General features: G+C 68.5%; 60 protein-coding genes and 1 tRNA gene (2 of these 61 only partly in view). 27 read left to right on the forward strand and 34 right to left on the reverse strand.

What is annotated here, in order from left to right; translation table 11 throughout:
- A protein-coding gene (locus JK358_RS08410) for an OsmC family protein (RefSeq protein WP_201945301.1) crosses the window boundary here: on the forward strand, positions 1–279 show its 3' portion. It extends 162 nt beyond the left edge of the window; the window shows 279 of its 441 coding nt (coding positions 163–441); its start codon lies off the left edge, out of view; its stop codon occupies positions 277–279.
- Between the two features lie 253 nt (positions 280–532).
- On the opposite strand, the gene JK358_RS08415 is transcribed toward JK358_RS08410, so the two are convergent.
- Positions 533–1,663: a Nif3-like dinuclear metal center hexameric protein gene (locus JK358_RS08415; protein WP_201946208.1), complete on the reverse strand. Its 1,131-nt coding sequence runs from the start codon at positions 1,661–1,663 to the stop codon at positions 533–535.
- Positions 1,664–1,697: 34 nt separating this feature from the next.
- The gene (gene cobC / locus JK358_RS08420) at positions 1,698–2,774 is read right to left on the reverse strand and encodes an Rv2231c family histidinol phosphate aminotransferase CobC (protein ID WP_504739705.1); all 1,077 of its coding nucleotides are present in this window, start codon (positions 2,772–2,774) and stop codon (positions 1,698–1,700) included.
- A gap of 473 nt (positions 2,775–3,247) precedes the next feature.
- Here cobC and JK358_RS08425 point away from each other — a divergent pair, with 473 nt between their 5' ends.
- From JK358_RS08425 to sigJ, 5 genes are all read left to right on the forward strand, one after another.
- Positions 3,248–3,439 carry a hypothetical protein gene (locus JK358_RS08425; protein WP_201945303.1) on the forward strand — a complete coding sequence of 64 codons (192 nt, stop codon included), beginning with the start codon at positions 3,248–3,250 and terminating at the stop codon, positions 3,437–3,439.
- Between the two features lie 83 nt (positions 3,440–3,522).
- Positions 3,523–4,020, forward strand: a complete 498-nt coding sequence (locus tag JK358_RS08430) for a low molecular weight protein-tyrosine-phosphatase (protein WP_201945304.1) — start codon at positions 3,523–3,525, stop codon at positions 4,018–4,020.
- Between the two features lie 35 nt (positions 4,021–4,055).
- Entirely contained in the window at positions 4,056–5,006 is a 951-nt protein-coding gene (locus JK358_RS08435; protein ID WP_201946210.1) for an SURF1 family cytochrome oxidase biogenesis protein, read from the forward strand.
- 35 nt (positions 5,007–5,041) lie between these two features.
- A complete protein-coding gene (locus JK358_RS08440) occupies positions 5,042–6,067 on the forward strand; it encodes a cobalamin biosynthesis protein (RefSeq protein ID WP_201945305.1) in 1,026 nt (341 codons plus the stop codon).
- A gap of 196 nt (positions 6,068–6,263) precedes the next feature.
- Positions 6,264–7,238: an RNA polymerase sigma factor SigJ gene (gene sigJ / locus JK358_RS08445; protein WP_201945306.1), complete on the forward strand. Its 975-nt coding sequence runs from the start codon at positions 6,264–6,266 to the stop codon at positions 7,236–7,238.
- Between the two features lie 32 nt (positions 7,239–7,270).
- On the opposite strand, the gene ald is transcribed toward sigJ, so the two are convergent.
- Positions 7,271–8,386, reverse strand: coding sequence for an alanine dehydrogenase (gene ald / locus JK358_RS08450; protein ID WP_201945307.1), 1,116 nt, complete (start codon positions 8,384–8,386; stop codon positions 7,271–7,273).
- Between the two features lie 56 nt (positions 8,387–8,442).
- Positions 8,443–9,225, reverse strand: a complete 783-nt coding sequence (locus tag JK358_RS08455; protein ID WP_201945308.1) for an MBL fold metallo-hydrolase — start codon at positions 9,223–9,225, stop codon at positions 8,443–8,445.
- Between the two features lie 71 nt (positions 9,226–9,296).
- Here JK358_RS08455 and JK358_RS08460 point away from each other — a divergent pair, with 71 nt between their 5' ends.
- The 5 genes from JK358_RS08460 (at position 9,297) to JK358_RS08480 (ending at position 12,695) form a co-directional block, all read left to right on the forward strand.
- The gene (locus tag JK358_RS08460; protein WP_201945309.1) at positions 9,297–10,256 is read left to right on the forward strand and encodes a GlxA family transcriptional regulator; all 960 of its coding nucleotides are present in this window, start codon (positions 9,297–9,299) and stop codon (positions 10,254–10,256) included.
- A 56-nt stretch (positions 10,257–10,312) separates the two neighbouring features.
- Positions 10,313–10,828, forward strand: a complete 516-nt coding sequence (locus JK358_RS08465) for a gamma carbonic anhydrase family protein (RefSeq protein ID WP_201945310.1) — start codon at positions 10,313–10,315, stop codon at positions 10,826–10,828.
- Positions 10,829–10,969: 141 nt separating this feature from the next.
- Entirely contained in the window at positions 10,970–11,143 is a 174-nt protein-coding gene (locus tag JK358_RS08470) for a hypothetical protein (protein WP_201945311.1), read from the forward strand.
- Positions 11,144–11,261: 118 nt separating this feature from the next.
- Positions 11,262–11,897 carry a TetR/AcrR family transcriptional regulator gene (locus JK358_RS08475; RefSeq protein WP_201945312.1) on the forward strand — a complete coding sequence of 212 codons (636 nt, stop codon included), beginning with the start codon at positions 11,262–11,264 and terminating at the stop codon, positions 11,895–11,897.
- Positions 11,898–11,972: 75 nt separating this feature from the next.
- Entirely contained in the window at positions 11,973–12,695 is a 723-nt protein-coding gene (locus tag JK358_RS08480; protein ID WP_201945313.1) for a SanA/YdcF family protein, read from the forward strand.
- 13 nt (positions 12,696–12,708) lie between these two features.
- On the opposite strand, the gene JK358_RS08485 is transcribed toward JK358_RS08480, so the two are convergent.
- The 4 genes from JK358_RS08485 to JK358_RS08500 form a co-directional block, all read right to left on the reverse strand.
- Positions 12,709–12,852, reverse strand: a complete 144-nt coding sequence (locus tag JK358_RS08485; protein WP_201945314.1) for a DUF8730 family Cys-rich protein — start codon at positions 12,850–12,852, stop codon at positions 12,709–12,711.
- A gap of 72 nt (positions 12,853–12,924) precedes the next feature.
- On the reverse strand, positions 12,925–13,797 hold the full coding sequence (locus tag JK358_RS08490) for a metal ABC transporter permease (RefSeq protein ID WP_201945315.1): 873 nt from the start codon (positions 13,795–13,797) through the stop codon (positions 12,925–12,927).
- Positions 13,798–13,799: 2 nt separating this feature from the next.
- Positions 13,800–14,552, reverse strand: coding sequence for a metal ABC transporter ATP-binding protein (locus tag JK358_RS08495; protein WP_201945316.1), 753 nt, complete (start codon positions 14,550–14,552; stop codon positions 13,800–13,802).
- Complete coding sequence (locus JK358_RS08500; RefSeq protein ID WP_269811770.1) at positions 14,549–15,436, reverse strand: metal ABC transporter substrate-binding protein; 888 nt, start codon at positions 15,434–15,436, stop codon at positions 14,549–14,551. The genes JK358_RS08495 and JK358_RS08500 overlap by 4 nt, the downstream gene beginning before the upstream one ends.
- A gap of 198 nt (positions 15,437–15,634) precedes the next feature.
- Between JK358_RS08500 and JK358_RS08505 the strand changes: the two genes are divergently transcribed.
- From JK358_RS08505 to JK358_RS08515, 3 genes are read left to right on the forward strand one after another with little or no spacing between them, the layout of a single operon-like run.
- Positions 15,635–16,921 carry a TetR/AcrR family transcriptional regulator gene (locus JK358_RS08505; protein ID WP_201945318.1) on the forward strand — a complete coding sequence of 429 codons (1,287 nt, stop codon included), beginning with the start codon at positions 15,635–15,637 and terminating at the stop codon, positions 16,919–16,921.
- A 3-nt stretch (positions 16,922–16,924) separates the two neighbouring features.
- Positions 16,925–17,866: an SDR family NAD(P)-dependent oxidoreductase gene (locus JK358_RS08510; RefSeq protein WP_201945319.1), complete on the forward strand. Its 942-nt coding sequence runs from the start codon at positions 16,925–16,927 to the stop codon at positions 17,864–17,866.
- Positions 17,856–19,721 (forward strand): AMP-binding protein, encoded by a 1,866-nt coding sequence (locus JK358_RS08515; RefSeq protein WP_201945320.1) that lies wholly within the window; start codon positions 17,856–17,858, stop codon positions 19,719–19,721. Before JK358_RS08510 ends, JK358_RS08515 begins: the two co-directional genes overlap by 11 nt.
- A gap of 116 nt (positions 19,722–19,837) precedes the next feature.
- Here the strand turns inward: JK358_RS08515 and JK358_RS08520 are convergent, their stop codons facing one another.
- From JK358_RS08520 to JK358_RS08530, 3 genes are read right to left on the reverse strand one after another with little or no spacing between them, the layout of a single operon-like run.
- Positions 19,838–21,475 carry a long-chain fatty acid--CoA ligase gene (locus JK358_RS08520; RefSeq protein WP_201945321.1) on the reverse strand — a complete coding sequence of 546 codons (1,638 nt, stop codon included), beginning with the start codon at positions 21,473–21,475 and terminating at the stop codon, positions 19,838–19,840.
- Positions 21,476–21,510: 35 nt separating this feature from the next.
- Positions 21,511–23,055, reverse strand: a complete 1,545-nt coding sequence (locus JK358_RS08525; RefSeq protein ID WP_201945322.1) for an aldehyde dehydrogenase family protein — start codon at positions 23,053–23,055, stop codon at positions 21,511–21,513.
- Positions 23,055–24,644, reverse strand: a complete 1,590-nt coding sequence (locus JK358_RS08530) for a GMC family oxidoreductase (RefSeq protein ID WP_201945323.1) — start codon at positions 24,642–24,644, stop codon at positions 23,055–23,057. Before JK358_RS08530 ends, JK358_RS08525 begins: the two co-directional genes overlap by 1 nt.
- Positions 24,645–24,795: 151 nt before the next feature.
- Between JK358_RS08530 and JK358_RS08535 the strand changes: the two genes are divergently transcribed.
- Positions 24,796–25,824: an AraC family transcriptional regulator gene (locus JK358_RS08535; protein ID WP_201945324.1), complete on the forward strand. Its 1,029-nt coding sequence runs from the start codon at positions 24,796–24,798 to the stop codon at positions 25,822–25,824.
- A gap of 24 nt (positions 25,825–25,848) precedes the next feature.
- Here JK358_RS08535 and gnd read toward each other — a convergent pair whose 3' ends face one another.
- The gene (gene gnd, locus JK358_RS08540) at positions 25,849–27,291 is read right to left on the reverse strand and encodes an NADP-dependent phosphogluconate dehydrogenase (RefSeq protein ID WP_201945325.1); all 1,443 of its coding nucleotides are present in this window, start codon (positions 27,289–27,291) and stop codon (positions 25,849–25,851) included.
- A gap of 352 nt (positions 27,292–27,643) precedes the next feature.
- Between gnd and JK358_RS08545 the strand changes: the two genes are divergently transcribed.
- Entirely contained in the window at positions 27,644–28,552 is a 909-nt protein-coding gene (locus JK358_RS08545) for an NAD-dependent epimerase/dehydratase family protein (RefSeq protein WP_201945326.1), read from the forward strand.
- 176 nt (positions 28,553–28,728) lie between these two features.
- The gene (locus tag JK358_RS08550; RefSeq protein WP_201945327.1) at positions 28,729–29,631 is read left to right on the forward strand and encodes a LysR family transcriptional regulator; all 903 of its coding nucleotides are present in this window, start codon (positions 28,729–28,731) and stop codon (positions 29,629–29,631) included.
- A gap of 4 nt (positions 29,632–29,635) precedes the next feature.
- Here JK358_RS08550 and JK358_RS08555 read toward each other — a convergent pair whose 3' ends face one another.
- Both JK358_RS08555 and JK358_RS08560 read right to left on the reverse strand, forming a co-directional pair.
- Entirely contained in the window at positions 29,636–30,265 is a 630-nt protein-coding gene (locus JK358_RS08555) for a dihydrofolate reductase family protein (RefSeq protein ID WP_201945328.1), read from the reverse strand.
- 109 nt (positions 30,266–30,374) lie between these two features.
- Positions 30,375–30,776 (reverse strand): nuclear transport factor 2 family protein, encoded by a 402-nt coding sequence (locus tag JK358_RS08560; RefSeq protein ID WP_201945329.1) that lies wholly within the window; start codon positions 30,774–30,776, stop codon positions 30,375–30,377.
- Between the two features lie 36 nt (positions 30,777–30,812).
- Between JK358_RS08560 and JK358_RS08565 the strand changes: the two genes are divergently transcribed.
- The 3 genes from JK358_RS08565 to JK358_RS08575 all read left to right on the forward strand — a co-directional run bounded on the left by JK358_RS08565 (position 30,813) and on the right by JK358_RS08575 (position 32,913).
- On the forward strand, positions 30,813–31,301 hold the full coding sequence (locus tag JK358_RS08565) for a MarR family winged helix-turn-helix transcriptional regulator (RefSeq protein WP_201945330.1): 489 nt from the start codon (positions 30,813–30,815) through the stop codon (positions 31,299–31,301).
- Between the two features lie 20 nt (positions 31,302–31,321).
- Positions 31,322–31,837, forward strand: a complete 516-nt coding sequence (locus JK358_RS08570) for a hypothetical protein (protein WP_201945331.1) — start codon at positions 31,322–31,324, stop codon at positions 31,835–31,837.
- Positions 31,838–32,007: 170 nt separating this feature from the next.
- On the forward strand, positions 32,008–32,913 hold the full coding sequence (locus JK358_RS08575) for a cutinase family protein (RefSeq protein ID WP_372440653.1): 906 nt from the start codon (positions 32,008–32,010) through the stop codon (positions 32,911–32,913).
- Between the two features lies 1 nt (position 32,914).
- Here the strand turns inward: JK358_RS08575 and JK358_RS08580 are convergent, their stop codons facing one another.
- The 7 genes from JK358_RS08580 to JK358_RS08610 form a co-directional block, all read right to left on the reverse strand.
- Positions 32,915–33,571: a lysophospholipid acyltransferase family protein gene (locus JK358_RS08580; protein ID WP_201945333.1), complete on the reverse strand. Its 657-nt coding sequence runs from the start codon at positions 33,569–33,571 to the stop codon at positions 32,915–32,917.
- A complete protein-coding gene (locus JK358_RS08585) occupies positions 33,568–35,745 on the reverse strand; it encodes a protein kinase domain-containing protein (protein WP_201945334.1) in 2,178 nt (725 codons plus the stop codon). Before JK358_RS08585 ends, JK358_RS08580 begins: the two co-directional genes overlap by 4 nt.
- Before the next feature lie 128 nt (positions 35,746–35,873).
- Positions 35,874–36,326, reverse strand: coding sequence for a flavodoxin domain-containing protein (locus tag JK358_RS08590; RefSeq protein ID WP_201945335.1), 453 nt, complete (start codon positions 36,324–36,326; stop codon positions 35,874–35,876).
- Between the two features lie 65 nt (positions 36,327–36,391).
- Positions 36,392–37,255, reverse strand: a complete 864-nt coding sequence (locus JK358_RS08595; protein WP_201945336.1) for an SDR family oxidoreductase — start codon at positions 37,253–37,255, stop codon at positions 36,392–36,394.
- The gene (locus JK358_RS08600; protein ID WP_201945337.1) at positions 37,255–38,748 is read right to left on the reverse strand and encodes a flavin-containing monooxygenase; all 1,494 of its coding nucleotides are present in this window, start codon (positions 38,746–38,748) and stop codon (positions 37,255–37,257) included. Before JK358_RS08600 ends, JK358_RS08595 begins: the two co-directional genes overlap by 1 nt.
- Positions 38,749–38,769: 21 nt before the next feature.
- Entirely contained in the window at positions 38,770–39,801 is a 1,032-nt protein-coding gene (locus tag JK358_RS08605; protein ID WP_201945338.1) for a PDR/VanB family oxidoreductase, read from the reverse strand.
- Entirely contained in the window at positions 39,798–40,679 is an 882-nt protein-coding gene (locus tag JK358_RS08610) for a metal-dependent hydrolase (protein WP_201945339.1), read from the reverse strand. Before JK358_RS08610 ends, JK358_RS08605 begins: the two co-directional genes overlap by 4 nt.
- Before the next feature lie 98 nt (positions 40,680–40,777).
- Between JK358_RS08610 and JK358_RS08615 the strand changes: the two genes are divergently transcribed.
- Both JK358_RS08615 and JK358_RS08620 read left to right on the forward strand, forming a co-directional pair.
- Entirely contained in the window at positions 40,778–41,386 is a 609-nt protein-coding gene (locus JK358_RS08615; protein WP_201945340.1) for a TetR/AcrR family transcriptional regulator, read from the forward strand.
- 104 nt (positions 41,387–41,490) lie between these two features.
- Positions 41,491–42,540: an alpha/beta fold hydrolase gene (locus JK358_RS08620; RefSeq protein WP_201945341.1), complete on the forward strand. Its 1,050-nt coding sequence runs from the start codon at positions 41,491–41,493 to the stop codon at positions 42,538–42,540.
- A 4-nt stretch (positions 42,541–42,544) separates the two neighbouring features.
- Here the strand turns inward: JK358_RS08620 and JK358_RS08625 are convergent, their stop codons facing one another.
- The 5 genes from JK358_RS08625 to JK358_RS08645 all read right to left on the reverse strand — a co-directional run bounded on the left by JK358_RS08625 (position 42,545) and on the right by JK358_RS08645 (position 47,607).
- Positions 42,545–43,885: a lipase family protein gene (locus tag JK358_RS08625; protein ID WP_201946212.1), complete on the reverse strand. Its 1,341-nt coding sequence runs from the start codon at positions 43,883–43,885 to the stop codon at positions 42,545–42,547.
- A gap of 260 nt (positions 43,886–44,145) precedes the next feature.
- Complete coding sequence (locus tag JK358_RS08630) at positions 44,146–44,787, reverse strand: TetR/AcrR family transcriptional regulator (protein WP_201945342.1); 642 nt, start codon at positions 44,785–44,787, stop codon at positions 44,146–44,148.
- Between the two features lie 97 nt (positions 44,788–44,884).
- Complete coding sequence (locus tag JK358_RS08635; RefSeq protein ID WP_201945343.1) at positions 44,885–45,892, reverse strand: YncE family protein; 1,008 nt, start codon at positions 45,890–45,892, stop codon at positions 44,885–44,887.
- A 76-nt stretch (positions 45,893–45,968) separates the two neighbouring features.
- Entirely contained in the window at positions 45,969–47,168 is a 1,200-nt protein-coding gene (locus tag JK358_RS08640) for a lipid-transfer protein (RefSeq protein WP_201945344.1), read from the reverse strand.
- Positions 47,161–47,607 (reverse strand): Zn-ribbon domain-containing OB-fold protein, encoded by a 447-nt coding sequence (locus JK358_RS08645; protein ID WP_443677901.1) that lies wholly within the window; start codon positions 47,605–47,607, stop codon positions 47,161–47,163. The genes JK358_RS08640 and JK358_RS08645 overlap by 8 nt, the downstream gene beginning before the upstream one ends.
- 133 nt (positions 47,608–47,740) lie before the next feature.
- On the opposite strand from JK358_RS08645, the gene JK358_RS08650 reads away from it, so the two are divergent.
- Positions 47,741–48,511 carry a GTP-binding protein gene (locus JK358_RS08650; protein WP_201945345.1) on the forward strand — a complete coding sequence of 257 codons (771 nt, stop codon included), beginning with the start codon at positions 47,741–47,743 and terminating at the stop codon, positions 48,509–48,511.
- Positions 48,512–48,580: 69 nt separating this feature from the next.
- Here the strand turns inward: JK358_RS08650 and JK358_RS08655 are convergent, their stop codons facing one another.
- Positions 48,581–49,324 (reverse strand): MerR family transcriptional regulator, encoded by a 744-nt coding sequence (locus tag JK358_RS08655; RefSeq protein ID WP_201945346.1) that lies wholly within the window; start codon positions 49,322–49,324, stop codon positions 48,581–48,583.
- Positions 49,325–49,512: 188 nt separating this feature from the next.
- Between JK358_RS08655 and JK358_RS40600 the strand changes: the two genes are divergently transcribed.
- From JK358_RS40600 to JK358_RS08670, 3 genes are all read left to right on the forward strand, one after another.
- Positions 49,513–49,785: a hypothetical protein gene (locus JK358_RS40600; RefSeq protein ID WP_372440654.1), complete on the forward strand. Its 273-nt coding sequence runs from the start codon at positions 49,513–49,515 to the stop codon at positions 49,783–49,785.
- On the forward strand, positions 49,782–49,949 hold the full coding sequence (locus JK358_RS08665) for a hypothetical protein (RefSeq protein ID WP_201945347.1): 168 nt from the start codon (positions 49,782–49,784) through the stop codon (positions 49,947–49,949). The genes JK358_RS40600 and JK358_RS08665 overlap by 4 nt, the downstream gene beginning before the upstream one ends.
- A 366-nt stretch (positions 49,950–50,315) precedes the next feature.
- The gene (locus JK358_RS08670) at positions 50,316–51,026 is read left to right on the forward strand and encodes a DUF2637 domain-containing protein (RefSeq protein WP_201945348.1); all 711 of its coding nucleotides are present in this window, start codon (positions 50,316–50,318) and stop codon (positions 51,024–51,026) included.
- Positions 51,027–51,101: 75 nt separating this feature from the next.
- Here JK358_RS08670 and JK358_RS08675 read toward each other — a convergent pair whose 3' ends face one another.
- Positions 51,102–52,262, reverse strand: a complete 1,161-nt coding sequence (locus JK358_RS08675; protein ID WP_201945349.1) for a hypothetical protein — start codon at positions 52,260–52,262, stop codon at positions 51,102–51,104.
- A gap of 807 nt (positions 52,263–53,069) precedes the next feature.
- On the opposite strand from JK358_RS08675, the gene JK358_RS08680 reads away from it, so the two are divergent.
- Complete coding sequence (locus JK358_RS08680) at positions 53,070–53,522, forward strand: hypothetical protein (protein WP_201945350.1); 453 nt, start codon at positions 53,070–53,072, stop codon at positions 53,520–53,522.
- 426 nt (positions 53,523–53,948) lie between these two features.
- Here JK358_RS08680 and JK358_RS08685 read toward each other — a convergent pair whose 3' ends face one another.
- From JK358_RS08685 to JK358_RS08710, 6 genes are all read right to left on the reverse strand, one after another.
- Entirely contained in the window at positions 53,949–54,203 is a 255-nt protein-coding gene (locus JK358_RS08685; protein WP_201945351.1) for a hypothetical protein, read from the reverse strand.
- Between the two features lie 11 nt (positions 54,204–54,214).
- A complete protein-coding gene (locus JK358_RS08690; RefSeq protein ID WP_307817397.1) occupies positions 54,215–54,547 on the reverse strand; it encodes a DUF6247 family protein in 333 nt (110 codons plus the stop codon).
- Positions 54,548–54,732: 185 nt separating this feature from the next.
- Positions 54,733–54,804 (reverse strand) — tRNA-Val (locus JK358_RS08695).
- Between the two features lie 39 nt (positions 54,805–54,843).
- Positions 54,844–55,308, reverse strand: a complete 465-nt coding sequence (locus JK358_RS08700) for a peroxiredoxin (RefSeq protein ID WP_201945353.1) — start codon at positions 55,306–55,308, stop codon at positions 54,844–54,846.
- A 101-nt stretch (positions 55,309–55,409) separates the two neighbouring features.
- Entirely contained in the window at positions 55,410–55,832 is a 423-nt protein-coding gene (locus JK358_RS08705) for a DUF3052 domain-containing protein (RefSeq protein ID WP_201946218.1), read from the reverse strand.
- Between the two features lie 115 nt (positions 55,833–55,947).
- Positions 55,948–56,209: the 3' end of an Rv2240c family protein gene (locus JK358_RS08710; protein WP_201945354.1), read on the reverse strand. 296 nt of this gene lie beyond the right edge of the window; only the last 262 of its 558 coding nucleotides appear in the window; its start codon lies beyond the right edge, outside the window; its stop codon occupies positions 55,948–55,950.

Raw genomic sequence — 56,209 nt, forward strand, 5'->3', positions numbered from 1 at the left:
CAACTCCTCGTCGGCTCCCTCTCCGACTGCCACATGCTCTGGTACCTGCACCTGTGCGCCGAGGCGGGCGTCGTCGTCACCGCCTACCACGACACCGCCCTCGGCGTCATGGACGACGAACGCTTCCAACTCGTCACCCTCCGCCCCCGCGTCACCATCACCGACCTGGCCATGATCGACACCGCCGAACGGCTGCACCACGACGCCCACAAGAAGTGCTTCATCGCCAACTCGGTGAACTTCCCCGTCGCCCACGAACCGACGATCGTCGTGGAGTAGACAACTCTCGTAGCTCTCAGGGGCTCCGCCCCCGAACCCCCAGAAGCGTGCGCTCGGAGGCTCCGCCCCCGGGCCCCAGGGCCGCGCGCTCGGCGGCTCCGCCCCCGAACCCCAGGGCCTCGCGCTCGGCGGCTCCGCCCCCGAACCCCAGGGCCGCGCGCTCGGCGGCTCCAACTCCAATCTTCAGGAGCGAGCGCTCGGCGGTTTCCAGCCCGAACCCTCTGGGGGGGGTGTGGGCTCGGCGTCCGCGCGGTCAGCAGTCGGCTGCGCCGAGGGTCCAGGGGTCGGTGCGGAGGGTGGAGACGCGGGTTTCGACGGCGGGCAGGGCTGCTTTGACCACGGCTTCCGCCTGTGCGCACCAGGGGAATTCGGTGGCCCAGTGGGCGGCGTCGATGAGGGCGGGGCCGCCGGTGCGGAGGTGTTCGTCGGCGGGGTGGTGGCGCAGGTCCGAGGTGACGTAGGCGTCGACGCCGAGGCGGGAGACCTTGGCCAGGAAGGAATCTCCCGCGCCGCCGCAGACGGCGACGGTGCGGATGACGCGGTCGGGGTCGCCCGCGGCGCGGACGCCCCAGGTGGTTTCCGGGAGGGCCTTGCGGACGCGGGCGGTGAAGTCGCGCAGGGATTCCGGGGTGGGGAGTTCGCCGACGCGGCCGATGCCGAGCGGGGACGGGAGGCTCGCGCGTTCGGTGACGTGGTAGGCCGGTTCCTCGTAGGGGTGGGCGGTGCGCAGGGCGGCGAACACGGCGGCGCGGCGGGAGGGGGGTGCGACGACCTCGAGGCGGGCTTCCTCGGCGGTGTGGAGTTCGCCGATCGTGCCGAGGGCGGGGTTCGCGCCGTCCAGGGGACGGTATTGCGCGGTGCCCGTGGCCTGCCAGGCGGCATCGCTGTAGTCGGCGCTCGCGCCCGCTCCCGCGGCGAACAGGGCGGTCAGCACGGTCTCGGCGTGGGCGCGCGGGACGGTGATCTCCCATTTATCCAGTGCGGCAACGGGTTTCGCATCGAGCGGACCGGTGACGGTCAGCCCGATCGCTTCCGCCAGCGCATCCGAGACGCCCGGATCCGCCGAGTCGGCATTGGTGTGCGCGGTGAACAGCGCGCACCCGGAGCGGATGAGCCGGTGCAGCAGTGCGCCTTTCGGCGTATCGGCGGCCACGGTGTCCACTCCGCGCAGCAGCAGGGGGTGATGCACGACCAGCGCCTGCGCATCCCAGGCGATCGCCTCGTCGACCACGGCGGCGGTGGCGTCCACGGCGAACAGCACCCGCGCCACCTCATCGCCCGGATCCCCGGCCACCAGCCCCACCGAATCCCAGGATTCGGCCAGTCGCGGCGGATAGGCCGCATCCAGCGCCGCAATGACATCCGCCAGCCGCACCGCCGTCACCACAACCGAACCTCCTCCGAGACAGTACTTTTCGTCACAACCCGACCTCGCGGACGGCCGCGATCAGCCGATCCACCTCGCCCGCCGACCGCACCGCCAACCGCAGAAACCCGTGCTCCAGCCCGGGGAACGTATCACCCCGCCGCACCGCGATCCCCTTGTCCGCGAGCTTCTTTCGCAACAACTCCGCTTCCGGCACCCGAATCAGCACGAACGGCCCGTGCGCGGGCTCGTGCACCTCGATCCCCAGTTCCCGCAGGCGCGGAATCATCGCCTCCCGATCGGCGGCGATGCGCTCGGCCTTGCGCTGCGACTCGGTCACCGCGTCCGGCGCGGCCGTCGCCACGATCGCCTCCAGTTGCAGCGTCCCCAACGGCCAGTGCGGCCGCCCGTGATTCAACCGTGCGAGCACGTCCGGATCACCGAGAAAGTACCCGCACCGCAATCCCGCCAGCGCCCACGTCTTGGTGAGACTCCGCAACACCAGCACATCCGGATAACTCTGCCCCGCAAGCGATTCCGGCTCCCCCACCACCGCATCCGCGAAAGCCTCGTCCACGACGACGATCCGCCCCGCCCGCCGCAACGCGAGAATGCTCTCCCGCGGATGCAACACCGACGTCGGATTGGTGGGATTCCCCACCACCACCAAGTCCGCCGCCTCCGGCACCCCACCGTCGCCGACTCCCGCCCCCACAGCATCCGCAGCGGTCGCGGCGACCCCGTCGAGGGTGTACGGCGGATTCAGGGTCACCCGCGCCACCGGCACCCCGGCCTCGCGCAGGGCGAGTTCGGGTTCGGTGAAGGACGGGTGGATCACGGCCGCCAGCGTGGGCGCGAGCCGGGGCAGCATGGCGAAACCCTCAGCCGCCCCGGCCAGCAGCAGCACTTCCTCCGGTCGCCGCCCGTGCCGCGCCGCGACCGCAGCCCGCGCGGCCCGCTCCTCGCGAGCATCGGGATACCGGCCCAGTTCCCCGAGCCGCCCCGCGAGCCGCTCCCGCAGCCACTCCGGCGGCCCACTCCCCTGCACATTCACCGCGAAGTCGACCATCCCCGGCCGCGCCTCCACATCCCCGTGATGCCGCAGCTTCTCATGATCGACGCCCGCCACGTAACCGGCCGCGTGCGCGGCGACGTGGTTCTCCGCCCCGTGAGTGTGGGCCGTGCGCCGGCCAGGGCTGAACGTGGCGGCTCGGGTCGGGTCGCCACCTCCGGGTTCGTCGGTGCCGCGTGTTCGCGGCGTGTCCTGGGGCACAGCGGACACCCTACGTGGCCGGATTCGGGGCTTGTCCGAGGCCGGAACGGCCGGGCGTCCGGCTCCTACGGCGAGCGCGTTCCCGGTCATCGCGCGCCCGTGGCCGAACCCGCGGCGAGTGACCCCTGGACTCGCTCATCGCCGGGCTGGACGGGGTCGGCCGGGTATCGGAAAGGATCCGGCGGGCCGGATGGTCATGCCCTCCGGGTTACCCGCGCCGCTGGGACAGCGACGGCACCCGGCGTCGGCCCGGTTCCGAAGTCGCCCACACCGGAAACGGTCCGTCGTGCGGTCCCCGGAAGTCGGGGTGCGCTCGGTATTCTCGCCCTGTGACCGAACCCGATCCGCAGTTGGCCGAACTCGCCGAGCAGACCGCCATCATTCGGGCGGCCTTCGGAGATCTGGACTTCGTGGATGAGTTCGCGGGCGTGAACGACCATCTGGATCAGCTCATCGCCGGACTGGACGAGATCGGCCGCGAGCTGGACGCGGCGCTGGATCGGATCGAGCAGGCCGAATAGGCGCGCCCTCCGGATCACCGCGCCGCGTGTTCTGGGGCACAGGCGAGACCCGACGTGGCCGGGGGCGGGGGGCACCGGACAGAATGGCTGTCGTGGGCGAGCTGCATGTGACATTCGTGTGCACGGGAAACATCTGTCGTTCCCCGATGGCGGAGAAGATTTTCGCGGCGCATCTGGAGCGGGCCGGGTTGGCTGATCGGGTGCGGGTGAGCAGTGCCGGGACCGGTAGCTGGCATGTGGGGGACGAGGCCGATTCGCGCACGACGGAGACGTTGCTGCGGCACGGGTATCCGGTGGGGCATGTGGCCGCGGTGGTCGGGGACGATCATCTGGACGCGGATCTGGTGGTCGCGCTGGACACCGGGCACGAGCGGGATCTGGCGCGGCTGGGGGTGCCCAGCGATCGGCGGCGGCTGCTGCGCAGTTTCGACCCGTACGCCGACGGACGGAATGTGCCGGATCCGTACTACGGCGGCATATCGGATTTCGAGCTGGTGCGGGCGCAGATCGAGGCGGCCGTGCCGGGACTGCTGGAGTGGGTGCGCGAGCAGCTCGGTGAGCCGGGAGGCGAGCGGGCATGAGCGGCGCGAATTCCGGCGGCTCCAAGGTTTCGGGGCTGCGGCGGCTCACCTTCCTGCTGCGGCCGAGCTGGGTGATTCTGGCGATCGTGGTCGCCGGGTTCGCGTACATGTGCTTCACGGTGCTGGCGCCGTGGCAGCTGGGGAAGAACGAGTCGACGTCGGAACGCAATCAGCGGATCGCGGATTCGGTGGACGCCGCGCCCGTGGATGTGAGCGGCATGCTCGGCGGCACCGGTGCGGACACCGAGTGGCGGCGGGTCACCGCGAACGGCAGCTACGTCCCGGATTCGACGGTGCTGGTGCGGCTGCGGCACCTCGACGGCGCGCCCGGGTACGCGGTGCTGGCCGCCTTCCGGCTCGACGACGGCACTACCGTGCTCGTGGACCGGGGCCTGGTCGCGGCCGTGAACGGCACGCGCCCACCGCAACTCGCCGATCCCCCGGCGGGCCCCCAGCATCTCGAGGCCCGCATCCGCGCCTCCGAGGGCGTCATCGACTCCAAGCCGCCCACCACCGAGGACGGCTACCGGCAGGTGTACTCGATCGACACCGCCCAGGAGGCAACGGTGCTCGGCCTCCCCATCACGCCCGTGCCCACCGACGGTCGCGGCGGCTACCTCCAGCTGGCGGAGAACCAGCCCGGCGCATTCACTCCCGTGGCCCTCCCCCAGCTCGACGCCGGCCCCTACCTGTCCTACGGCCTGCAGTGGCTGGCCTTCGGCATCATGGCCCCGCTCGGCCTCGGCTATTTCGTCTACGCCGAACTCCGTGCCCGCCGACGCGAACGCGCGGAAGCGACAACCGAATCCGCGGGCTCGACCGGAACGGAACCGGTAACCAGCACGCCCACCGATTCCCCCGCAGCCGCGGACACACCGGCCACGGCCGAGACAACGGCTGCGGTCCACGCCGACCGAAAAGCCGAATCCGCCAAGCGCAGCAATGAAGCCCGCCTCGCGGACCGCTACGGCGGCACCCGCCGCTGATCGGCGGCCGCACGGGCAACGGCTAACCTCGACCGGTGCGTACGAGGACTGCAACCGCGGCCGGGCTCCTACTCGGCTTCGCCCTGGATCGCGTGCTCGGTGATCCCCGGCGCGGTCACCCGGTCGCCGGATTCGGTTCGGCGGCAATGGCGCTGGAGAAGGTCACCTACCGGGACAGCCGTGCCGCCGGCGTGGCGCACGAGGTAATCCTCGTGGGCGGTGTCACCGGTCTGGGAATCGCGGCGCAGCGTCTCGTGGCACCGCAACGACCGCTGACCGCGCGCCAGGCACGCCGCCTACAGGCCGCCGAAGCGCGGTCGGCCGGTGTGCGGAATCGATCGACCCCCGGACGCACAGTCGGTGCGGTGGCATTGACCGCGCTCGCCACCTGGACCGTGCTCGGCGGCCACACCTTGGCGCGCACCGGCCGGGAGATGGCCGATCATCTGGAATCCGGCGACCTCGACAGTGCCCGCGCGCTGCTGCCGTCACTGTGTGGCCGTGATCCGGAGGTGCTCGACGCCGACGGATTGGCCCGCGCCGCATTGGAATCCATCGCCGAGAACACCTCGGATGCCACGGTGGCCCCGCTGTTCTGGGGCGCGGTGGCGGGCGTGCCCGGCCTGCTCGCCTACCGCGCGATCAACACCCTCGACGCGATGGTCGGCTACCGCAACGACCGCTACCACAACTTCGGCTGGGCCGCGGCCCGCACCGATGATGTCGCCAACCTCGGACCGGCGCGCGTTGCCGGGGTGCTCACCACCGTTCTCGCCCCCGTCGTCGGCGGCCGCCCACGCGATGCCTGGCGCGCCTGGCGTCGCGATGCCGCCCAGCACCCCAGTCCGAATGCCGGTGTGGCGGAGTCCTCCATGGCCGGCGCACTCGGAATCCGCCTCGGCGGCAAGACCGAATACCGCCACGGCATCGAGATGCGCCCGACGCTGGGTGACGGCCCCGCACCCCGGGTCCCGGATCTGCGCCGGGCCGTGCATCTGTCGGAGGCGGTCCAAGCCGCCACCGCGCTGCTGGCCGTGGCTGCCGTCCTCGCCCGCCGCTGACAGCGGCGCACAGCGGATCTGGCCGCGGACTTTCGCCCGACGTCGCGGGGTTGCTGTTGCGTGCGTGCCTACAGGGGACGCCGCGCGGCGGCCGCGGGCCGGGGAATGTCACAGTGGTCGGGGCTGTTTCGTCGGTTCTGTGACAGGGCTTGTCCGGCGGCGGCGGGCAGGTGGAATCGAACTCGGTGAGGTGGCTATGAGTGACGAGCGGGACGTTCCCGATCAGGCGGAGTTGGCGCGGCGGTTCGAGGAACATCGGGGGTACCTGCGGCGGGTCGCCTACAGCACGCTCGGGAGCCTCAGCGATGCCGATGATGTGGTGCAGGATGCGTGGTTGCGGTTGCAGCGGTACTACGAGACCGCGCCCGCGGGGACCGAGATCGAGAATTTGCGGGCGTGGCTGACGACTGTCACCGGGCGGCTGGCGCTGGATCATCTGGGGTCGGCGCGGTCGCGGCGCGAGGAGTACGTCGGGGAGTGGCTGCCGGAGCCCGAGGTGACGCGGTGGGATGACCCGGCGGATCGGGTGTCGCAGGACGAGCGGGTCACCACCGCGCTGCTGGTGGTGCTGGAGTCGCTGTCGCCCGCCGAGCGGACGGCGTTCGTGCTCCAGGATGTGTTCGGGATGAGCGGACCCGAGGTGGCCGAGGTGGTGGGCCGGACACCGGCGGCGGTGCGGCAGTTGGCTTCCCGGGCGCGCAAGCATGTGGAGAGCGGGACGCCCCGGTTTCCGGCCAGCAAGGATGAGCACGAGAAGGTGGTGTCGGCCTTCGCGGTGGCGTGGCGCTCCGGGGATCTGAGTGCGCTGCTGGGCGTGCTGGATTCCGAGGTGACCTTCACCGCGGACGGCGGCGGGAAGGTCAACGCGTTCCGGCATCCGCTGCACGGCGCGGATCGGGTGGCGACCACACTGCTCGGGTTCCTGGGCTTCGCGACCAAGGTCGGTGGGGCGTGGGGTCGTTCGGTGCTGGTCAACGGGGCGCCGGGGCTGGTGGTGTTCGACGGGAAGAGCATCGGCGTGTTCTCGTTCACCATCGACGACGGCCGGATCACGAATATCGATGTGGTCCGCAATCCGGACAAGCTGCGTGACCTGCCGCTGGACGGGGATCCGGACTGGGCGCTGCGCGCCCCGGAAGGCTTTGTGGCACCGGAGGATTCGGCCGGATAGTCCGGAGCGGAACGCGGACCGGCGGGCGGCGGTCAGTTGGGCGAAGCGGCCGCCGCCACCAGCCGCATACCGTGTGCCGCGGCGACCTCGGGCGAGTACAGCCGTCCCGCGTCGGCTGTCAGCCCCTGGGCCAGACCGGGATCCGCCGCACAGGCCGAGCGCCAGCCGAGGTCGGCGATGGACCGCGCATAGGGCAGGGTGGCGTTGGTGAGCGCGACGGTGGCGGTGTGCGGTACCGCGCCGGGCATGTTGGCCACGCAGTAGAACAGTGAATCCGCTACGGGGAAGGTGGGATTCGCGTGCGTGGTCGGGTGCGAGCTCTCGAAGCAGCCGCCCTGGTCGATGGCGATGTCCACCAGCACGGAGCCCGGCCGCATTCCCGCGACCAGGTTGTCGGTCACCAGTTTGGGTGCGCGAGCGCCCGGCACGAGGACCGATCCGATCACCAGATCCGCTGCCAGCACCGCCTTTTCGACCTCGGACGCATTGGATCCGATGGTGGTGACGCGGCCGGAGTACAGCGCGTCCAGCTCCCGCAGCCGAGTGAGGTTGGTGTCGAGCACGGTGACCAGCGCGCCCATGCCCAGGGCGACGGTCGCCGCATTGGTTCCCGCGACGCCGCCACCCAGCACCACCACGTCCGCGTGGCGTACGCCCGGCACCCCGCCGAGCAGTACGCCCGCACCGCCCTGCGGCGACATGAGGTGGTACGCCCCGACCTGTGTCCCGAGTTTCCCGGCCACTTCGCTCATGGGCGCGAGCAGGGGCAGTGAGCCGTTGGCGCCGCGTACGGTCTCGTAGGCAATGGCGGTGGTGCCGGACGCGAGAATGGCCTCGGTGCATTCCCGGGAGGCGGCCAGGTGCAGGTAGGTGAAGAGCACCTGCCCGGCCCGCAGCCGCGGGTATTCCACGGCGATGGGCTCTTTCACCTTCATGATCATATCGGCGAGGCTCCACACCTCCTCCGCGCCGAACACCACGCGGGCTCCGACGCCGGTGTATTCGGCGTCGGTGAAGCCGGAGCCGCTGCCCGCTCCGGCTTCGATCAGCACCTCGTGGCCGTGTCGCACCAGTTCACCGGCACCGGCCGGTGTGAGTGCGACCCGATACTCCTGTTCCTTGACCTCCCGTGGCACCCCGATCCGCATACCTGCATCGTGGCCCAACGAAGTGCCCGCCGCCACGACCGCCACGATCCGATTTGCTAACGGGCGGACAGGATCAGCGGCTCGCCCGGGGTGGGGATGACGAGTTGGTCGGCGCGTCCGGCATAGCCGAAGTTGCGGGCGAGGTAGTCGAGGGTTTCGGAGAAGTGCGCCCAGCCTTCCGCGTGCACGGGGACGATCACAGTGTCGCCCAGCACTTTCGCGACCTCGACGGCGCTGCGGCCGTTGAGCGTCACGTCGATGTCGCCGTAGCGTCCCGGATTGGCCGCGCCCACATTGAGGATCGCGATGTCGATGCGCCCGATGCGCTCCACGATCCGCTCCACCCGGTCGACGGAGGCGTTGTCGCCGGAGACGTACACGGTGGGCAGCCCGGCGGCCTGGAGTACGAACCCGGTGACGACCCCCGACAGGGGTTCGCAGCCTTCGGGCCCGTGCAGGGCGGGCACGCCGGTGACGGTCACGTCGCCGATCACCACGGATTCCCAGTTCTCCAGGCCCGCAACGCCTTCCATGCGCGCGGCGGCGTCGGGCGTGGACAGCACCCGCTCGACCCCGGCGAGGAACGCCCGCCCGGAGTTGTCGAGATTGTCGGGATGCTGGTCGTGCGACAGCAGGACGGCGTCCACGTGACCGACCTTGGCGGCGGTGACGGCGGGCCCGGTGAGCTTGTGCAGCGTGAGCGGTCCGGTGGTGTAGTCGCCGGGCTCGTCGAACGTGGGATCGGTGAGCCAGGTCAGGTTGCCGTAGCGGAACCGGACGGTGGGGCCGCCGATGTGCAGGATCTCGATGGTGGCGGTGGTCTCGATCGTATTCGTCATGGCTGCAAGCCTGCTCGCATCGAACATGATCGGACAGTGGCCCGGAGGCCGGGTATCGATAAAATCGGGCCATGCATCAGATCGCCGTGCTCGCCTTCGAACGCATCAGCCCGTTTCACCTGTCGGTGCCGAGTCTGGTGTTCGGACGGGCCGGGCTGGGCGCGGCCGCGGAATCACCGTACGAGGTGCGGGTGTGCGCGGAGCAGCCCGGAATCCTGTCCACCCCGGCCGGATTCGACATCATGGTGCAGCACGGGCTGGAGGCGGTGCGGGCGGCCGACACGGTGGTGGTCCCGAGTTGGCGCAAGCAGCTGGAGCTCTCGGACGCCACCCGCGAGGCGCTGCACCGCGCGCACGATCGGGGTGCGCGGATCGTCGGATTGTGCCTGGGCTCCTGGGCGATCGCGGCCAGCGGTCTCGCCGACGGGCGCGAGATCACCACGCACTGGTCGGCCGCGTCGGAGCTGGCCCGCGCCTACCCGAAGGTCCGGGTGCGCGCCGATACGCTGTGGTCGGATCACGGCGATCTGATCACCTCCGCGGGTGTGGCGGCGGCGCTGGACTGCTGCCTGCACCTGGTGCGCAGCGATTTCGGCAGCCGCAATGCCACCGAGCTGGCGCGGGCGCTGGTGCTGGCCCCGCATCGCAGTGGCTCGCAGGCGCAGTACATTCCGGTGGCCGTGCCCGAGCCGATCGACGACGATCCCTTGGAGCACGCGATGGTCTGGGCGCGAACCAATCTCAGCGAGCCCATCGACCTCGACACCTGGGCGCGCACGGCCCTCATGTCCCGCCGCACCTTCACCCGGCATTTCCGGGAGCGCACCGCGTCGAGCCCGCAGCAGTGGCTGCTGCAGCAGCGTGTGGACCGCGCCCGCCTGCTGCTGGAGTCCACCGACGAGACCATGGACCGCATCGCCTCCGACGCGGGTTTGGGCACAGCGGTGAATCTGCGCCACCACTTCCACCGCGCGCTGGGCGTCTCCCCGGCCGCGCACCGCGCCGCCTTCCGTTCCACCGCGATGGTCTAGGCGCACCGCCCACCGTGCCGCCGTCGGTTCCGCGCCGGTGCTCTAGGTTCACGTCTATGAGGATTCAACTGGGTGAGCATGCTCCGCAGATCGACGAGGCCGCGTGGATCGCGCCCAATGCCACGGTGATCGGGCGCGTGAAGATCGCGGCCGAGGTGAGCGTCTGGTACTCGGCGGTCGTGCGCGGCGATCTGGAGGACATCACCATCGGGGATCGCACCAATATCCAGGACGGCTGCGTGCTGCATGCCGACCCGGGGTTCCCGCTGACCATCGGCGCGGGAGTATCGGTGGGGCACAACGCGATTCTGCACGGCTGCACGATCGGTGACGATGTGCTCGTGGGCATGGGGGCGACGGTGCTCAACGGCGCGGTGATCGGCGCGGGAAGTTTGATCGCCGCGAATGCGCTGATTCCGGAGGGCGCGCAGATTCCGCCGGGCTCGCTGGTGGCGGGTGTGCCGGGCAAGGTACGCCGTGAGCTGGGCGAAGCCGAGCTGGATCGGATTCGGCTGAATGCCGCTGTGTACCTGCACAACACGAACCTGCACCGCGAGGGTCAAGTTCTTTGACTCAACGGGGTGTGTGAGATCACCCACACTGAACAAGTGACCATATAACCGGCTGCTAGCATCGCCCACAGCGTTCCCGGCGGCCCGGGCTGTGCCGCCGCTTGCCGGGTGCGCGCTCGGGGCTAGCAGGAGGTTAGAACGGTGTCGTACGAGCACGACGGTATGCACCGACGCCGGATCAGCGTGGCCGATATCGCGGCCCAGCCGGGGGGTGTCGAGGCGCTGCAGCGCCGGGTCCACGAATTGCGTTCCAATGGCATCGATTTCGCGGCGAACGCGATAGAACGCGAGATGGCGGCGTTGAACGTCCGGTGACCGCGCGGCGGCGTCCGGCCGATGGACGCCACCGCGCATCGCGCTCCGGGCACCAGTGAGATAATGGCGCGGCATTCGCCGCAACGTCGCGGTTTTCGACCGATCGACTGGAGACTCGATGCCCTCGGTGCCCACCATCCTGCAACGCATTCTGGAGAAGCCGCGGGCGGAAGGCGAACAGCTCCTGGAGAGCGCCCTGTCGGCGTTCCTGGACTTCGGCATCAAGCGAACCAGCATGGGAGAGATAGCACGTCGCGCCGGCATCAGCCCGGCCACGCTGTATCGCCGCTTCGAATCGAAGAACGATCTGGTGGAGGCGGTGGGCGTGCGCGAGGCCCAGCTCTTCGTCGCCCAGATCGAGGAGCGGGTGCAGACCGTGTCGCGCGACGGCCGGGCGGTGGACGAGCAGATGGTGGAGATCTTCGTCGCCTTCATCACCAATCTCGCCAATAATCAACTGCTGCAACGACTACTGCGCACCGAGCCGGAGATCATCCTGCCCCGCCTCACCACCCAGGCGGGACCCGTTCTGGCCGTGGGCCGTTCATACCTGGCCGACAAACTGCGGGTGCTGCAGCAGGCCGGCGCCGCACCAGACTTCGACGCCGAGCTGGTGGCCGAGATCTTCGCCCGCCTCGGACATTCGCTGGTGCTCACCCCCGACGGCCTCATCCCGCTCACCGATGAACAGGCGGCCCGTGAATTCGCCCGGCGCACAATGCTTCCCATGGTCGGCGTCCAGCAGCAGGTGTGAGCCGCCCGATCGGCACGCCAAGATCGACAAGGGCTCGATAAGCATCTGTTGAGGCGGGCGCGACACACTGCCGCCATGAAGTTCCGTGCCCGCCTCGAGCTCCACACCCGGCCCGCCCGCACCCTGCTGCTCCGCTGGTTCCCACCGCGCCGCGTGGGAAAACTGTTGGTGGCGAGCGTGATCGGCGCAATCCTGCTGACGCTGAGCTCGATCCTGTGGGTCCGCTACACCACCGACGACTTCCAGTACAGCGCCGAATCCGCGCCGAACAAGGATGTCGCCATCGTCTTCGGCGCGGAGATCTACGCCGACGGGCAGCCGTCCCCGTTCCTGGCCGCACGCCTGGACCTCGGTCGCGCACTGCTCGAGGCGGGCAAGGTGAAGGCCATTCTGGTGACCGGCGACAACGGCCGCAGCAGCTACGACGAGCCGACGGTCATGCGCAACTACCTGGTCGCCAAGGGCGTTCCCGCGAGCAAGATCGCCCTCGACTACGCGGGTTTCAGCACCTACGAATCCTGCGCCCGCGCCCACGAGGTCTTCGGCGTCGACTCCGCCATCGCGGTGACCCAGGACTTCTCACTGCCGCGCACCATCGCCCTGTGCCGGTCGGTGGGCATCGACGCGGTGGCCGTGGGCGATGACGGCCAGGACCACAACGGCGTCTACTGGAAGTGCTGGTTCCGCGATCAGCTGGCCACCACCAAGGCCATGTACTCGATCATCGTGCAGCCCGAGCCGACCTTCCTGGGAAATCAGGAAACCACGGTCCGCGACGCCATGGCCGCGAACCCGTAGCCGACAGCGCCGGTCAGCGCGCCTCGGTGGCGGTGGCCTCCGCGGCGTGGCCCTGGCACCAGTCGGCCTCGGGCACCATGGCGCGGACCTCGTCGACGTGGGCGCCGCAGCCGTCCCAGGTCGTCTTTCCACAGGTGCAGGCAACGGGGTAGCACATGGGTCGTTCTCCTCAGGTCGTCGGGATCCCCCCGAAATGGTACTGACCTGGGAGAAGCGGCTGTTCAGGGCATCAGGCAGCGGCGGCCGCCGACCTGCGGCGGGCCGCGCCGATACGCTTGCCGATCACGCCCTGACGTGGGGCGAAGAGGTAGACGAGGGTGAAGACGACACCCTGCGCGACCACCACCATGGCGCCCGGAGCGGTGTCGACGTGGTAGCTCAGATACAGTCCGGCCACCGAGCAGACCGCCGAGATGACCGGTGCGATGAGCAGCATGCGGCCGAATCGATCGGTGAGCAGATACGCCGTCGAGCCCGGGATGATCAGCATGGCCACCACCAGGATCACGCCGACGGCCTGCAGGGAGAGGACCGCGGTCAAGGCCAGCAGTGCCAGCAGCCCGGCCCCCAGCAGGCGCGGTCGCAGTCCCAGGGCGTGCGCGTGGGTGGGGTCGAACGCGTACAGGGTGAAGTCGCGGCGCTTGAGTACGAGCGCGGCCAGCACGATGGCGGCCAGGATGGCGACCTGGATCAGTTCGGCGCGGCTCACACCCAGCAGATTGCCGAAAATGATGTGGTTCAGGTCGGTTTGGCTCGGCGTCACCGAGACCAGCACCAGGCCGAAGGCGAACAGCGTGGTGAAGACGATGCCGATGGCCGCATCCTCCTTGACCCGGCTGGTGCTGCGGACCACGCCGATGAGGGCGACCGCGAGGAAACCGAAGATCACCGCGCCGACCGCGAAGGGCGCGCCGACGATATAGGCGAGGACCACGCCCGGCAGCACCGCGTGCGAGACCGCGTCACCCATGAGCGACCAGCCGATGAGCACCAGCCAGCAGGACAGCACCGCGCACACCACGGCCGTGATCAGGCAGGTGATCAGCGCCCGGGTCATGAAGTCGTAGCTGAGCGGTTCGATGAGGAATTCGTTGAGGCTCATGGTCATCCGGCCTTACGCAGGTCGTCGCGGGCGCTCTCGAGCACATCCATGCCGAAGGCGCGGGCGAGGTTTTCCGGCCGCAGCACCTCGTCCGGCGCACCGTGGGCGAGGACGTGGCGCATGAGCAGGATCGCCTCGTCGGCCAGGCCGGGCAGGGCGTGCAGGTCGTGCGTCGAAATCAGCACGGCGGCACCGGAATCGGCCAGTTCGCGCAGGACCGCGGTGATGGTGGCCTCCGAGCGTTTGTCGACGCCCGCGAACGGTTCGTCGAGCAGCAGGACCGTCGCGCCCTGCGCGAGTCCGCGGGCCACGAAGGCGCGCTTGCGCTGCCCGCCCGAGAGCTGCCCTATCTGCCGGTCCGCCAGATCCGTCAATTCGACGCGAGCCAGCGCCTCGGCGACGGCTTCCCGATCGGCGCGGCGCGGGCGGCGGGTGAATCCCATCTTCCCGTAGCGGCCGGTCATGACGATGTCGTGGACCGAGAGCGGGAAACTCCAGTCCACGTCCTCGCTCTGCGGAACATAGCCGAGCACACCGGATCTGCGGGCCGCGGCCGACGTGCCGCCGTCGATGCGCACGGTGCCGTGATCGGGCGCGACCAGGCCCATGATGGTCTTGAACAGCGTGGATTTGCCTGAGCCGTTCATGCCGACCAGCCCGCAGATCCGGCCGTGGCCGAGGGTGAGCGAGACGCCCTCCAGGGCGGACACCTCACCGTAATGAACTGTGACGCTGTCGATTTCGATCGCGTTCATGACGTCCGTCCCGTCAGACCCGCGCTGATGGTCGCGGCATCGTGCTTGATGAGATCCAGATACGTAGGGACAGGGCCGTTTTCATCGGACAGCGAGTCCACGTACAGGGTGCCGCCGAACTTGGCCCCGGTGGCTTCGACCACCCGTTGCATGGGCGCGTCCGACACCGTCGACTCACAGAACACAGCGGGAACCTTGTTGGTGCGCACGAATTCGATGGCGGAGGTGATCTGCTGCGGGGTCGCCTGCTGCTCCGCGTTCACGGCCCAGATGTACTTCTCGGTGAGCCCGGCATCGCGCGCCAGGTACGAGAACGCGCCCTCGCAGGTGACCAGCGCCCGCTCATTGCTCGGCAGCGCCGACAGCGTCGTGGTCAGCTCGCTGTGCACCTGCTGCAGTTTGCCCTTGTAGGCGTCGCCGTTGGCGCGAAAGTCGCCGGCGTGCGCGGGATCCAGTTCGCCGAAGGCCCGCACCATATTGTCCACGTAGATCTGCACGTTGAGCGGTGACATCCACGCGTGCGGGTTCGGCTTGCCCTGGTAGGCGTCCTCGCCGATGGCGATCGGGGTGACGCCGTCGGTGACGACCACGTGCTTCACATCCAGATCGGCGACGAATTGTGCGAACCAGGCTTCCAGGTTGAGTCCGTTGTCGATGATCAGATCCACCTTGGACGCGGTCCGGATGTCGCCGGGGGTCGGCTCGTAGCCGTGGATCTCGGCCCCGGGCTTGGTGATCGACTCGACGGTGAGATGCTCCCCCGCCACATTGCGCGCGATATCGGCGAGCACGGTGAAGGTGGTCAGCACCACCGGTTTGTCATCGCCGGAGTCGCTACTCCCGCAGCCGGTGAGCGCGATTGCCGTCGCGGAGACGGCGAGCATCGCGATGAGCGCACGCCGAGGAGCACTCCGAAATCGGTGGGGCCAAACCTTCATCACCTGAATGTAAAGTTCGGCGACCCTAACTTTCAACCCCCGGGTGCGCGAAAACACCCCTTGACGGGCGGGCACATGAGGCGTAAAGCCGGTCGCGGAAATCCGAGTCTGGCGGAATTCAAATACCGCTAGTATTTTGATCGCATGGCACGCATGTCACGACCGGAGAGCCAGGCGCGCACCCGGACCGATCTGGTGCGCACCGCCCGTGACCTGTTCATCGCGGACGGGATGGCGAACACCTCCCTGGCCAGGCTCGCGGAGGCGGCCGGGTACTCCAAAGGCGCGGTGTACTCGAATTTCCGCAGTAAGAACGAGCTCTGCCTGGAAGTCGTGGAACTGATCCACGTCGAGGCCGTGGCCTCGATCAAGGCCATGCGCGGCCCGGCCCGGACCACCGCGGAGCGGCTCGCCGCATTCGGCGCATGGGCCCGCGCGGGTATCGCCGACCACGGCCGCAACCGGCTCGAATTCGAGTTGACGCTCGCCGCGCGGAACGACCCGCGGCTGCGCGACCAGCTCGCCGCCAATCTGGCCGCCGTTCAGGACGCCCTGGCCGGGCTGTTCGCCGACCTCGGCGGATCCCGGGACGCCGAACCGTACCGGGACGCCGCGCGAACCGTCTTCGGCCTGGGTGTCGGTTTGGCGGTGGAACGCCTGGTCGACGAGACGGTCACGGCCGATCGGATCATGGCGCTGCTGCCCGCGCTGCTCAACGGCGGCGACCCAGAGTTGAAAGACGTTCAAACCGGTCCGTCCGGCAGTATTGAAAAGCATTCAAACCCGCGTACCGCCTCCAGCCGCAGTGCGGAGACCCGGGCCGCGCTGCTCGACGCGGCCGTCACGGTCTTCCGCACCAAACGCTTCGACGAGGTGTCCACCACCGAGATCGCGCAGCGCGCCGGGGTGGCCATCGGGTTGATCACCTATCACTTCGGCGGCAAGCGCGGTCTCTATCTGGCCGCGGCCGAGGCCGTCCACAGTGATTTCTGGAATCGCCTGCAGGCGCTGCGCGGGCCCGCGGTGTCCAGGCTCATTCGAGGTCTCGATATGTATCTCGATACCGCGGAGGAATTCGAGGGCTCTCCCCTGGCGCTGTCGACCCGCACGCCGGACGCCGAACTGCGGGCCATCCAGCAGCGGCAGACCGACCGGCTGATCGACGGCCTGCTGATCGAGATGAGCGGCGGCCCCGGAACTCCCCTGGCGCGCACCGCCATCGCGGGCTGGATCGGCTTCGTCGAAGGCACGGTCGCCGAATGGTTGCGCACCCGTGCACTCAGCCGGGTACAGATCCGGGAACTGCTGGTGGCCGGCCTGTTCGCCAACGGCCAGGCGGTGCTGACGCTGGCCCCCGACACCCCCCTGTCCTCGCGCGCCATCAGCGCGCTCCTGGACCGTTCCCAATTACCCACCGAGACAACGGAGTAACGCGTGAGTACATCCCTCGATACCGGACCCAGCAACCGGCTCGCGGCCGGGCCGATCGGCCGCGGCGTCATCTGGCTGGTCGGGCCGCGGCCGTACAGGAATCGAGCCCGGCTGCGCCGTGAGGTCGACGGCAAGATCGCCGTGGTGACCGGCGCCAGCTTCGGCGTCGGCGAGGCCACCGCCCGCATCCTCGCCGACGCCGGGGCCACGGTGGTGCTGGGTGCGCGGTCGACGGACCACCTGGAGCGCATCGTCGCCGAGATCAAGGAGGCGGGCGGCAGCGCGGTCGCGATTCCCCTGGACCTCGCCTCCGAGGATTCGGTGCAAGCCTTTGCCGACCAGATACTCACGCAATTCGGCCAGGTCGACTACCTGGTGCACAATGCGGGCAAGTCGCTGCGCCGCTCGATCCACCTGTCCTACGACCGGCCCAAGGATCTGAACGCGACCACCGCGGCCAACTACCTCGGCCCCATGCGACTGACCCTGGCGCTGCTGCCGAGTATGCGGGACCGCGGATCCGGGCACATCGTGAACGTCGCCACCGCCGGGCTCATGTTCCCGGTCGCGCCCAAGTGGGGTTTCTATCTGTCGTCCAAGGCCGCGTTCGACATCTGGATCCGCTCGGTCGCCATGGAGGCCCGGCCGGATGGCATCACTCTGACCAGCTTCTACGCCGGAGCCATGTTCACCCGGATGAGCGCACCCAGCGGCTGGGTTTCGGCCATGCCGGGCCACTCCGCGCGCGACGCCGGATACATCGTCGCTCGGGCCATCGTGCACAAGCCGCGCACCCTGGCCCCGGTCGTCGTGTGGCCGCTGTCGGTGCTGGTGCCACTGCTGCGGACACCGCTCGAGATCGGCGCCACCTTCCTCTACCGCTTCCTCGGCGACACCAAGGCATCGCTGGCTGGTGCGGCGAAGGAGGCGGGCCATGTCGCCTAGCACCGGTGGATTCCTGTTCGCTCCCACACCGCTGCCGCTCGATGCCGACGGAGTTCCGGGCGATGCGCACGGTACTGCGCTCGGCTCCAACGGATTCCGATGGCGCGACGCGGCGCTCCCGCTGGTCGGCTCGGGCGCGCTGCATCCGGTCGGACCCACCGCCGCATGGCGAATAGTGCGCTCGCTGACCAGATTCGGCCCCTCGATCGCCTCCGTCGTGGCATTGTCGGCGGCCCGCTATCCGCATCGCGCCGCCATGATCGACGACCGCGGCACAATCACCTACGGTGAGCTGCAGCGCCGCAGCGAGACCATTGCCGCCGCCCTGCACGCCGCCGCCCCGGCGGCCGCGACCCTGGCGGTGCTGTGCCGCAATCATCGCGGGTTCCTGGAAGCAGCCGTCGTCGGCGCACAGCTCGGATGCGAACTGGTATTCCTGAACACCGATCTGCCCGCGGCACAACTGGCGCAGATTCTGGAGCGGCACCAGCCCGAGATCCTGGTGCACGACGAGGAATACGACGAAACGATCGCTGCCGCAGGCTATGCCGGCCTCCGTGTCCGGGCCTGGCAGGACCCGGCAGCCCGACTGCCGGACATAAGGGCACGGACCGTTCCGGAGACCGCGGCCGGCGACTCGGGCGCGCGGAGGGATGGCACGCCCGATTCGGAGCCCGCGGTCGGCGACACGGGAACGCGGGAGGTTGGCACGCCGGATCCGAGCACACTCGCGTCGCTCGATTCCCTTGCGCGCCAGTGGCATCCAGCACCTCCACCAGTACGGAAGGCGGTGCGGATCACGCTCCTGACCTCCGGGACCAGCGGCCTCGCGAAAGGGGTGTCACGGCCGATTCCGGCGCGTGCCGTGGTGGAGATGGCCGCGACCGCCATGACCGCGACGCGCTTCACGAGCCGCGATGTCATGGTGTTGTCGCCGCCGTTCTTCCACGGCTTCGGCCTGGCCACGCTGATCGGCGCGGTGGCGCTGGGCGCGACCGTCGTCACCCGGCGGCGGTTCGACCCGGAGACCGCGCTCGCCGACATCGCACGCCATCGGGCGACGGTCTTCATCGGAGTTCCCGTGATGATCCAGCGGCTGGTGGCGGTGCCCGCGCACCGGATGCGTGAATTCCGCACCAGCTCACTGCGATTGGCGGTCACCGGGGCCGCACCGATCGCACCGGCCACGATCAGCCGGTTCATCGACGTGTTCGGCCCCATCCTGGTGAACGGGTACGGCTCGACCGAGGCTGGCATCGTATCCCTGGCCACCGCTTCGGATCTGGCGCAGGCTCCGAAGACCGCCGGGCGACCCGCCCTCGGTGTCTCGGTGCGCGTGCTGCGGGCCGACCGGACTCCTGCCGCCGTGGGCGAAACCGGAACCATCTTCGTGCGCGGTGGGATCGGCTACCACGGCTATGTGGCGGACCGGAATTCACCGGCCCACACCAAAGAGGTGGTCGACGGTCATGTGAACACCGGGGACATGGGTTACCTCGACGCCGTGGGCAGGCTGTACATCGACGGCCGCGATGACGACATGATCGTCTCGGGTGGCGAGAACATCTACCCCAAGGAGGTGGAGGATGTGCTCGCCGACCATCCCGCGGTCGCGGATGTGGTCGTCATCGGAGTCCCGGACGAGGAATACGGTCAGGTGCTGCGGGCGTACCTGGTGCCCGCACCCGGTACGCCCATCCCCGCCGCGGCCGACCTCGTGGAGCACATCCGGCAGCGACTCGAGCGCTACAAGGTGCCCAAGGAATTCGTTGTGCTGGATCAGATTCCGCGCAATCCCAGCGGCAAGATCCTGCGCCGTGAGCTGGAGTCCCGGACCCGCCACGTCGCGGGCTAGGGCCGCTGCCGGAAACGTTGCGGCGGAACCCGCTCGTCCGGAACCGGCCGCGCGGGAGCGGAAAGGCACCCCCGGTCCGAATGTTCCACGGCCCGGGGGTGTTTCGCTGTCCGGCGTCAGTCGAGTTTGGTGACGGTCAGCGCGCCCTCGGCGTGCTGACCGCGCAGGCGCTTCTTGTCGTACTTGCCGACCGAGGTCTTGGGCACCTCGTCGATGAAGGTCCAGTACTCCGGGAGCTGCCATTTGGCGAACTTGCCCGCCAGGAACTCGCGCAGCTCTTCGGGTTTCGCTTCCGCGCCGTCGGCGAGGACCACGGCGACCAGCGGGCGCTCGTCCCACTTCTCGTCCGGGATACCGATGACGGCGGCCTCGGCGACGGCCGGGTGGCCGACGACGGCGTTCTCGAGATCCACCGAGGAGATCCATTCGCCGCCGGACTTGATGACGTCCTTGGAGCGGTCCACCAGGGTCAGGTAGCCGTTGGCGCTGATCTTGCCGACGTCACCGGTGCGCAGCCAGCCGTCGTGGAACTTGTCGGGGTCGATCACGCCGCCTTCGGGCGAGTAGTAGGACGCGGTGATCCACGGGCCCTTCACCTCGACTTCGCCCAGTGCCACACCGTCATTGGGGAGGACGCTGCCGTCGTCGCCGACCAGGCGGGCCTGCACGCCGGCGGGGAAGCGGCCCTGGGTGTAGCGGTAGGCCCAGCGCTCCTCGCCCTCGGAACCCTTGGGCGGGTGCGAGACCGAGCCCAGCGGGGAGGTCTCGGTCATGCCCCAGGCGTGCAGGAGGCGGACGCCGTACTTCTCCTCGAAGGCGTGCATCATCGACGGCGGCAGGGCGGCACCGCCGACCACGACGGAACGCAGGTGCGAGATGTCCTGCGGCACAGCCTGCAAACCGGCCAGCACGCCACCCCAGATGGTGGGCACGGCGGCGGCGAAGGTGGGCTGCACGGCGGCCATCATCTCCAGCAGCGGCTGCGGCTGGAGGAAACGGTCGGGCATGAGGATGTTCGCGCCGGACATCATGGCGGCGTACGGCAGGCCCCACGCATTGGCGTGGAACAGCGGCACGATGGCCAGCACGATGTCGTCGGAGCTGAAACCCATGCCGTTGGGGGCGCAGACCTGGGCGGCGTGCAGCCAGTTGGAGCGGTGCGAGTAGACGACGCCCTTGGGGTGGCCGGTGGTGCCGGAGGTGTAGCACATACCCGCCGCGGACCGCTCGTCGATCACCGGGAAGTCGAAGGTATCGGGCTGCGCGGCAAGCAGTTCGGTGTAGGAGTGCACGGTGACGCCCTCGGGCGCGGACAGGGCGGAAGCATCCCCGTTCGCCACGATCACATGGCGCACCGTCTTCAGATTCGGCAGGTACTGCGCGAACATGGGCAGCAGCGTGCCGTCCACGATCACGACCTGGTCCTCGGCGTGGTTGGCCACGTATACCAGCTGCTCGGGGAACAGGCGAATGTTCAACGCGTGCAGCACAGCGCCCATGGCGGGCACCGCCACATACGCCACCATGTGCTCGTTGTTGTTCCACATGAAGGTGCCCACACGATCGCCTTCGCCGATGCCGAAGCCGCGCAGCGCATTCGCCAGGTGTGCCGCGTCCGCGCCGATCTCCCGGTAGGTCTGGGTGCGCAGCCCCTCCCCGGTCCAGGTGGATACGGTGCTCTCGCCCTGGACGGTGGACGCGTAGCGCAGCAGCGTCGCCAGCGACAGCTGCTCGTCCTGCATGGTGCTCAACATCGGAATGCCTTTCCTCTCAACATATTCCGGAAGTTTCAGCCGTGCCGGAGCACGGTCAGCGTGGCCATCAGCTTGTCGATCTTGGCCGTGCGGGCGAAGGTGGTGAGCGCCAGCAGGGGCGGAAGCCGCCGGTGTGCGATGGATTTCGCGTAGGTGAACTCCTTGAGCCCGTCCGGGCCGTGGATGCGGCCGAATCCGGAGTCGCCGACACCGCCGAACGGCAGGTCGGGCAGGGCGGCGAACAGGTACACCAGGTTGACGCCGGTCATGCCGGAGCGGATGCGCCGCGCCAGTTCCTGACCGCGCTGCTTGGCGAATACGGCCGCGCCGAGACCGTAGCGGGAGTTGTTGGCCAGCGTGACGGCCTCGTCCATATCGCGAACCTTGTTGACCGCCAGGGTCGGTCCGAAGGTCTCCTCGGTCATGGCGATCGAATCCTCGGGCACGTCGACCAGTACCGTGGGCTGCACCAGGCGCTCACCCACCGCGCCGAGACCGCCGACGAGCGCACGCGCGCCCCGGCTCAGCGCGTCGGTGATGTGATCGGCCACCACGCGCGGCTGCGACGGCATGGTCATGGGGCCGATCTGGGCCTCCGGGTCGTCGCCCGCGCGCAGGTTCTTCGCCAGATCGGTGAGCTTGGCGACGAATTCGTCGTAGACATGCTCGTGGACGTACACCCGCTCGGTGCCGATGCAGGCCTGCCCGGCGTTCGAAAGCCCGCCCCACACAGCGGCTTCGGCGGCGGCGTCCAGGTCGGCGTCGGCGTCCACCAGCAGGACGTCCTTGCCGCCCGCCTCGATCAGCACCGGGGTGAGGGTTTCCGCGCAGGCGGCCATGACCTTCTTGCCGGTGTTCGTGGATCCGGTGAAGGCGATCTTGTCGACGCCCGAACGGCACAGTGCCGCACCGGTTTCGCCGAGCCCGGTCACCAGCTGCAGCACCGGATGCTCGGGCACCACCTGCGCGAAGGCGTCCACCAGCCACTTGCCGACGCCCGGGGTGAACTCACTGGGCTTGAACACCACCGCGTTCCCGGCGGCCAGCGCGTACGCGATCGACCCCATGGGCGTGAACACCGGGAAGTTCCACGGCCCGATCACGCCGATCACGCCCAGCGGCAGGTACTCCACCGAGGCGCCCAGATCAGCGGCCATGACCCCGGTGCGAACCTTCTTGCGGCCCAGCACCTTCCGCGCATTCCCCGCCGCCCACGCCAGATGGTCGAGCATCATCACGATCTCGAGCTGCGCGTCGGAGGTGGGCTTACCGGTCTCCAGATGCGAGATATCGGCGAGCTGCGCCATCCGGCGGGCGATGACGCCACGCCACTGCTTCAACCGCTCCCCGCGCTCCTCGAAGCTCAGCGCACCCCACCACTGCGCGGCTGCCCTTGCGCGAGCCACGGTTTCGTCCACCTGTGCGGCGCTGAACACCGGATGGGTGCCGACCACGTCACCGGAGGCGGGGTCGAGCGAATCGAAGGTCGGGGTAACGGCGCCGGCCTGCGCGGCGGTGGTCTGTTCGGCGGTGCTCACGGCTGCTCCCAGGTTTTCGGTACGACTGTCGGCGGCGGACATCAGGCGTTCCCGCCGCGAATGAGGTCGGCGGCCTTCTCGCCCACCATGATCGTGGCGGCGTTGGTGTTGCCGCGCGGGACGACCGGCATGATCGAGGCGTCGGCCACGCGCAGGTTGTCGATGCCGCGGACGCGCAGTCGCGGGTCCACGACGGCGTTCTCGCCCGCACCCATGGAGCAGGTGGCGACCGGATGGTAGAGGGTCTGGGTCCAGGCGCGGATGTGGTCGGCCAGGTCGTCGTCGCTGACGCCGTCGACGCGACCGGGCAGGTAGGGCTGATCCAGGTAGCGGCCGAAGGAGCTGTCCCGGGCGATCTCGAGGACGCGGCGGCTGCCCGCGATCACGGCGGCCATATCGATCGGATTCTCGAAGTAGGCGGGGTCCATCGACGGCTTCCACGCCGGGTCGGCCGAGCGCAGCCGCAGGCTGCCGCGACTGGCCACGTTCACCAGGGTCACTCCGGCGGTGAACATCTGGCCGACGGGCTCGCGGAATCCGTTGTCGTAGAAGCCGGTCGGGGCCACGTGGATCTGGATGTCGGGTGCGGCCAGGCCGTCGCGGGAGGCGAAGAACGCGCCGCCCTCACCGACATTCGAGGAGAGCGGACCGCGGCCGGTCAGCTTCCACTGCATGAGGCGGGCGGGATTGGAGTAATCGGTCAGGTCCGAGGTACCCCTGGTGCGCCACAGGAACGGTGTCACCGGGTGGTCGTGCAGATTCTCGCCGACGGGCAGGTCCACCACCGGGTCGATACCGTGCTCGCGCAGGTGCGCGGCCGGGCCGATACCCGAAAGCATCAGCAGCTGCGGCGAATTGATCGCGCCGCCGGACAGGATGACCTCGGAGTCGGCGTACGCGACCAGCTCCTGACCGCGCTGCCGGTACGAGACACCCACGGCGCGAGTGCCTTCCAGCACCACGCCGGTGGCGAGGGCGAAGGTGCGCACGGTCAGGTTGGACCGGTCGAGCGCGGGTCGCAGATACGCGTCGGCCGTGGACCAGCGCCGGCCGTTCTTGCAGGTCACCTGGTAGCGCCCCGCGCCCTCCTGCTCCGCGCCGTTGAAGTCGTCATTGCGCTTGAGCCCGTGCGCGACGGCCGCGTCGATCCAGCCCTCGGTGAGTTCGTGGGTGTAGCTGCGATCCTCCACGTGCAGGGGGCCGTCCCCGCCGTGGAAGCGGTCGCGCAGGCGCGTATTCGATTCGGCGCGAACGAAATACGGGAGCACATCGTCGTAGCCCCAGCCTTCGGCCCCGAAATCGTCACGCCAGGAGTCGAAGTCGGCGCGATTGCCGCGAATGTAGATCATGGCGTTCATGGACGAGCAGCCGCCGAGCGCCTTCATGCGCGGCCAGAAGGCTTTCCGGCCCGCCATATGCTTCTGTTCGACGGTCTCGTAGTTCCAGTCCCACTTGGTCTTGAACAGCTGCGGGAAGGCGGCGGGGATGCTGATCTCGTCGGCGTCGTCGGCGCCGCCGGCCTCGAGCAACAGCACCGAAACCGCGGGATCCTCCGACAGCCGTGCGGCCAGCACCGCACCGGCGCTCCCCGCTCCGACGATCACGTAGTCGAAGCGTGTCTGCTCGCTCAAGGTTCTCCTCACATCCTCCCCCCGACACCGTGACGGCGGTCACGGTGGGTTGGGACCGAGGGTAAAGCGGGCAAACGGGAGATCCCACGTCCGGGAGGGCCGCATTTTTGATATTTTTGGCCAGAGGGAATATCGACGCGACGAGGTGATCATGAGCGTCCTCACGGCGCTGCGCGCGCCGACCAGCGCCCTGCTGGTCACCCGGCTCGCCGCCGAACACGGCATGACCGAAGCGGAATGCCTGCGCCACACCGGCTTACGCGGCGAAGACCTGCGCAAGCCGGGCACACTGGTGACCGGATCGCAGGAGATCGCGCTCATCACCAACGTCCTGCGCTCGGTACCCGGCACCATCGGGCTCGGCCTGGCCGCGGGCGTGCGGTATCACGCCACCGCGCACGGTATCTGGGGATACGCGCTCATCGCCAGCCAGTCCATCCGCGATGCCGTCGACGTCGGACTGCGATTCCTGGACCTGTCGTACTCGTTCTGCCGCATCACCGCGGAGATATCGGGCAGCGAACTGTCCCTGGTGATCGAACCCGCGGTGACCGATCCGCTGGTCGCGCGGTTCGTGGCCGAACGCGATATCGGCGTCATCACCACCCTGCACCGCGATATCTCCGGCCCCGACGCCCGCCTGCACGCGGTCCGGCTGGCCTACCCCGAACCGGATCCGGACACCGCCCACACCATCGCCGAAACCCTCTCCGTCACACCGAAATACGGATGCGACGGCTACGCGGCCATCTTCGACCTGAACATGGTGGACGACCCGCTGCCCCTCGCGGACCCCTATACGGCCGATCAGATCTACCGGCAGTGCCGGGAACTGGCCGATCAGCGCCGCGCCCTCACCGGCACCGCGGGCCAGGTCCGCGACGTCCTGTTCACTCAGCCACGCGGCCCGCTCACCGAACCCGAAGTAGCTGCCGCCCTGCATCTTTCGACGCGAACCCTGCGCCGCCAACTAGCCACCGAGGGCCACTCCTACCGCTCCCTGGTCGACGAGGTCCGCAACACCCTGGCCTGCGAACTGCTCTCCGGCACCGACCTCCCCACCGCCACCATCGCCGACCGCCTCGGCTACTCCGAATCCGCCAGCTTCACCCGCGCCTTCCAGCGCTGGAACGGCGTCTCCCCTCTCCGGTGGCGCAAAGCCCAGCGCCTCGAACAGTGAGGCGCTGGGCTTCGAATTCCTTTGTTACGCCTGGACTTCGCTGCGGTCACCGCTCCAGAGGGTGTGGTACTTGCCCTCGGCGTCGATGCGCTCGTAGGTGTGCGCGCCGAAGAAGTCGCGCTGGCCCTGGGTCAGCGCGGCCGGGAGGCGCTCGGCGCGCAGGGCGTCGTAGTAGGACAGCGACGACGCGAAGGCGGGGACGGGGATGCCGAGCAGGGTGGCGGTGGCCACCACGCGACGCCAGGAGTCGATGGCGGTTTCGATGGCCTCACGGAAGTACGGGGCCAGGATCAGGCTCGGCAGTTCGGGATTCGCCTCGTACGCCTCCTTGATGCGGTTCAGGAAGCGGGCGCGGATGATGCAGCCGCCGCGCCAGATGGTGGCCAGGTCACCGGGATTCAGGTTCCAGTCGTATTCGGCGCTGCCCGCGGCGATCTGGTCGAAGCCCTGCGCGTAGGCGACGATCTTCGAGGCGTAGAGGGCCTGGCGGATGTCCTCGGTGAACTGCGCGACGTCCGTGGGCTTGTCGGCCAGGGTGCCCGAGGCCAGGCCCTGCGCGGCCTTGCGCTGGGCACGCGAGCCGGAGATGGCGCGGGCGAACACAGCCTCGGCGATACCGGTCACCGGGATGCCCAGATCCAGCGCGGACTTGACCGTCCAGCGGCCGGTGCCCTTCTGCTCGGCGGCGTCCACGATCACATCCACGAGGGGCTTGCCGGTCTTGGCGTCGACCTGGTTCAGCACCTCGGCGGTGATCTCCACCAGGTAGGACTCCAGATCACCGGAGTTCCAGTCGGTGAACACGTCGGCGATCTGCTTGGCGTCGAAGCCGAGCGCATCACGGAACAGGTTGTACGCCTCGCCGATGAGCTGCATATCGGCGTACTCGATGCCGTTGTGCACCATCTTCACGAAGTGCCCGGACCCGTCCGGGCCGATGTGGGTGCAGCAGGGGGTGCCGTCGACCTGCGCCGCAATGGATTCCAGCATGGGACCCAGCGACTCGTAGGACTCCTTCGGCCCGCCCGGCATGATGGCGGGGCCGTTCAGCGCGCCCTCCTCGCCGCCGGAGATGCCCGCGCCCACGAAGTTCAGCCCGCGCGCGGCCATGGCCGCCTCGCGGCGGATGGTGTCGGTGTAGAGGGCGTTGCCGCCGTCGATGATGATGTCGCCCGGCTCCATGGCGTCGGCGAGCTCCTCGATCACGGCGTCGGTGGCGTCGCCCGCCTTCACCATGATCAGCACGCGGCGCGGCTTCTCCAGCGCGGCCACGAACTCCTCGACGGTCTCGGTGCGCACGAAGTCGCCGTCGCCGCCGTGCTCGGCCAGCAGCGCGTCGGTCTTGGCGACACTGCGGTTGTGCAGGGCAACGGTGTACCCGTTACGCGCGAAGTTCCGGGCGATATTGCTGCCCATGACCGCCAGGCCGGTGACGCCGATCTGGGCGCGAGCTTCCGAGGTCGCCATGAAAGAGCCTCTCTCCGTTCGACAGGTGAAGTAGCGTTCCGCGCGAACCGGGTCCGGCGGGGCATCCCGGAAAGCCTTCCATGACGCCTGACCTTTTCTACCCCGTCCCCTCCGACCCCGAACACCCGCCCGTACCCCGCCACCGGGAAGACGGCCGAGCCCGCGACTCGGCAACCGCCCGGCACCGGGGACACGATGTGACCCCGGCTGCGGCTGACCGGCCGGGCTCGCAGGACCGGGTCATCGGCGCGGGCGCGCGTGGATGTGATCCGGTTCACGGTGGCGGACCGTCACGTTCGGCGCGGTTGATATGTCTAACGGGTTGTCCACCAACGATCCGAGGATGTGCACGATGAGAGTTCTGCTCGCAGGGGCCACCGGGGCCATCGGCCGGCCGCTGACCCGCGCGCTGATCGCCAACGGCCACGAGGTGCTCGCCGTGGCGCGACGGGCGGAGACCGCGCAGGCCGCGACCGCGCTGGGGGCCGAGGTGGTTCGCGCCGACGCCATGGATCGGGACGGGCTGCTGCGGGCGCTCGACGGGCTGCGCGCCGACGCCGTGATTCATGAGCTGACCGCGCTGACCGCGCCGAAGCGGACCCTCGACGAGAACGATCCCAGCACGCTGCTGCGCACCCGGGGCACCGCGAATCTGCTGGCGGCTGCCGAAATCCTCGGGGCGGGAAGGTTTCTCACGCAGTCGATGGCGCTCGGGTACGGCTACACCGATCACGGGGACCGGGTCCGCGACGAATCCGATCCGTTCGCCGTGCGCAACGGCAATGTCGCCGATTTCGTGATCGACGGCCTGCGCTCCACCGAGGAGCAGGCGTTCGCGGCCGGGCACGTCGACGGGATCGCGTTGCGCTACGGGCTCTTCTACGGTCCGGGCACCTGGTTCGATGCCACGCCGGGCAGCCGCCCCACCCCGGTGCCGTGGAACGGCGGCGGGCTGGTGCCGTGGATTCATGTGGCGGACGCGGCGGCGGCCACGGTCGCCGCTCTGGAGCGCGGCAGCGGCGGGCAGGCGTACAACATCGTCGACGACCGGCCCGCGCGCTGGGGCGAGGTCGCCGCGGCGGCGCGCGGCGGTCGTGCGGTGCGGCTGCCGGGCCGGGCGCTGCGGCTGATGGTGCCGTACTTCGGACCGCTCATGGTGGACACCGTGCTGCGGGTATCGAATACCAGGGCCCGGCGCGAATTGGGTTGGACGCCCGGCTATCCGAGCTATCGCGAGGGTCTGGCGGCCGCGCGGCCGTGAGCTCCGGTCCGCTGCCTGCGGCTCCGAGCTTCGGCGCACCGCTCGACGCGCGCGGGGCCGCCCGCCCGCGGTGTCAACCCGTCAATATCGGCTGCTGTCCCCGACCGTGTGACATGCGAGGATGATTCGTCATGTTTCGGAGCGCGGGACTCACAGTGGGATCGAGGTGAGCACGAGTGCTCGAACGCGTGGAGATCGAGGTGTTCCTGACCCTCGCGGAGGAATTGCATTTCGGCCGCACGGCCGAACGCCTGCTGGTGACCACCAGCCGGGTCAGCCAGATCATCGGGAAACTCGAACGCCGGGTCGGCGCACCGCTTTTCGACCGCACCAGCCGTTCGGTGCGGCTGACGCCGATCGGTGAGCAGTTGCGCGCGGATCTGCGCCCCGCCTACGAGCAGCTGGGCGCCGGGTTGAAGCGCGCCATCGCCAGCGGGCAGGGGCTCACGGGCACCCTGCGGGTCGGTTACTCCACGCTGTGGTGCGGCGACCTGGTGGTGCGGACCGCCGACCGGTTCCGAATCCTGCACCCGGGCTGCGCGATTCACATTCAGGAGGTGCAGCTCACCGATCCGCTCGGGCCGCTGCGCACCGGACGGCTCGACGTGCAGCTGACCGAACTCCCCATCGAGGAGCCGGATATCGTGCGCGGCCCGCTCGTGTACTCGGAGCCGCGCGCCCTCATCGTACCCGCGAATCATCGCCTGGCCGACCATGATTCGGTCTCGCTGGAGGATCTCGCCGATCAGACGCTGCTGTCGATGAGCGGTGAGTCGATCCCGCCGTACTGGCTCGAACACCACTATCCACGCCATACGCCGTCGGGCCGCGGCATCCGCCACGGCGATCCGATCCTCTACTGGCAGGAAGTGCTGGCGCACATCGCCGTCGGGCGCGGAGTGTCGGTGGCCGCCGCACGGGGTGCGCACTATTACACCCGCCCCGGCATCGTGTTCGTGCCGTTCCGGGACGCGCCCACCATCGACTACGGATTGCTGTGGCGCGTCGACAACGATGACAACGTCCTGGTCCGGGCTTTCGCCGACGCGCTTCTCGAGCAGCGCGCCGGCGAACGCTAGCGGACTACACCGCCGCGCCCGCCTCGGCATCGAGCGCGAGCGTGCCGTAGCCGAGGCCGGGGGTGGTCTCGTACACGGCGTAGACGATCCCCGCCGGGGTGGTGCTGGTCCTGGTGAGTTTCAGTCCGGCGGCGACGGTTCCGGGCGTGAACAGCCGCTTGCCCGCACCCAGCACCACGGGGAAGATCAGCAGCCGGTATTCGTCGATCAGCCCGGCGCGCTGCAGCGTTCCGATCAGATCGCTGCTGCCCTGCACCAGGATCTCGCCCTCGGTGCTCGCCTTGAGTTCCGCGATGGTCTGTGCCGCTTCACCTTTCAGCACGACCGTATTGTTCCAGTCGGCCGTCTCGAGGCTGCGGGACGCGACGTACTTGCGCATGCCGTTGATCTGCGCGCCCTCCTCACCCTCCACATGCGGCCAGTGGCCGGAGAGGATGTCGTAGGACTTGCGGCCCAGCAGCATGGCGTCCGCCGTCGCGAACACCTCGCCGATGATCGCGCCCATGGCCTCGTCGGCGAAGGGCACCAGCCAGCCACCGTGCGCGAAGTCGTCGGAGTCGTCCTCGCCCGGACCGCCCGGCCCCTGCATGACACCGTCCAGCGACACGAAGGTCGATACGACCAGCCTGCTCATTTTCGCTCCTCGAAGGTTGTTTTTCCGGCCGGTCGGCCGGTGAGATCAACTCTGCGGCAACCGATTCGGCCGAACAAGCAAGGTTCGAGCAACGATCCGTTGAGTGCGGTTAAACGGGCGCGGGGTAGCAGTCGTAGCTCTCCTGGCGGGTGATGCGGCCCGCGTCGTCGTAGGTGAGGAACATGGCGACATCGGCCCACAGCTCCGCGCCCGCGGCCTGCTCCCCCAGGGGTTCGGCCAGCACACCGGTCCACCGGAGTTGCAGGGCCACCAGGGATTCCGCGGTGATCAGGGACCGGATGCGGTAGCGCTGCGTGGCGAACAGGTTCGCGCCGACGTGGGAGGCCGCGAGCATGTCGGCCAGTGGCCGGGTGCGCCCGGCGGGCACCACCCGGCTGGGGTGTTCGACCTGTACGGCGTCGGGGTGGAAGTAGGGGCGCAGCCGCTCCCCGGCGGCCCCGGATTCCAGGGCGGTGAGCAGGTCGCGGGTTCTGGCTTCGAGAGGGTTCATATCCACAACCATAGTTGTGCAACTATAGTTGTGTACATGGGTGAATTGACACTGCGCGATCTCGATATCCCGACCCTGGTCATGCTCACCGGCGAGGCGGTCCGCGCCCGGGTGACCGCACAGGTGCACGCGGCCGGCTTCGCCGATATCCGGCCCGCGCACGGGTTCGTCTTCCAGCAGCTGATCGATCGGCCCCCCACCGTGTCCGAACTGGCCCAGCGACTCGGCATCACCCAGCAGGGCGCGTCGAAACTCGTCGTCGAACTGGAAACGCTCGGCTACGTCGCACGGACGAGCGATCCGGGCGACAGCCGGGTCCGGCGCATCGCCCTCACCGAACGCGGCCACGCCTGCCTCGCCGCCGGACGGGCCGCGCGCGCCGATCAGCAGGCGGCCCTGGCCGAGCGACTCGGCGACCGCGGCCTCCGCGCGCTCACCACCGGTCTCGCCGCGTTCGCCGAGGAACTGGGCCTGACCGAACCCGTGCGCGGGCGGCGGGTGACACTTCCCGCACGGGAACAGTGATCACGAACAGAGAGGGCGCGATGACACGCATGGGTCTGGGACGCCGGGGCGCATGGGCAGCGTTGACCGCCGGGATCGCCGTGCTCGGTCTTCTCGAAGCCGCGGTGCTGCATTTTCTGGCAGGCGCATTCCTGCCCGACGGGGTGGCGGTCGCGGTGGATGTGGTCCCGGCGGTGCTGACGCTGCTGGTCGTCCTCGCGTTCGCCTCTCCGCTGCGGGGTTCGGTGCGCGTGGATGCCGAATGTGTGCGGGTGCGTTTCGGATGGCTTGCCGCTGCGAACATCCCGCTGCCGAGTATCGCAGACATCCGCCCGCACGTGACCGATCCTCGCAATCCGGTCGAACTCGGCCTGGATTTCGACGAGGCGTCCGGACTGCTGTCCCTGATCCGCTCACCGTCGTCGCCACTCGTGCGCATCGGACTCGAATCCGCAGTTCCGGCCCGCACCATGGGCCTGCGATCGATCGCCGCACGGGCCGTGCTGGTGAGTGTCGGCGACGCCGATATGCTGTGCGACCGGATCAGGAACAGGTAGTCGAAGATCGGGACAATCCGGACGAAAATCCCGATCCCCGTGTCGTACCGGCATATTCACTGTCGAGTAGCCGATAGTTCGCTAAGGTCGCCACGACGCGGAGAACGACTACCACCTTGAAATAGTCCGATCAAGGAGTGTGGGCCCCGATGTTTCGAACGGCGCAGCCAATCAGGACAGTGTGCTCGGTCGCCACAGCGGCCGCCGCGGTGACGGCGAGCCTGCTGCTGCCCACCGGCACCCCCCAGGCCGACGCGGCACCCGCCTGCCCCGACCTCAATGTCGTGGCCGTGCCCGGCACCTGGGAAACCTCGCACGACGATCCAGGGCAGGGCATGCTGTCCCTGGTCACCCGGGGACTACCCGGCAGCGTGCGCACCGACTACGTCACCTATGCCGCCACCGCCCTGCCCTGGGAGGGCGAGGTCTACGGCATGTCCAAGCGGGAAGCGGTCAACACTGCGCGCGGCATGGTGGCCGAGATGGCGGGCCGTTGCCCCGCAACACGTTTCGCCCTGATCGGCTACAGCCAGGGCGCGGACGCCGCCGGTGATCTGGCGGCCGAGATCGGCACCGGGCTCGGTGTGGTGCCGCCCGACCGCATCGCCGCGGTCGGACTGCTCTCGGATCCGCGCCGCTCCCCCACCGACGCGCTGATCGGCCCGCCGGTGCCGGGCGCGGGCGCGGGCGGGGCGCGCATCGGCGGCTTCGGCTGGATCAGCGATCGGGTCCGGACCTTCTGCGCCGACGGCGACCTGTACTGCTCGGTGCCGCAGACCGACCTGGCCGGCCGGTTCGCCGGATTCCTCACCCAACTGTCGGCACCGGATCCGTTCCAGGTGGTCAACTACGCGGTGACGCTGCAGTCCATCCTGAGCGAGGCGCTGATCCCGGGCGTCGCGGCCATTCTCGCCGCGCCGGCCGACAATCCGGCGGGCGAACAGTGGATGACGCAGGTGCAGGAATTCCTGATGTCCGGTGCGCACCAGTCCTATCCGCACTATGCGGTCGACGCCAACGGCACCGCCGCCACCACCTGGCTGCACAACTGGCTGGCCGATATCGCCGCGCAGTAGGTCAGGCGCGCAGATCCTCGATGCGCTGACGCAGATGATCCAGCAGCTTGTCCGGGTCGTCGAAGTCGGCGGGATCGATGGGCGCGCCGAAATGGATGGTCACCGGCTGGCGGCGGTCGAACTTCGGACCGTCGCCACGCAGGCGTTTCATGGGCAGCACCCGGTCGGTGCCGATGGTGCCCACCGGAATGATCGGAACACCGGTCGCCAGTGCCAGTTTCGCGACGCCCGGCTTGTACGGTTCGTACTCGCCGGGGGCGACCAGGCGGCCCTCCGGATATATGATCAGCACACCGTTGTGCCGCAGAATCTGCTCGGCCTGCGCCACCGCCGCCTGCCCGGACGCAGTGTCGCGCCGCAGCACCGGGATCTGGCCCAGCCGCCGCACCAGCCACCCCACCACCGGCCATGACCACAGCTCCGCCATGGCGATGGCGATGGCGCGCCGGCGCAGGGCGCCCCACAGGAAGACGGCGTCCAGCATCGAGATGTGATTGCTCGCCACGATCACCGGACCGGTCGCGGGCACCAGTTCACGCCCGATCACGGTGACGCGCACGATATTCGACCATGCCAGCGTGCGCAGGACGCGGCGCACGAACTGGGTCGTCACCCACGCCCGCTTGCCCAGACCCTTGGGACGGCGCTGCTCGTTCATGCCTTCAGCTTGCCGATCGTAATGGTGACCGTCGAATCGACGGTCGTGTCCGAGCCCGACGCCGGATCCTGCGCTGTGATCACACCGACCTGCGCGGAATCGGTGACGGTGGTCGTGGCGGTCTGCAGTGAGCCCGCCCAGCCCTGCTCCTTCAGCACGGCGGCGGCCTGCGCGGCGTCGAGTCCGACCAGGTTCGGCATCGTGATGGTCTTCTTCGCCGGGCCGCTCGACACGGTCACCGTGATCGTGGATCCGGATTTGGCACTGGTACCCGCGCCGGGATCGAGGGACAGGACGGTGCCCGCGGTGCTGCTGTCCGTCTTCTCGACCTTGGTCACGGTGAATCCGGCGTTCTCCAGTTTCGTCTTCGCCTGCGTGTAGGCGGTGCCGACCACATCCGGCACGGTGGGATCGGTGATCACCACGTCGCTGGTCTTCACGGGCGTGGTCCCCTGCCCGGTGGTCCCCTGCTGTCCGGTGGTGACCTGCTGGTCGGAGGTGGTGACCACCGTCGTATCGACAGCGGAGGTCACCGAATCCGTCGTGGTCACCGCGGTGGTCGGCAGGGTGGTCGACACTCCGCCGCCCCCTTCGCCTCCCGCCCGCGACTGGGCGTACGCGATGCACACCAGCGCCAGCACACTCGCCAGCCCCGCGACCAGCCACACCGCGACCCGTCGTTCCCGCCCCGGCGGATCGCGATCCGCCCCCACTCCGCGCTCCCCGCGATCTCCGAAATCCGGTGGGATGAACCGCGGTTCGGACGGCATCACCCTGGTCGGCGGCGGCGTGTTCGCCACCGTCCGCGCAGGTTGCGGATTCCCCACCGCCGGCCGCGGCCCGGTACTGTTCCGGCCCCGCTCGGGCGTGACATTCCGCTGTCCCGGCCCGGCGAGCGGCCCACTGTCCCCGATCTGCCGGGTGGTCCCCGGAGGCGTCGAGAATCCCGCCCCCGCGCTCTGCGTCCGGAACCGCGGCCCGGAGGCCCCGTGCCCCCGCAGTCCCGGGGCGGGAGCCGCCTGCGTCGGGATACGCGGCGACGAATTCCCCGGCGCGGGAGCACGCGAGGCGGCCGGACCCTGCGCGGTGCCGCCCGGCCCGGACGTCCCCTGGGTGGGGATGCGGGGCGACGAGGTGTGCTGCGCCTTGGCATCCGCTGTGTTCAGCGCCGATTTCGGGATGCGGGGGAAGGATGTCGCCGTCGCGGGCGTCCTGGTGGGGGCCGTGCCGGGTGCGGTGGAGGCCGTGCCGGTTGCGGTGGGTGCCGTGCCGGGTGTGGTGGGACCCGCGCTCGGGACCGCCGGCGTGCCGGAACCGGGCGTGCGGGCGGGCGGCGGCCGGCGCAGGGATTGGGCTGCGGCGCGGGCGAATTGGGCGCAGGTCTGGTAGCGGCCGGTGGGGTCCTTGGCCATGGCGCGGGCGATGACCTCGTCCAGAGCCCGTGGGAGGGTGTCGTTCTGGTCGGTGGGGCGGGGGACGGGTTTGTAGGCGTGGCCGTAGACGATCTGGCCGACGTCCTCGCCGCCGTAGGGCGCCCGGCCGGTGAGCATGTGATAGAAGGTGCAGCCCAGGGAGTAGATGTCGGCGCGGTGGTCGGCGTCGTCGGGCTGGGTGAGGCGTTCGGGGGCCACGTATTGGAAGCTGGCCACGACTTCGCCCTTGCGGGTCAGCTGGTGGCTCTCGTCGCGGGCCTTGGCGATGCCGAAGTCGGTGAGCAGCACGCGTTCTCCGCCGCGCTGGGTGAGCAGGATGTTCGCGGGCTTCACATCGCGGTGCAGGATGCCGGTCTCGTGGGCGTGGTCGAGTGCGGCGGCGGTTTCGGTGAGGATGCGCACCGCCCGCGCGGGGTGAATGGCCCCCTGCCGCAGCGCCGTGGCCACATCGGTGCCGTCCACGAAGGTCATGGAGATCCACAGCTGCCCGGCGTCCTCGCCGCGCGAGTACACCGTGACGATATTCGGATGCTCCAGCCGCGCAACCGAATCCGCCTCCCGCAGGAAGCGGACCCGGTGTTCGGGATCCGCGTCGTCGGTGGCGGTCAGCAGTTTGAGCGCGACGAACCGCGGCAGGTCGCGGTCCCGGGCCTGGTAGACGGCTCCCATGCCGCCGGCGCCGAGCCGCCGCAATATCTGGTACCCGGCGAAGTTCTCGCCCGGCCTCAACGTGGTACCCAACCGACTTCCCCCTCGGCGGCGTCATCCGTGGTCGCAGTATGCGGCCCGCACCCACCCGAGGGCCAGTGCATTCGCACCACAGAATCGCGGATCGGGCCGCCCAGCGTTAACCCGGCAACCCGAATCGCTCAGGCGGTGATCAATGCGTCGATCGGCAGCGTCGTCGCCCACGCGCGCGCCAGATCCTTGGCGCGCACCTCGCTCGAATAGTCGTGCCGCCCGTGCTCGCCCACCTGGGTGGCGCCGCGCGCGGTCATCTTCTCGGCCGCGATCTCGCCGCCCCGGTTGTAGGTGTCGCCGTACACGCTGTCGCCCAGCCCGAACACGGCGAAGCGCAGTCCGGTGAGATCGGGCGCGGTGGTGTCGAGCAGCGTGAAGAAGGGCTCCGCGCCGGTGGGCAGTTCCCCGTCGCCGTAGGTGGAGCAGACGAGAATGTGGAAGTCGTTGCGATCGAGGTCGCCCGGGTCGTAATCGCACATATCGAAGACCGACACGTCATGGGCCGACAGCTCGTCGGCGACGCACTCCGCGACCGCCTCGGAGGTGCCCATCTCGGACCCGAACAGGATGACGACGCGCACGCACAACCCCTCTCGACTGAAGTAAGCCTAGCCTAACTAGCGAGACTATACCTCGCGCGGGCGACCTACCCGGGGTGGCTCGCGATCCCCCGGGCGGGCCGCCGCCGCTCGATGGCGCGGACCAGTTCGTGAACCGCCTTGTCGGCGGCCAGGCGATGGTCGAGGACGACATTGATCGCGCCGCGCAGCAGGGCGTAGGGCTCCCAGCCGCGCGGGGCGATGGTGCGCGGAGCGCGCCGGGCGATGCCGTCGGCGATGGTGCGGGCGGCCTGGTCGGCGGTGATGCGCTGGTTGAGCGGCCAGGGCAGCAGGGCGTCGAGAGTGCGGCCCAGATCGTCGGTGTCGAGCATGTCGTGGGTCATGGGGGTGTCGACGAGGCCGAAGTAGGCGATGCCCGCGGTCGCTCCGGTGGGGGCCAGTTCCACGCGCAGGGCGCGGCCCAGCTGTTCGACGGCGGCCTTGCTCATCATGTAGGGCGAACCGCCCATGCCGGGGGCGAAAGCGGCGCACGAGGAGACCACGACGACATGGCCTTTCGCGTCGACTATGTGGTCGAGGGCGGGGTGGACGGTGTTGAAGACGCCGGTGAGGTTGATGCGCAGGACGCGGTCGAAGTCGGCGGGGTCCATGGTGCGCAGCGTGGCGGGAACGGGGGTGACGCCCGCGTTCGCCACGACCACGTCGAGACGGCCGTGGCGGGACAGGATCTCGGCGATCACGGCGCGCATCCGGGCGCGGTCGGCGACATCGGCGGCCACCGGGTGCGCGCGCGGGCCGAGGTCGAATGCCAGTGCGGAAGCGGCGGTTTCGTCGATGTCGGCGAGGACGACCACCGCGCCGCGCCGGTGCAGCAGCCGCGCCAGGGCACGGCCGATGCCCTGCCCCGCGCCGGTGATCAGGACGACCCGGTCCGCTACGTCGTAGGTCATCAGTGGCTCATCTCGTAGGAGGTGCTGTCGAAACGCTGGGTACGCCTGCGATATTCGAAACTCCAGCCGGGGTAGAGCCCGGCGTTGCCGCCCTCGGCGGTGGTGTAGTAGCTCTCGCAGCCGCCGGTGAGCCAGACCGTGGACGCGCTGCGGTGGCGCATTTCGTCGAGGAAGGCGTCCTGCACGTCGGCGCGCACCTCCACGCGGCGGGCGCGCCGGGCGCGGGCGGTGGCGAGAGCGTCTGCGATATAGGCGATCTGGGATTCGATCATGTAGATGGCGGATTGATTGCCCGCCGCGCCGAAGGGGCCGAGAGTACAGAAGAAGTTGGGGAATCCGGCCAGGGCGGTGCCCAGGTAGGTCTGCGGCTGCTTGCGGTAGAGATCCGCGATGGACAGACCGTCGCGGCCGACGATGCGGTCGAAGGCGGTGGGGATCTGTTCGAAGCCGGTGCCGAAGATGATGGTGTCCACCGGGATTTCGACGCCCGCGCGGGTGACGATGGAGCGTGCGCGGATCTCGGCGATGCCGTCGGTGACGACCTCGACATTGTCCCGGTCCAGGGCGGGCAGGTAGGCGTCGGAGAAGATCGCGCGCTTACAGCCGATCATGTAGTCCGGCGTCACCCGCGCGCGCAGGCGCGGATCCCGGATCTGGCGGCGCAATTGGATTCGGCCGAGCAGCTCGTACGGGTGCCGGAAACGGTTGTCCACGAAGCCGACCAGGCCGAAACCTTCGATCAACCCGTACCAGCCGCCGCGGATCGCCCGCTGCGCCAACGGGATCCGCCGCAGCAGAGCGCGCTCGACGCCCAGGGTCGGACGGTCCAGGCGCGGCACGATCCAGGGTGCGGAGCGCTGGAACACGGTCAGCGCGGCCACCTTCGGCTGGATCTCGGGGATGAACTGCACGGCGGACGCGCCGGTGCCGATCACCGCCACCCGCTCCCCCGTCAGATCGTGGTCGTGCTCCCAGTGCAGGGAGTGGAAGGCCGTGCCCTCGAAGGCGTCGAGACCCTCCGTCGCGGGGTATTTGGCCTCCGCGAAAATCCCTGCCGCCGACAGGAAGTAGTCGGCGGTGAGCGCCCCGCGGGGGGTCTCGATCCGCCACAGCGAGTGCTCGTCGTCCCAGCGGGCCGCCAGCAGTTCGGTGTTCAGCCGGATATCGGGTTCGATGTCGTATCGCCGTGCGACGGAACGGATGTACTCGAGGATCTCCGGCTGCCGCCCGTAGGTGCGCGACCAGTCCGGATTGGGCGCGAAGGAATAGCTGTACAGCTGCGACGGCACATCGCAGGCGCAGCCGGGATAGGTGTTGGCCTGCCAGGTGCCGCCCAGATCGGCGGCGCGTTCGAGCAGCAGCAGATCGGTGAATCCGGCCTCGCGCAGGGCGATCGCCAGCCCGATGCCGCTGAAGCCCGCGCCGAGGATGACGACGGTGCGGTGTTCGGTGGCCGCGGCGGTGTCACCGGTCGGCAGGGAGCGCAGGGTCATGTGCCCGTTCGCCTTTCACTGTCAGAGGTCGAGGACCAGCGCGTCGCCGTCGGCGCGGGAGACACAGGTCAGCATGTGGCCGGCGCGGTCGCCGTCGGTCAGCAGGCGGTCGCGGTGGTCGACCTCGCCCGCGAGGACACGGATCCTGCAGGTGCCGCAGAAGCCCTGGCGGCAGGAGTAGACGACATCGGGTTTCACCCGCCGGATCGCCTCCAGCGCCGTCTCGGTGCTGCCCGCGCGCACGCTGATCCCGGTGCGCGCCAACGTGATATCGAAGTCGTGCCCGCCGGTGACCGGCAGCGCCGAGAACCGTTCGGTGTGCAGCGAAGCGGTCGGATTGATCACGAACAGGCTGCGCTGCGCGGCCTCCAGCACCGGCGGCGGACCGCAGACGTACACCGCCGCACCGGGTTTCGCCGTCGCCAGTATGCCCGCGATATCGTGCGGCCCGGCCTCGTCGTCGGTGCGGATATCGGCGCGGGCGGGTAGTTCGTCCAGGAACGGCATGGTCTCGCGCCTGCGCCCCAGATACACCAGCCGGCCCCGGGATCCGGCCGCCCGCACCATCGGCAGGATGGGCGTGATGCCGATCCCCGCCGCCAGGAACAGGTAGGACGGCGCGTTCTCCACGAAGGTGAAGGCATTGCGCGGCCCACGGATGCGCAGTGTGTCGCCCGGTCGCAGACCATGCATCTCGACCGATCCGCCGTCGCCGTCCGCGATGCGGCGCACCGCGATCCGGTACCGCCGCCGATCCGAGGGGTAGCCGCAGAGCGAGTACTGCCGCTGCCGTCCCGAGGGCAGGAAGACATCCAGGTGCGAACCCGGCCGCCACGACGGCAGGCGTTCGCCGCCGGGCCGCTCCAGGGTCAGGCTGATCACGTCGGCGGCCTCGGCATGCACCGCCCGCACCACGACGTCGAGGTCGAACCCACTGCGCCGCACCGGATTCGAGCGCGCCATACCGGGCGCGGTGACGACCCGCTTGTACACGTCCATGGCGGCGGCCAGGGCGCGCAACCCGGCCGGCGCGTCCGCCTCCCGCACGGTCATGCCCGCGCCGCCGGGGAGTGCGCGAGGTAGCGCAGCGCGTTGTCCATCGAACCCAGTTGCGAGGGATGGAAACTCGGGCGCAGATAGCGCGGCATCTCGGTGAAGAACGTGGTGAACCGGGGTATCACCCCGCGCACGGTGGCTCCGGCGAACTGCCGCAACCAGAAGCCGCCCTTGTCCGGGCTCGGATCCTTGCGATACAGGTACGCGGTCGATATCACGAACAGCGGCAACAGCATTCCGCTGGCCAGGATCCCGGTGCGCGCCCGCCGCGCGTATCCGCCGTCCACGTGCATGTAGGCGTCGAACACCACACTGCGGTGCTCGACCTCCTCCGCGCCGTGCCAGCGCACCAGGTCGAGCATGGTCGGATCCATGCCGAGTTCCTCGAGCACCTTCGCTTCGAGCAGCCATTCGCCGATCACGGCGGTGAAGTGCTCCATGCCCGCGAACAGTCCCAATCGTTCGTTGAGCCACTGCCGCTTTGCTTTTCCGGTCAGCCCGTGGTCGCCGAGCACCCGGTCGACCAGCCAGGCCACCGCCGTCACGTAGGCGTCGACGTCGAGTCCGATGTCCTGCAGGTGTTTTCGCGCGCCCTCGTGACTGCCCGCGTGCATGGACTCCTGCCCGATGAACCCGGCGACCTCCTCGCGCAGCCGCTCGTCGGCGATATAGGGCAGCGCCTCGGCCAGGCAGGTCGCCATCGCCCGCTCCCCCTCCGGCAGCACCAGGTGCATGACATTGGTGACGTGGGTGGCCAGCACTTCGCCGGGAATGTAGTGCATGGGCACCGTCGAGAAGTCGAAGTGGACGTCTCGCGCCTGAATGGCGTGCTCCTCGTCCTGATAGGAGCGCGCCGTTGCGCTGTTCTCAGCCATGCCGTGACGGTAACAGTGCAACATTCTCTATGGCAATGTTGCAGCCACAAATCGCCTCGGATTGTTGCATCGCTGCGGCCCGCTGCTAGCGTTGACCCGTGCCCACCCCCGCCGCCACCTCGAAGGATTCCGCCGCCGACAGCATCGAGGCACGCATTCTCGACGCGGCGCTCATCCAGTTCGAGCGGGTGGGCGTGAAGAAGACGACCATCGAGGACATCGCCAAGCAGGCGGCGGTGGACCGGGTGACCGTGTACCGGCGCGTCGGCTCCCGCGACGATGTGGTCCGCGCGGTCACCGCCCGCGAGGTGCGGCGGATTCTCGACGAGCTCAACGACATCGCCGCGCGCCACGACACCCTGGACGCGGCCGTCGCGGACGTGTTCGCCACGGTCGTCACGCGGTGGCGCACGCACCCGCTGGTCGATCGGCTGCTCACCCTCGAACCCGATCGCCTGATCCCGCAGCTCACCACCGACGGCGCGGTCCCGTTCACCCTGGCCGTCACCGCCACCACGGCCGTTCTGCGAAATCTGCTGCAGGCCAATGATTTCCCGGATATCCCCGACCTTCCGACGCGCGTGGAGATCGCCTGCCGCGTGGTGCACTCACTGATTCTGCAGCCGGTCGGGCAGGCCGATCTCACCACCGAGGCCGAGCTCACCGCCTTCGCGCGCACCTACATAGTGCCCATCATCACGCGCTGAGCGCGGACCCGGGGGCAGCACGACCCGCCAATATCCGTTACAGTTTGTAACAGGTATTTCGGGGCGGTCGCGGCCGTCCACCGGCCGAGAGGAATCGACCCCCGATGACGTCGCTCATGACCAGTCTGCCACCCGCCCTGCGCAACGGCTGGGCGCTGACCTTCGGCAACGGCATCGAAACCCCCACGCGGACACCGTCCACCACACTCTACGACCTGCCGCATCGGCAGCTGCGCCGCTTCGACCGCGACACCCCCGCCACCGGCAACCCGGTCCTGCTGGTGCCGCCGCTGGCCGTCGACGCCTCCTGCTACGACCTGCGGCCGGGCCAGAGCCTGGCACAGTTCCTGGTCGACTCCGGACGCCAGCCGTACGTCATCGACTACGGCCGCATCACCGCCGAGGACCACGACCTCGGCCTGGAGGAGTGGATCGACGACATCGTCCCCACCGCCGTCGCGCACATCAGCGAACTGCACGACGGCGCGAACGTGGACGTGATCGGCTGGTCCCTGGGCGGCATCATCAGCCTGCTCACCGCCGCCGACCACGCCGACCTCCCGTTCGGCTCGGTCACCACCCTGGGTTCGCCGCTGGACTTCAGCCGCAATCTCCCCCTGCAGCCCGTCCGCATGTTCGCCAAACTCACCGGCGGCCGCGAGATCACCTACGCCACACACCTTTTCAAGGGCATCCCCGGCTTCTTCGTGCAGGCGGGCTTCCGCGGCATGTCCCTGCCCCGCGAACTCACCCGCCCGCTGTTCATCGCCCGCAACGCCGGCGACACCGAGGCGCTGGCGCGCATGGAGGCCATCGACCGCTTCATCGCCGCCATGCCCGGCTACCCCGGCCGCCTCTACCGCCAGACCTACCGCAACCTCATCGTCGGCAACCAGCTGGCGACCGGTCAGGTCACCCTGACACCGCATCGCACCATCGACCTCACCAAACTGACCTGCCGGGTCCTGCTGCTGGCGTCGGGCGGCGACACGCTGGCCCCCGCCGCCACCATCGCCCCGGGCCGCCGAATCCTCAGCGGCGCAGCCGAAGTCGAATTCCACGACGTCCCGGGATTGAACCATCTCGCCCTCGTCGCGGGCCCGCAGGCCCGGACCACCACCTGGCCGCTGATCGACGAGTTCCTGGCCCGCTGAACGCTCAGCGGCTGCCGATGGGCTGGCCGAAGAAGGCGGCCAGTTCACCGCCGACGATGGAGACCCACTCACCCCAGGTCCGGGAGTCCAGGGTCATGGAGCCGACATCGTCGAGGCGGCAACCGGATTCGACCGGGACACCGGCGAAGCGGTCGCGCATCCACATCATGACGCTGGGCAGCGCGATGGCCTCCAGGGAGAGGTGCTCGCTGAAATTGTCTCGGGTGTAGGTGATCCGGGCATCGGGATCCTGGCAGTAGGTGCCGTAGAGCGTGTTCACCGGGCCGACCGGGACGATCCAGTCCATATTGGCCTGGTAGAGGAAGACCGGCATATCGGGGACGTTCTTGCCCATCCGGGTGCGGTCGAGGACCTTCTGCGCGGCCGGGGCGAGCAGCGGGTCACCGGGAGTGTTGAGCAGCCCCTTGATATTCACGAACGGCAGCAGCGCGGCCTGATACACGATGCAGAGACGATCCTTGGCGGCGAACAGGGCCTGCCCCAGGGGATTTGCGGACTCGCGCAGGAAGGCCGCGAATTCCGGCTCCTCGTGGGAGAGGCCGATGATGCCGGCCAGCACGAGGCCGGAGGCGGCATTGCCATTGGCCAGATTGACGAGCTCGCCCAGATCGGCGTCGGTGCCGCCGGAGGCCGCACCGACGATATTCAGTTCCGGCGCATAGGTTTCGTGGAGTTCGGCCGCCCACATGGTGGGGATCGAACCACCGGAGTAGCCCATCATCCCGACCTTGGTCGCCGCGCCGTCCAACCCGAGCGGCCCGAAGTTCTCGGCGGCGCGAATGCCGTCGAGAGCGATGCGCCCGGCCAGCGGTCCGTGCGCGAAGGCCGCGTTCGGCCCCTGATGATCGGGAACCACCACGGCCCACCCCTGCTGCAGCGCGACCTGCACCTCCAGGAACGAGATCTGCGCGACCTGCTGACCGGTGACGAACCCCGGCACCGACCACTGCTGAATCGCGTACGACGAAGCGCAGTACTGCCCCGTCGAATCCTCGGCCATGTGATACGAGAGCAGATTCCGGGTCCCGCGCGGCACCTCACCGCGCGGCTTCAGCAGCGTCGCCACCGCGCCGATCGGATTGTCGTAGCTGTCGTTCGAGCGATACGACACCTGCCACGCGTCCACATTCAGCGGGAGCACCGAGTAGGTCGCCACATTCACCTGCCGCGCCGCGATGATCTCGCCGGGCTGCGTGGCCGCTACCACCTCGGCAGCAGGCCGGTAGAAGCTGTCGAACTCGGGGATCACCGGCGAGCTCAGGAACGGCGGCGCGGGCTGCACCTCGCCCGCATAGGGCGCGGCCGCCACGGGAGCCCCGGACATCACGACCGATGCGGCGACCGCCGTCACGATGACGGAGACGATGCGCGACCACGACCGTGGTCTCTTCCCTGACGACACGAACACTCCCGACGATTGTTGGACATGCTGATCCAAGACTGTGAGGCACACTACCCAGGCCGCGGGCGTTGACACAAGTCACAGACGGATGCGTCCATGAATCGACGGATCGGTTGCCGGCCAGCGAGTCAGCGATCGTGAACCCTGGCCGGCAGGACATCGAGCGGGCGCGCCCGCGGAAGTCAGGACGCAGTCTGGATCGGCATGAGGCTGGCCAGGAACCGGGTGAGCACCTCGACCACGTCGGCGAGCTCACCGCGCGGTTCCATCGTGCTCCACTGATGCACCAGCGCCATCAGCGCGCCGATGAAACCCATTGCGGCGGAAGGGTATCCGCCCGGCGGGATGTAGCCGTCACCGAAGCTGCGGCGCATCTCGTCGGTGAAGAACTCCACCCAGCGCCGCCGCTGCTCCACCCGATGCTGCTCGACTTCCGCGCTGACGCCGACGATTTCGACGAACGAGATGCGCGCCCGGCGCACATCCCCGCCCACCGACTCCGCGTACGCCACCACCGCCGCCCGCGCCCGGCCCACCGCGTCACCGGGATCGGTCGCCGCGACCGCGGCGGTCACCGCGGCCCGCGCGTCGGCCTGGATCATGTCGTAGACACCGAGCAGGAGCGCCTCCCGATTCGCGAAGTGCTCGTAGAACTGACTGCGCGCCAGGCCCGCCGCCTTGCACAGCGAGGTGATCGAACTGTCCTGGTATCCGCCCTCACCGAAAACCGTCAGACCGGCGCCGAGGAATTGGATCCGGCGATCGGCGCGGCGGTCGACGACAGGACGGCCGTCGTAGGTGCGGGAGGAACTGGTCGCGCTCACAGCGAATGACGATAGCCGCTCGTCGAATCAGCACGTGATGGACCGGGTCGGCCCCTTCGCCACCCCGGTGAAATCGGCGCTCGACATTACCGGCGGCTCAGCCCGCGGGCCGCAGTACCGTGACATTTCCGGCGAGGAAGACATTGATGTAGACCTTGTGCGACAACGGATCCACGACCAGTTCCTGCGGACTGTCACCCACGAGAATTGTCGCGATCGAGGTGTTCGTCCGCGTGTCGATCACCACGACCGGACCACCGTCGCCGCCGGCCACCCGCGGCTTGCCGTCGTTGTTGGTGACATACACCGCGTGCGCCGCGCTGTCGGCCGCCAGCCGGAACGGATTCTTCCCGACCTCGACGGTGCCGACCGGCTGCCGGGTCTCGGCGTCGATCACCGCCATCGGCGCTTCGTCGTTCGCCACGTAGATCCGGCGTTCCTCGGGCGCGACGGTGACACCCTCGGGCTGGCCGCCCGGGTCGATCGTGGAATCGACCGTGTGGGACCGGGTGTCGAGCACGGTGAGCTTCGCGGTATTGAAGTTCGCGGCGTACAGGCGGTGCGCGCCCGGATCGATGGCCAGATCTCCGACGTGGTCATCGAGCTCCACGGTGGCCTGCACCGTCCGGGAAACGGTGTCGACGACCGAGATCTGTTTACCGGCGAAATGCGACACATACAGCGTCTTCGCCACCGGGTCGACCTCCAGCAGATCCGGGTACATCGCCACGGGGATGGTGGCGATCACCTTCCGGTCGGCGGTGCTCACCACCGACACCGTGTGATCCTGATAGTCGGCGGTGTAGAGCAGATCCGCCTCCGGGTCGATCGCCAGCCCCTGCGCGCCCGCTCCCACCGGGATCTTGGCGGCCACCGTGTCGGTGAGCGTGTCGATCACCCACACCAGGCCCTCGAAATCACTGGCGTACAGGGTGTGCGCCTCGGGGTCGATCGCCAGTCGCCGGATCGTGCCGTCCATCGGGATCGTCGCCCCGATTTCGGTTGCGGCCCCGGCCTTCTCGTCCGCGCCGTCCGCGCAGCCGACACCGGCCGTCACAGCCATGCCGAGTACTGCCGCCCCGAGTGCGGACCGGAATGCCGGCATTCGCGCCACCTCCCCAGACCGAGGAGTTCACTTTACGCGAATGCCGTGCACCCCGTGCGCGATCGGAACGGTCCGGTCAGCGGGTGGCGATGATCGCCGAACCGTGCCCGAACAGGCCCTGGTTCACCGCGATACCGGCGCGGGCGTTCTCCACCTGACGGCCGTCGGCCTGACCGCGCAGCTGCCAGGTGAGCTCGCAGATCTGGGCGATGGCCTGCGCGGGGATCGCCTCGCCGAAGCAGGCCAGGCCGCCACTGGGATTGACCGGGATACGGCCGCCCAATGTCGTTGCGCCACTGCGCAACAGCTCCTCCGCGCCGCCCTCCTCGCAGAGGCCGATGTCCTCGTACCAGTCCAGCTCCAGCGCGGTGGACAGATCGTAGACCTCGGCGAAGGACAGCTCGGCGGGACCGAGCCCGGCCTCCTCGTACGCGGCCTGCGCGATGGCGGAACGGAATACGCGCGAGGGCGGTTCGACGGCCACGGCGGAATCCGTCGCGAAATCGGGCAGATCCAGGACGGTCTTCGGGAAGGTCGGCGTGACGGTCGACAGCGCGCTGATGCGGACCGGATTCGCGATGCCGCGCTTGCGGGCGTACTCCATCGAGGTCAGTACGAGCGCCGCGCCGCCGTCACTGGTGGCGCAGATATCGAGCAGCCGCAACGGATCCGAGACGATGGCCGAGGCCGAGATCTCCTCGACCGACACCTCTTTGCGGTAGCGGGCGTACGGATTGTTCAGGCCGTGCTTGGCGTTCTTCACCTTCACCGCGGCGAAGTCGTCGAGGGTGGCGCCGTGCAGGGCCATGCGACGGCGGGCGTAGAGCGCGAAGTAGATCGGGTTCGTCGCGCCGAGCAGGTGGAAGCGCAGCCAGTCCGGATCGTCGCGGCGTTCACCGCCGACCGGCTGGAAGAAACCCTTGGGCGTGGTGTCCGCGCCGATGACGAGGGCCACATCGGTCAGCCCCGCCAGGATCTGGGCGCGCGCGTTGGCGATGGCCTGCGCGCCGGAGGCGCAGGCGGCGTAACTGCTCGAGATCCGCGCACCCGACCAGCCCAGCGCCTGCGCGAAGGTCGCGCCCGCGACGAAGCCCGGGTAGCCGTTGCGGATGGTGTCCGCGCCCGCGATGTAGCCGACGTCGCGGTGGTCCACCCCGGCGTCGGCGAGCGCCGCGCGCGCCGCGACCAGCCCGTATTCGACGAAGTTCCGCCCCCACTTGCCCCACTGGTGCATACCCGCACCGAGGACGGCGATATCGCGATCCTTGTCAGTCATTGACCGGCCTCCACATCCACACCGTGTGCTCGGCTTCGTCGTCGGCGTACAGGGTGCCGACGGTCAGCTCCACCGGCATACCGACCGCCAGGTCATCGACGGTGAACCCCTTCGCGACCTGCCCGAGAATCACCATCTGCTCGACCTCGAGCTCCACCGCCGCGACCACATACGGCTCGAACGGATCCCCCGACACATACGGCGCGGGCGGCTTGTACCGCTGATCCGCATACGACCAGATCCGGCCACGCGTCGAGAACAGATACTCGGCGAGCTCGGACCCGTCCTTCGGCCCCGCGCACTGCGGATTCCGGCAGGCCAGGGTGTTCCGCGGGAAATACGGCGTGCCGCAGACGCCACACCGGCTCCCCACCAGACGGACATCGCCGTCGTCGGTGGTGAACCAGCCTGCCACGGCGGGTCGTTGTTCTTTCTGCACAGCCCCGACGGTATAGGAACACGTTCTATTTTGGGAGCGGAATCCACTCCGAACCCGCCCGGTCGCGAGGTACGGTGAACCCCGGACCGCGAAACACCCGCATCCGCGAATCGACCCGGAGTACCACTACGCGATGGGCCCCAAAGCCATTGACCCGCAGGCGATCCGCAATGTCACCCTGATCGGCGACCCCGACGAGCTCGCACCCCTCACCCGCCGCCTGCGGCAACGGGCCGGTGCGTCCGCGACCCCATCACAGCTCGTGATCCCTTGGGCCGCAGGCCGAGTCGAGCACACGATCCGCGTCAGCGACTTCCCGGCCCATGCCCCCATCGCCGCCCTGGAACGCGCTATCCGGCTGGCCGACGGCGTGATCGCAGTGGTGAACGCCGCCAACCCCCGGTTGGACGCCATCCTGCGCGTCGCCGACGACCACCAGACCGCCCGCCTCTGCCTGCTCACCGCCCTCGACCACCCCGCCGCCGACGTCGACCACTGCCTGCGCACCATCACCGAAACCCGCGGCGCGGTCCCCCTGACCCTGCACCTCCCACTCGGCGCAGGCCCCACCTTCGAAGGCGTCATCGACCTGCTGCCCATGTGGTCCCTGGCCCCCATAGCCGCCGAAATGTACGGCAGCCATTGGCAACTCGCCGAACACCGCTACCACGACCTGGTAGCGACAGTGCAGGAACAGGACACCCCCGCAGCCCACCCCGACGATATCCCCCTCGACCGGCTACACACCCGTATCCGCCACCTCACCCGCATCGGCGACATCGTCCCCATCCTCTGCAGCGCCACACCCCGCGGCGACGACATCCCACCCCTCCTCGACGCCATCGTCCGCTACCTCCCCTCCCCCCTGGACGTCTGCCAACCCGAACACGCCCTCGACTACTGAGACCCCCACGGCCGCACCCGAACCCGGCCCGGTATCAGCAGCATTCGGTGCGGCCGTTTCGTACCCCGATCATGCCGCGTTGTCGGCGTAGTACAGGCAGCGCACGAACTCCACGACCTGCGGCCACGCCGGCGACGACATGTCCGACGCCGAGGTCACCAGCAGGGCGATGGCCGGGTCGAGTGCGGGCCACGCAATGCCGGAACCGGTTTGACGCGCGACGATCCACTCCCGTGTCCGTGCGGCCAGATCTCCCGTTTGCCGATCAGTGGGCGACCGGCCGTAAAAGGCGTCATGCTCGAGATAGAGCTCGCAGAAGTGTGGGTCGGCCAGCGAAGCGCATTTGTCGGCGAGCCAATACCGGGCCTGCTCCGGCGCCACCGCGTGCAACAGGATCCACACATCGCGTTCGCTGCGCAGCATGTGTTCGCTCGCGCCGAGATCACGCAAGCGGTCCAGGAACTCCGCGACAGCGGTGGGCACGAACAGCCGTTCGGGATTGCCGAGCTGCGCCAAGCGCTTACGCACGGTCTGCAGTTCCTTGATCCGATGCCGCACGTCACGATCGATTTCGGCCACCGCGTCGTCGAACCGCACCGAATCAGCGGTGAGCAGATCCTTGATGCGCGCCAACGGAACACCGGCCCGCGCCAGCGTCTTGATCTTGACCAGGTCGATGGTGTGCCGTGCCGTGTACCTGCGATAGCGAGCGGAGTCGCGCTCCGGTTCGGGCAGCAGCCCGCGCGAATGATAGTGGCGGACAGCCTTGGTGGTCACGCCCGCGTATGTCGCCAGTTGTCCGATAGTGATCATTCTGTCCTCTGTTCCGAACAATGTTCGAACCTTGCCCCACGGGCAAGGTCAAGCCGGACGCGAAGACAAGGACGCTGATGCCGTATCAGGCTGGAGGAAGAGGCCCACCGCCCTGACGTCTGTTCGAACAACGTCCGGCTGGGTCCGACGAAGTAGACCTAGCGGGATCTAATTCGCACCGCGTTGAACTGCAGAAACTCGAAGCAGCCCTAGCAAAATCTCAGGTTCAAGACACCTCACCGGTCCCCCGCCGACGACGGCGACCATCACAGACCAAGGCTACCTCCCGCACTCCGCAACGCCTCGAACGCCGACTCTCGCGTACCGAGAAGAACGAGCTGATCCAGGCTTACCATGATGGCGCATCCACCGCCGAACTCGCCCGCCGGTACCGCGCATCCAAGAGTGCGATTCTCGAACTGCTCACCAAGCACAAGGTCCGCGCCGATACCAGTCGATGACCGACGCTGACATCGACCACGCCGAGCAGCTCTACCTCGTCGGACACTCCCTCACCGCCTGCACCGAACTCACCGGATTCCCCGCCAGCAGCATCAACCGCGCCCTCAACAAACGCGGAACATCGGGGCGACCCGCAGGATGGTCGCGCACCGGTGCCCACTGAACGCGCAGCCTTCCAGCGTGTCGACGCGCCCAGGCAAAACAATTTCGTCGCAATAGCTATTGATCAGCAATTGGACTAATGCTCCGTCTCAACGATGCCCGAGGACCACCATGACCGCGACTGCCACCGCAGATTTCCCCGCCCACCCCGACGAGTCCGCGCGGATGCACTCGGTGCATCCCCTGACTCGATTCAGCCGCCGTGCGCACGCGTTCTTCTGGCGCGTACTGGTGACCGCGGCAGCGGTCAGCATTGCCGGGAACGCAACCCACGCGATTCTGCACTCCCCCGGCCACTGGATGCTCGCGGTCAGCGTCGCAGTCGTCCAGCCCGCCGCGCTGATCACCGCTGTGCACGGGTGTCACTGTGCTTTCCGGTGCGCACAGCGCTGGCCGCGTCACCCAACTGATCGAGGTCGCGATGACCCTGCTCATCGCAGCGGCGGCATTCCGGCTGTCCTTCACAGCGCTGCGCTCACTGGCGATGCTCTCGGGGCTGTCCGCTGGCGAGGCCGCACTGTGGCCGCTCATCATCGAGGGCTCGATGGCGCAGGCCACCGTAGCCCTGCTGGTGATCACCGGCTCCGATCATCGTGCGCACACCAGCATCGACCCGCACAGCAACGCCGAGACGCATGCCCGCCCACCCAGCGACGGTGATCCCACCGACCGCGCGGCGACGGTACCGCCGATCACGCCCGACCTCGGCCGCCCCGTACGCACGAAGCACCCATCCGGCGAAACTCCCACGCCCACAACAAGATGGGTGGAACTCGCAGCGGACATTTGCGCCCGAGACACCGCAGGCCGCCGACAACCCGAAGAGGTGGCACTGATTCTCACCCGACGCTTCGACGACGGCTGGAACGCCACCCAGATCGCCGAACTGACTCAGCGCAGCCGCTCCACCGTCAGCCGCGTCCTCTCGGACCGCGTCCGGCTGCGACCGGATCTTCGCAACGGAGGTCACCGCGCACTACCGAGTCGGAATGCCGAGCTGATCCTCACCCAACACTTCGACGGCGGCGATCCGAGCAGCAGGCCATCTTCTGCCCTTCGCACAAACGATGGCGGCTGACCGGGCAGTAGAACGGGCCCCAAAAGGCAACCGACTACTCGATTCGACCGGCACCCCTCGAATGCAGCCGACCGTTTACTTTGCCTGGTCGCGTTCGCTACGGAGGCGCACGGTCTCCTGCTCCACCTGCGCAAGCTGCTCACGCAGAGCGCGAGCACTAGCCTCGGCCGCATTCAAGCGGCGGGTCAGGGTTCGGCGGGACGGCGGTTGCGGTGGCTTGCTCACCTTTGGCCGGGCCAGCGGACCTATCGACCTGGCCCCGGTGACGCGCCGCATGTAGACGCAGTGTCGACAATCTTTCATGGAACTGGGCAATTTGCCGTCTCGGGCAACGCCGGACTGTTCCCGAAAACCGTGCTCGGGTCGCCAGTCCAGCTCGGTTACGACTGGCGATTCGTAGTGCCCACAAGAGAGCATGACGGTCCAGGACGCGAAGGGTTCAAGCTGACGTTCCAACTCTTGGGAGTAAAACCCAGGGCGCTGCTCGCGCTCCACCCATTCGGTTATTTCGCGTAACGGTCGGTTGTCGACATGGCCGGCGCACCAGGCGAATCCCTTGCTCCAGTTTTGGTGCTTCCATGAGACCCCGTATCCGAACAGCAAGACGTTGTCTGTGCTCACGCCGCTTCTACTCTCGCCGAGGTACCTCGTGAAGACGCAATCTGAGGGGCGGAGCTCGTCCATCGCGACGTGCGCGGCGACGTGCCCCACGGTCACGGCGTCAGTGACGCAGCCGCAGTCCAACTCGACCAGCCACCGATAGCAGTGCTCCGGCGAGTCCCTTTTCTCGATGAAGTCGCGGATGGAGGGGTTGCACCTCAGTAGTTGCTCGTAGTAGGGCTTATACAGTTTCCCGAGCGTGCTGACCGGTCTGGGTCTAGCTCGCGCCAGAACCGGACTCGCCGCCGTCGCACTGATCACGGGTTGCGATCGAACGGCGGCAGGCACCGTCCGACCACAGTGCGGGCATTCGACTGGCTCCGGTCCCCAATCCTGTTGCCACGCCCGGTAACCCGCGTTATGCCAATCATGGACGCGGGCGGCGTACACCAGTTCGTCGGTAAGCCCCTGCTCAGGGTCGTAGTACGACGCCACGAACAACACCGGGTGACTAGGCTCGTTGTCTACCCCCCACTGGCGTACCTCGACTTGCCGGATTTTCGATGCGGCACCCTGCTGGCGCATCTCAGTCGTCCATTCCGACGCGCGCTGCATCGCGTCAGACAGGTCGGACACCAGCTGACAGCTGACCTGCGTTCCACCAGTCCCGTTCGAGCCCGAGCAGTGCTGGGCCCTCACTTGGTAACGGGTGCGGACCCCACGTCCCATAGGCAATCAACCTATCTCGTAGCCGCTCCATGTGTGTCATTTTCAGATACTCCTTATCGCCGCACCGGTGCTCCGCCTGGCCAGCCAGATCACGTAATGCGTTCTCCACGTATGCATCTGCGATCTCCCACGCTGAGGGCTGGTCGGTTTCAGGCATTGTGTTAGGTCCGCGGCGCGATCTGGATTCCCTACGCACTCAGCGCACACGGCAGATCGACTCGACGCCAAAGACGTGGCGGTATCTGTCGATGAACCCGACGATCAGGGGTGTCGTGCTCGGCCACCCCGTGCGCACAAAGCACCCGTCCGCTGAAACTCCCACGCCCACAACAAGATGGGTGGAACTCACGGCGACCATCTGCGCCCGAGACACCGACGGTCGACGCTACCCCGACGAAGTGGCCTGATCCACACACGGCACTTCGACGACGACTGCGCCACCACCCAGATCGCCGAACAGATTCAGGGCAGCCACTCCATCGTCAGCCTCGCCCTCGGGGACGGACCAGCTGCGACCCGACCTTCGAAGCGGAGATCATCATGCACAACCGAGTCGGAATGCTCGGCCGAGAGCCGTTGAATCTCACCAGAACCAAACGGAACGATGACAACGGAAGAGTGAAGATGTAGCCGAATCAAACTCCAGCCGAATAGATTTCATGGGGCAAGACGCCGGTTGAGGCGGCGTCGTCGACGATCGGTGGTGGATACGGGATGTCGATCTCGGCACGCGAACTTCGGGCAGTGGTACGGAAACTGCCTGCCCGACAACCGATCACCGACAGCTACGAGCAGGCTCATCCCGGACCGCAATCGAAGTGGCCGAGTCAACGCGACCATCTCTTGGGCTGGCTGGCCGAATACGACGGCGTCGGCTACTACGGGCGCGAGCATCCCGGTCAGGACGCCCGGTTCTTCTATACCCACTTCAAGTGCGCCCCGGGGCTCCTCTGGCTGGCGGAGGCACTGGGTGAAGACCCGGCCCGATTGCGGGAAGCCGTGACTCGCGTCGAGGCAGCTGGAGGGAACCTCGCCCGCCAGTGCGGCGCATTCCGCGCCGCCATACCCTGGGCCCGGATCGAGGAACTGCTGGCCGCACAACCGATCAACTGCCCTCGCAGTCTGCTCCGTCGGATTTCGAAGCGATCGCCACGCCACACCCACTGACGGTTCCGACGAACGGACCGACCACTGAAAATGCCACGTCGGCCATCGGTAGAACCGACAACTTCATTGCGACAGGTCTGCAACGCTTCGACCATGGTGTCTGCGTCCGAGGACGAACCTCGCACCCTGCCGGAGAAGTTGGACGTCGGTCGTGAGTGGATTTGCCGCCTGCGTGAATTCTCGCCGTCCGAGCGCGTGCGCATCCTCGCGATCGACCGGCGCCCGCGGAGCGGACGCTTCGAAGTCGAGTTCCTCGACGGCGAGAAAGCCGGGCACCGAGAACATTCCTTCGGGGCGGCTCCATGGCCCTTGGAGCACGGTCCAGAAATACGACGAACTCATGGCGAACTGGAGCCGCCTAGCCGCCGAGGACGACATCGGCGAGGCTGAAGAGTACGCCATCGACACGGTGCCGCTGCCATCCGATCAGCCGATCCACTGCACCATCAACAGGTGCACCTCGCGCTGCGCTTCGAGCACGAGATAGACGACCTGGCCGGCCATTCCCGGACCGAATGCCCAACGGCGCACGGCCCCATGAGGATTGGCATCATTCTGCGGGGAACCCGCCCACGGTGAGACCTCGAGGACAGTGAGTACCTGGGCGTAGTCCAGCAGCGCATCGACCGGAAGAGCAGCAACCTGTTCAGCTGTTTCCGGATCCGGAACGATCCGATACAAGCGGCGAAGACTCAGCCGGCCTGCAGGCGCTGCTGGATCTGGGCGCGCATGTCCTCGATCGAGACGGACGTGGTCCGGCCACTTGCCGCTTCGATCTGCGCCGCCTTCTCCAACAAACGCTGATACGAACCTGGATCGCGCAACTCCATCACCGCGGTGTGCTGCCACTTGTTCAGCAGATCGTGGATCTCCCTGAGCGAATGTGACTGCTTCGCGCGATCCAGCACCTGCACCCACTCTGCGTCGAACTCGTCGCGCAACGTGGCGGGTAGTGCAGCCCGTAGCGCTTCAGGGTCGGCCGCGGGAATATGCGGGGGCCGCGGGAGTGGCATGGGATTAGCCATACCTCACGATAACCGGTGGTACCGACGAACACGCCGATGATGCATCGCACAGACCGACTCATCGGCGCCTGGGCACAACTTCGGCTAGTACCGAGCGAACGTTCGCTGCCCCATGCATGCCCCACGTAATCGAATGTGGGGCAAGAAGAAACCGGCAGATACCTGAAGCACCTGCCGGTTCGAAGTGGGCGCAGAGGGGATCGAACCCCCGACCGCTGGTGTGTAAAACCAGTGCTCTACCGCTGAGCTATACGCCCGGATGATGCCTTGCGGACCGGGTGGTCCGGGGCAACGGGTTATGAATCTAGTGCGGCGAGGGCTTTTTCCCAAGCCTGCTGGTCACGGGGCTCTCCGGGGCCGTTCATCTCCGCGAACTGGATGATGCCGTCTTTGTCGACCACGAAGGTGCCGCGGTTGGGGTAGCCGGATTTCTCGTTGAAGACCCCGTACTCCTGGGCGACCCGGCCGTGCGGCCAGAAGTCGGAGAGCAGGGGGAAGGTGTAGCCCTGTTCGGCGGCCCAGATCTTGTGGGTGGGGGGTGGGCCTACCGAGATGGCGAGGATTTCGGCGTTGTCGTTCTGGAACTTGGGCAGTTCGTCGCGAACCTTGCAGAGCTCTCCCTGGCAGATGCCGGTGAAAGCCAACGGATAGAAGACCAGGAGGACGTTCTTTTCGCCGCGGAAGGACGAGAGGGTTACTTCCTGGTTGTTCTGGTCCTTCAGTGTGAAGTCCGGTGCGACCGTGCCGACTTCTAGCGGCATGTGGGAACCCTCCATCCTGTCGCGCTTTCGCCCGGGTGGCGCAGGTGGGCGCTACCCGGGCGAAAACCGTTGCCCGTTCGAAAGAACCTTATGCGAAGCGGCTAGCGCTGCTTCGAGGGTGTCTTGGGCTGGGTGAGTTTGGTGCCTGTCCAGGTGCCGAGGCTGACGGGGGTGGTGGAGGTCAGGCCGGCGGGGGTGGCGGACTCGGCGATTTCGGAGGGGTCCACGTGACCGGGCTGGCCGGTTTTGGGGGTCAGGACCCAGACGACGCCGTCGTCCGAGAGGGGGGAGACGACGTCCATGAGTTCGTCCACGAGGTCTCCGTCGCCATCGCGCCACCAGAGAAGGACCACGTCGACGACCTCGTCGGTGTCTTCATCCAGTAGTTCGGAACCGATGGTTTCCTCGATACCCGCCCGCAAGTCGTCGTCGGTATCCTCGTCCCAGCCCAGCTCCTGGACCACCATTCCGTGTGCAATGCCAAGCTTCTGAGCGTAGTTCTGCGCGTCCGCCGCGGCGACCACGGTGGTGTCCTCCTCAACTCCCGACAATAGGTAGTTGCAAGCGAACATGGTAAATGCGTCCAGCGCAAGCCGATCCGCCGAAATCGCACCCTAAATGTCGTATGTGAGACCTTGATCAGCGCGCCGGGCACGCGTCGCGGACCGCGTTGAGCGTGTCGTTCACCGTGCGGCTGGCGTCGTTGAGAGGTCCGACCGACGAGGTGGATGTCATCTTGCGCACGGCGTCGGCGAGCGACCGGGCCGCCGCGATGTAGTCGGTGAACTTCTGCGAAAGATCCGCCGGCAGATCGCTTCCGGACGCGTTGAGCTGCGTCTCGACCGTACGCGCGGCATCCTCCAACGCGTTCGCGGCGATATCGCGCTTGGACGCCTGGTCG

Origin of the sequence: Nocardia acididurans (assembly GCF_016741815.1) — a bacterium.
Taxonomy (GTDB): Bacteria; Actinomycetota; Actinomycetes; order Mycobacteriales; family Mycobacteriaceae; genus Nocardia; species Nocardia acididurans.

Excerpts from the sequence above, each read along its gene's own strand:
- JK358_RS08430 (WP_201945304.1), top strand. The coding sequence starts at position 3,523 with ATGGCTGTCGTGGGCGAGCTGCATGTGACATTCGTGTGCACGGGAAAC.
- sigJ (WP_201945306.1), top strand. The coding sequence starts at position 6,264 with ATGAGTGACGAGCGGGACGTTCCCGATCAGGCGGAGTTGGCGCGGCGG.
- ald (WP_201945307.1), bottom strand. The coding sequence starts at position 8,386 with ATGCGGATCGGGGTGCCACGGGAGGTCAAGGAACAGGAGTATCGGGTC.
- JK358_RS08455 (WP_201945308.1), bottom strand. The coding sequence starts at position 9,225 with ATGACGAATACGATCGAGACCACCGCCACCATCGAGATCCTGCACATC.
- JK358_RS08460 (WP_201945309.1), top strand. The coding sequence starts at position 9,297 with ATGCATCAGATCGCCGTGCTCGCCTTCGAACGCATCAGCCCGTTTCAC.
- JK358_RS08465 (WP_201945310.1), top strand. The coding sequence starts at position 10,313 with ATGAGGATTCAACTGGGTGAGCATGCTCCGCAGATCGACGAGGCCGCG.
- JK358_RS08475 (WP_201945312.1), top strand. The coding sequence starts at position 11,262 with ATGCCCTCGGTGCCCACCATCCTGCAACGCATTCTGGAGAAGCCGCGG.
- JK358_RS08480 (WP_201945313.1), top strand. The coding sequence starts at position 11,973 with ATGAAGTTCCGTGCCCGCCTCGAGCTCCACACCCGGCCCGCCCGCACC.
- JK358_RS08485 (WP_201945314.1), bottom strand. The coding sequence starts at position 12,852 with ATGTGCTACCCCGTTGCCTGCACCTGTGGAAAGACGACCTGGGACGGC.
- JK358_RS08490 (WP_201945315.1), bottom strand. The coding sequence starts at position 13,797 with ATGAGCCTCAACGAATTCCTCATCGAACCGCTCAGCTACGACTTCATG.
- JK358_RS08495 (WP_201945316.1), bottom strand. The coding sequence starts at position 14,552 with ATGAACGCGATCGAAATCGACAGCGTCACAGTTCATTACGGTGAGGTG.
- JK358_RS08500 (WP_269811770.1), bottom strand. The coding sequence starts at position 15,436 with ATGCTCGCCGTCTCCGCGACGGCAATCGCGCTCACCGGCTGCGGGAGT.
- JK358_RS08505 (WP_201945318.1), top strand. The coding sequence starts at position 15,635 with ATGGCACGCATGTCACGACCGGAGAGCCAGGCGCGCACCCGGACCGAT.
- JK358_RS08515 (WP_201945320.1), top strand. The coding sequence starts at position 17,856 with ATGTCGCCTAGCACCGGTGGATTCCTGTTCGCTCCCACACCGCTGCCG.
- JK358_RS08520 (WP_201945321.1), bottom strand. The coding sequence starts at position 21,475 with ATGTTGAGCACCATGCAGGACGAGCAGCTGTCGCTGGCGACGCTGCTG.
- JK358_RS08525 (WP_201945322.1), bottom strand. The coding sequence starts at position 23,055 with ATGTCCGCCGCCGACAGTCGTACCGAAAACCTGGGAGCAGCCGTGAGC.
- JK358_RS08535 (WP_201945324.1), top strand. The coding sequence starts at position 24,796 with ATGAGCGTCCTCACGGCGCTGCGCGCGCCGACCAGCGCCCTGCTGGTC.
- gnd (WP_201945325.1), bottom strand. The coding sequence starts at position 27,291 with ATGGCGACCTCGGAAGCTCGCGCCCAGATCGGCGTCACCGGCCTGGCG.
- JK358_RS08545 (WP_201945326.1), top strand. The coding sequence starts at position 27,644 with ATGAGAGTTCTGCTCGCAGGGGCCACCGGGGCCATCGGCCGGCCGCTG.
- JK358_RS08555 (WP_201945328.1), bottom strand. The coding sequence starts at position 30,265 with ATGAGCAGGCTGGTCGTATCGACCTTCGTGTCGCTGGACGGTGTCATG.
- JK358_RS08560 (WP_201945329.1), bottom strand. The coding sequence starts at position 30,776 with ATGAACCCTCTCGAAGCCAGAACCCGCGACCTGCTCACCGCCCTGGAA.
- JK358_RS08565 (WP_201945330.1), top strand. The coding sequence starts at position 30,813 with ATGGGTGAATTGACACTGCGCGATCTCGATATCCCGACCCTGGTCATG.
- JK358_RS08570 (WP_201945331.1), top strand. The coding sequence starts at position 31,322 with ATGACACGCATGGGTCTGGGACGCCGGGGCGCATGGGCAGCGTTGACC.
- JK358_RS08580 (WP_201945333.1), bottom strand. The coding sequence starts at position 33,571 with ATGAACGAGCAGCGCCGTCCCAAGGGTCTGGGCAAGCGGGCGTGGGTG.
- JK358_RS08595 (WP_201945336.1), bottom strand. The coding sequence starts at position 37,255 with ATGACCTACGACGTAGCGGACCGGGTCGTCCTGATCACCGGCGCGGGG.
- JK358_RS08600 (WP_201945337.1), bottom strand. The coding sequence starts at position 38,748 with ATGACCCTGCGCTCCCTGCCGACCGGTGACACCGCCGCGGCCACCGAA.
- JK358_RS08605 (WP_201945338.1), bottom strand. The coding sequence starts at position 39,801 with ATGACCGTGCGGGAGGCGGACGCGCCGGCCGGGTTGCGCGCCCTGGCC.
- JK358_RS08610 (WP_201945339.1), bottom strand. The coding sequence starts at position 40,679 with ATGGCTGAGAACAGCGCAACGGCGCGCTCCTATCAGGACGAGGAGCAC.
- JK358_RS08620 (WP_201945341.1), top strand. The coding sequence starts at position 41,491 with ATGACGTCGCTCATGACCAGTCTGCCACCCGCCCTGCGCAACGGCTGG.
- JK358_RS08625 (WP_201946212.1), bottom strand. The coding sequence starts at position 43,885 with ATGTCCGGGGCTCCCGTGGCGGCCGCGCCCTATGCGGGCGAGGTGCAG.
- JK358_RS08635 (WP_201945343.1), bottom strand. The coding sequence starts at position 45,892 with ATGCCGGCATTCCGGTCCGCACTCGGGGCGGCAGTACTCGGCATGGCT.
- JK358_RS08640 (WP_201945344.1), bottom strand. The coding sequence starts at position 47,168 with ATGACTGACAAGGATCGCGATATCGCCGTCCTCGGTGCGGGTATGCAC.
- JK358_RS08650 (WP_201945345.1), top strand. The coding sequence starts at position 47,741 with ATGGGCCCCAAAGCCATTGACCCGCAGGCGATCCGCAATGTCACCCTG.
- JK358_RS08655 (WP_201945346.1), bottom strand. The coding sequence starts at position 49,324 with ATGATCACTATCGGACAACTGGCGACATACGCGGGCGTGACCACCAAG.
- JK358_RS08665 (WP_201945347.1), top strand. The coding sequence starts at position 49,782 with ATGACCGACGCTGACATCGACCACGCCGAGCAGCTCTACCTCGTCGGA.
- JK358_RS08680 (WP_201945350.1), top strand. The coding sequence starts at position 53,070 with ATGTCGATCTCGGCACGCGAACTTCGGGCAGTGGTACGGAAACTGCCT.
- JK358_RS08690 (WP_307817397.1), bottom strand. The coding sequence starts at position 54,547 with ATGGCTAATCCCATGCCACTCCCGCGGCCCCCGCATATTCCCGCGGCC.
- JK358_RS08700 (WP_201945353.1), bottom strand. The coding sequence starts at position 55,308 with ATGCCGCTAGAAGTCGGCACGGTCGCACCGGACTTCACACTGAAGGAC.